The following is a 56,317-nucleotide window of genomic DNA, read 5'->3' as shown; positions in this document are numbered from 1 at the left end:
CAAATAAACATACTAAAAATATTGAATTGAAATTAAAAATTGACAAATGAGAATAAATAATTAAAATAAAAACCATACAGTCAGTTTTTTTAAAAAATAATAATCCAATGTAATTTTAAAATAAGAAAATGAAACAGTATAAACATTACGTATGAATCTTTTCATGTTCTAAAATTACTGAATATTAGGATTTGCGGGAACTGCATGTATAGTCCTGATGGGAGGAATTATCATGGATCAAATGTTTAAAATGTTTAAAGAGTTAACAGAAACAACAGGGGTAGTAGGGAATGAGAAACCTGTAAAAGAGGTAATGAAAAAATATCTGGAGCCAAATTGTGATGAATTGAAATACGACAATCTTGGTGGTATAGCAGCTATTAAAAAAGGTACAGCAAATGGTCCGAAGGTTATGCTAACTTCTCATTTAGATGAAGTGGGATTTTTAGTTACTGATATTACAGAAAATGGATTCCTGAAATTTATCGGTCTTGGTGGTTGGTGGGAGCATGTACTACTTGCTCAAAGAGTGGAGGTTTTTACTTCTACTGGAGAGGTCATTGAAGGTGTAATCGGTTCAAAGCCACCTCATATTTTAAAGAATGAAGATAGAAAAAATGTAGTTCAAATGAAAGATATGTTTATAGATATTGGGGCAGAAAGTAAAGAAGAGGCAGAATCATTTGGAGTTAGGCCAGGTAATGTAGTAGGAGTCATTTGTCCATTTACGGTAATGAAAAATCCAAAACTCATGATGGCAAAGGCTTGGGACAATAGAATTGGATGTGCAATTGTCATAGAAGTGATGAAACGCTTAAAGGATGAGTCATTGGATTGTACACTCTACGGCGTAGGCGCCACGCAAGAAGAAGTAGGTTTACGTGGTGCTAAAACAATGGCCAATTTGATTAAGCCTGATATTACATTTGCTATTGATGTAGGGATTGCTGGAGATACTCCGGGAATATCTAGTAATGAATCTCGATCAAAAATAGGTTTAGGGCCACAGATTGTCTTATACGATAGCTCTTTAGTTTCTCACCCGGATTTACGAAATTTTGTCGTGGATGTGGCAGAGGAGTTTCATATTCCTTATCAATTTGAAGCATTAGCATTCGGAGGAACAGATGCTGGAGCTACTCATACCTCAGGAATTGGTGCGCCATCATTAGCCATTACGATTGCTACTAGATATATACACAGTCATGCCTCCATTTTACATTATGATGATTTTGAAAACACCGTTAACCTATTTGTACAGGTGATAAAAAAGTTAAACAATGAAGTTGTTGGCAAAATTAAATTTTGATCAAACCCATGTCTCCTTGTAAACAAGTTTTTTCATTATTGAGCCAAATCTTTTGCTGATTTGGTCTTTTTTCCGTTCGCATAAGGCACTTAAGCGTCTTAGAGTATTTGAAAAATAAAAATGATGGGACAGATTGGAGTAAGTATGAAAACGAGACTAAGAAAACTACACACTAATAAATCCTTTAATTTAAATGAATTAATTAATCAAAATAAACAGATGATGGAACAGGATAAAGAATTTATAAACAAGCTAGAGAAACGGCTTGAAGAAAAACATATAAAGAATCATTAATAATAAAAGTAACAGTTATGATTGTATACTGGATAAAAATTTTTTACAGTTATGATAGAATATCATTAGATTAGTGCCGTATGGGGTGCTTCGCAAGCGGTGCCTGACACCTTAGTGTCAGGCACCCGCTATGTGATGTGACACGGATGATAAAATGAGCAAGGAGATGAAGGTATGCCAAAGGTTTCAGAGGATTATAAAGAGAAGAAAAGGCAAATCATTATGGAGAGTGCTTTAATTTTATTTGGAGAAAAAGGTTATGAATTAACTACAATAGATGATATTGGATCGAAATCGGGCGTTAGTAAAGGTATGGTTTATACTTATTTTAAAAGTAAGGAAGACCTTTATATTACATTGATGGACCAACGAACATACAACACTTTTCGTGTACTACAACAACGGTTTGAGAAATTTGAAACAGCAGAGCAGAAGTTGATGGAACTGCTTCGTGTATATCGGGAAGCGGAGCATACAGAAGAGTGGAGCAATTTTATCCGAGTACACATGGAGTTTTGGATTAATTCCTCTAGACAGGAACATTTAAAAAATATTATGAAAGACCGTTATAGAAACCAGTTTCAAGCTTTCTTGGTCCAAATTATTCAAGAAGGCCAAGACAATGGTGAATTCAAAAAGAACATCCAAATTGAAATTGTTGCAAGTTTATTTTGGGCTATTATAGATGGGATTTGTTTGCATTATACAGTTGTAGGAAAAGAATACAATTATAAAGATCATTTTTTGAATGCAGAGGAAATGATTTTGCAGTATATTTTAGTTGCAAAAAAATGATGAGAGCTACCATTAAAGGTGGCTTTTTTTTGTTGTATCAATATTGAGAATTTTATTGACAAATACAAATTACCATTTAAAATAAAAACTATACAGTCAGTTTTTATAAAATAGAGGTCCAATAAACCTAAATTTGAATAAGGGGATTCAAAAATATGAAGATAAGATCCTATTTTTTATACACCAAAGCTTTTTCGGATATGGGAAATATGATGGAATTAGTAGTGATCAATGCAATGGTCCTGTCCTTGACCAAAAGTACTTTATGGTTAACAGCTGTTTTAGCGGCGCGTGTGTGCGGGGGGATTTTTTCTAGTTTATCTTCTGGCATTCTTGCAGATCGGTATAACCGACGTATGTTAATGATCATGAGTGATATTTCTAGAGGGATGTTTGTACTATTACTTATCTTATTTCCAACACCAATTATGTTTCTTAGTGTTTCCTTTCTTCTAGGTTTTTTCAGTAGTTTTTTCAGTGTTAGCTTTAGTGCGGAGATTCCACAGATATACGGAGAACAGAAAATCTTAGACATTAATGCGCTTATTTCTAGATTAAGTTCCATAAGTATGGTCGTTGGGTTTATGCTGGCAGCATGGTTATCTACAATTCTGAATTATCGATTGATCATTTTTATTGACGCTATTTCGTTCTTTTTATCAGCAGCAGTACTATTCAACTCTAAGTGGAATAAGGATTATCAGCGAGCAAAAGGTAATTCTTTAAAAAACTGGAGTCAGGATATTAAACAAGTAAAGAATCATTTGCTTCTAAATCCGGTTCTCCTTATAATATTTACTATTTTTATTTTCCAAACGTTTGCTGCAAGTTCTCAAAATGTAGGAATTCCTTTATTAGCAAAAATGTTAAATCCACATGAAATCACTTTTTATCAAGGTCTTATTTGGGGCTGCTGGGGATTGGGAGGAATTCTTGCCACGTGGATGATACCAAAAATTAAATGGTTTAAGCTAAATTTACTAAACTGCTATCTTGGCTCTTCCTTATTGGCATCGTTAGGGTTTATTTTATTGCTATCTAATAATGTGTTTTGGGTTATTCTTTTATTCGCCTTTTTTACGGGAATGTTTGATGCAAGCCTAGGTTCCTTCTTTGCAACAATCGTACAAATGACGGATAATTCAATAAGAGGCAGAATTTTCGGTGTTTCCAATCTTTTAAGTCAATTAGGATTTACACTAGGATTTGTTGTAACTTCTTGCCTAATCAATACACTGACGATGCCGCACTTAGTATGGCTCTTCCACGGCAGTACGATAGTAATCATAGTAGTAACGGCTTTGATTGTTAAATCAAGGTATTCCTTAAATAATATGTACAAAACAACTAACCAATAATCAGGAGGAATTACAATGAGCATTAGTGTAGAAAAAGAGTTACTGAAATATCAAAGATGTACAGAAGTGGATATCGATCAAATTTATAACGCATTCTCTATAGGCTTTTCCGATTACATTATTAAGATGGAAATATCAAAGGAAGTATTTATCAAAAACTTCTTTGGACCCGAAGGAAATAGCTTAGAGCATTCATTTATCGCTACTTATGCCGGTGAACCAATTGGCGTTATTCTTGGTGGGATTAAAAATTATGAAGGCATTAAAACGATAAGGTGTGGCACATTAGCGGTAAGTCCTAATTTTAGAGGAGAAGGTGTAAGTCAGAAGCTTTTTGAATTGCATAAGGAAGAAGCGATCGCTAATGATTGTAAGCAGATGTTTTTAGAAGTAATTGTCGGTAATGATAGAGCGATTAGTTTTTATAAAAAACTTGGTTATGAAAAGATCTATAATCTTGCTATTTTCTCCTTGTCTGACCTAACTCTATTGCCGGAAAATAAAAAACTGGATAATGTGAGCCTGAAAAATATAAGTTTCAGTGATTATGAGAATGCTAGCGTAAAATGGGATTATCATATTAATTGGCAAAATGATGTGGATTTTGTTCGATTAGCAGAGAAATATCATTTTTATGGTGCGTTTATCGAGCATGAAATGGTGGGTTGTTTAAGCGTCAACAAAGCAGGCAGGATTAGCTTTTTAATGGTTGATAAAAAGCAAAGAGGGAACAGTATTGGCCTAGCGCTATTAAATCAAGCAAAGAAGGACCTGGAATTAAAGAGTATGTCATTAACTTTTCCGAATAACCACGAGTTAGAGGGCTTTGTAAAAGCTTTAGGGTTTAAAAGAAATGATTTATCGCAATATGAAATGTATTATCCTTTATAAGGATACATCGGTAGCGCTCGTTTAAAAAGAAAGAAGAGCATAATCATAAATCTGCTGTAACATAGTCTAAACATGGGCCTAAACTTAATCACGGGCCCAAACCGAAACATGGTCTGGAGCATAAACATAATAGTGGTAAACATTGATAGCTGTTTTTAGCAGAGCTCGTGAGCTTTTAAAGTAGTGCTTTACTTATAAAAAGTTAATGCAAGGAAAGGGGGATTAGAAATGGCATGTTGCTCATAATAGTCCTTCTTATTATTCTTTTAATCTTTTTGATTTTGGCCGTATTCATAGTTTGGAGAAGAAAGAAAAATAAAAAACTTTTTCCTATTCCAGCAAAGGTGAAGCAAGGAGGCAGGCCATTCTTTATGATGAAAAAAGGATGGATGATTTAGACAATTTGAAGACTTGGCCGACATTTCGTTGGCTTTTTTATTTCTATTGGGGAATTATAGGATCTGAATTTCTGGTGTCCTTCATAAAGGAAGTGAAGGACAAAACTAAATGAAAAGATCAACAAGATGTCCTTCATAAGGCAGATGAAGGACAAAACTAAATGAAAAGATGAACAAGGTGTCCTTCATAACGGGAATGAAGGACAAAACTCAATGAAAAAATAAACAAGATGTTCTAATGGTCCTATAATTTGGATAGCTGCGCCTTTAGATCCAACAACTATGTCCTTTATTAGTGAACAAAAGGAGAAGTTCAGGCAGGTTCCTTGTTTAAATGTCGATTACTTGCGTTCAAAAGGACAACCTTCAGTAATAACCCTTTCAACATGTCTTTTATAAGCGGGTTAAATAGCAATCTATGACTAAAATGACCTTTTCTTTTATGGATTAGGAGATATTTCTAATTTGAATTCTGATATTTCAGATATAATTGATGTTGGAGCTAATTAGAATTTTAGAATATGAGGTGAACGAGTGGTTGTACAATATATAGACGGTATCCATTATGAACTGCAAGAACCATTTGATATGTCCTTTTTATAGAGGTACGGAAAAGTGTTTCAGGTGTTTGATAAACAAGAACGGGATGCATTTGTTTTGGGGTACAGACTCAAAACAAAAAATTATTCGTAAAATTTGCGGGTGCTAAACCAGTTCGATATAAAGGAACTACGGAGAATGCCGTTTCCGGGCTGAAAGCTGCCTGTATGATATATGAGGAATTAAGGCATAAAAATTTGGTCTCCTTTATCAAGGGTGAAACTATAGGAAATGGTTATGCAACCATCTTTGAGTGGACAGATGCTAAATGTATGGGCAAACAATATGATTCTAGAAATGAGTTTTTTGAATTACCAGTCGAGGACAGAATACATATCTTTGAAGAAATTCTTTCATTTCATCAATTTGTTGCTATAGATTTCTATGAGGGAAGCATCATGTACGATTTTACTAACAAAAAGATCATTATTTGTGATATTGATTTTTATTCGAAAATGCCTTACATCAATTCTATGGGAAGAATGTGGGGATCATCGAGATTTATGTCTCCGGAAGAATTTGAAAAAGGCGCTGTTATCGATGAGATTACCAATGTTTTTTTAATGGGTGCGACAGCCTTTGCCTTGTTGGGGGATGCAGTAGAAAAAACGTTTCAAAAATGGAATGTAGACAAGGATTTATTCGAGGTAGCAAAGAAAGCGGTAAGTAATGATAGGGCAAATCGCTATCAATCGATAAAGGAGTTCATAATAGCCTGGTCTTATGCAAAAACCAATGGGAAAGATGCGCGATAGAGTTAAGCCGAAAATGAACAGAGAAGGATGAATTAAAGAAAAAGATTGGATTATAAGATTCAATATCCTAAATATAAATAGACGAAAGCTATACAACTGTAAAAAATGATTTTTACCTTAATAAAAAATTAGGAGTTGGATACCATGAAAGAAGGTTGGGAACGAACGGCAATGCCTTTTTCGATTGACCTAAGGGAAATGAATGAAATAATTCAACCCGCCATTCCAGGTAAAAAGGTTATAGCTGCTGAACGAATAGGGATTGGATTTAGCAATTCTAACTACAAAATCTATCTAGAAGGTAGCTCCAGGCCATATGTGATTCGTTTCTTCAGGGGGGATGGAGATGTTGCTGAAAAAGAGTGTGCCATTTCACAACTCGTAAGGGAGTCCGTACCTGTTGCCAACTTCATATATGTGGATACTAGCTGCAAAACTTTTGATAAACCCTGGGCTGTTTTGGAGTGGAAAGAAGGACTCCTATTACGTGATGTGCTTCGTAATGGAACTTTAAACGATATCGTTTCAGCTGGGGAATCAGTTGGAAGAACTCTCGCAAATATTCATAGTTATAAGTTCCCTAATTCAGGTTTTTTCGGTAGAGATCTTCAGATTGCCGATCCATTCAGCATGACCAAAGAGAATCTTCTCTCATTTATTGAGCAAAGTCTCTTCCATAACGAATGCGGCAAATGGCTAGGTAAGGAGCTTTCACAAGCAGTATGGACTTTTTGTCAAACACATAGCCCATTATTAGCAGATACTAGGGAAACGCCTGTCCTCGTTCATTCAGATTTCAACGGATTAAATATCCTTATGGAACACGATGCAAGTAGGTGTTCTGTGTCAGCAGTTCTTGATTGGGAGTATGCATTTTCCTGGAGTCGGTACGCTGATATCGCTAACATGTTGCGGTATGAAGAGGAAGGGTCAATATTTGAGGAACATTTTATTCGGGCTTATCAGGAGCAGGGAGCGGTTCTTCACGGAAATTGGAAACTGATTTCTAAACTCGAAGACCTTGTTGCCCTTTGCGATATGCTAAATAAATCCACCGTGGACACTCCCAATCGAATGCATGATCTTCGGAGATTGATTGCGAAAACGGTTAAGTTATAATTTGGGGAGTATAGACAATAGTAATAATGGTAGTTTAAGATACAAATTAGTAAAAATAAAAGCCGTATAAAAGAAAATGGAGGTGATAAATATGATGGTAGTAACAACAGAAAATATCGAAGGTTACAAAATCGTGGAAGTTAAAGGACCTGTTTTTGGACTAATTGTAAGAAGCAGAGGACTTGGCGGGGATATCATGGCCGGTCTGAAATCACTCGTAGGTGGAGAAATTAAACAATATACATCGATGCTTGAGGATTCACGGAAAGAAGCTTTAGACCGAATGATTATCAATGCCAATAAAATGGGTGCCAATGCGATTGTAATGATGCGATTTGATTCCGGCGAAATTGGCAAAAACATGAGTGAAATTGTTGCTTATGGAACAGCAGTTGTGGCGGAGAAGGAATAATGAAATTCGTAATAGGTTTCTATATTTTAGAGTTAGTTGCAGTTATCCTTTGTATTTTCCTTGGATACTTTATTTATGATAAACGATTTAAACGTAATCACGGAGAGAAGGTTCCTCCTGGCTTCAAAGCGACTGAAGAAGTCAATATCGACCCTGTATCGGGAGAGAAAACAAGAGTGTTTTATAACGAAGAAACTGGGGAACGTTTTTATAAAAAGGAAAAATAAATTAGTGGAACAAACTAAGAAAATTAGTAAAGTAGAAGTTCGATTAAGTAAGGGCTGTTTAATTCAACAGCCTTCTTCTTATTAAATAGCTCTGTAAAATTTTCATAGTGATATTTCGTTGAAATTAAGGGAAACCTCATTTTTTAGGGTTTCCTCTATACTTCTATACTAATGCACAATTTAGCGTAATAGAAATCCTTGAATTGATACAAATGATGAAAATAAAAAAACAAGAATAAATAGCCAGCCTTTTACTTTTCGCTTTTTTTGAAATTCTTCTAATCCCATAATCAACATTGTTAGGCCTAAGAGTAATATCATAATATTATTAAACTCGAAATTTTTCGTGATTAGCCCATAAGCAGCAAAAAAGAAGCCTGCTATTGATAATACATAACGCAGAATTTTCAACAAGATTATCCCACCTTTTTTCTTGAACATCCTTTAATTTAATAGATTATACGTTGTTTTAATTCATAATTTTCAAATACAAATGAAGTTGATAAAAGCTCTATTATATGTTCCTTAGTCCCTTTTTAGAGAACAAGAACTAGGTACAATCAATTTTAACTACATCTAGTTTATAGTAAGTTTATTTAATACCAAGCTTCACCGACAAGTTCAATCTTTCTTTAAATTCACCAGTTTCATTCAGATCAAGTAATGCCTCGCTAAGTTCCCTTTCAAATGGCAAAATGTTATCGACGAGAAATCGCTTTAAGCCATAAGAGGTGGAATAAAGGTTTCCAAGTATGGAATCGATTGTCCATGTTATTTCATATGTAGGTAAATGGTGAATTTCCAAGTTAAAGTTTGAATTAGATATCACATCTTCATGGCTCATTGTAGGATGTGTATAGGAGCCACTTCCGGCTCTTCTAACTTGTCCATACCATTTTTCAATTACCTCATTTAGTCTCACTTGCCATTGTTCTAGCTTTTTATCAGGTTCATAGTTATCTATAATAGCAACCCCGCCACCAACGGTAACCATTTCAAATAATTCTTCTAATATTTGTGAACGATCCATCCAATGGAATGCTTTAGCTATAGTTACAAGATGAAATTTCTCATTGTGCTCTTGTTTGTATTGTTCTAAGGTTCCGGTATACCAATGAATATTCCCTATTCTTATCTCCTGATGGATACGCTTTGCTTCCTCTATCATTTCCGATTCCCGGTCGATTCCAACTATTTTTTTACACCAATCGGAAAGTCTTAGGGGAAGATGGCCTGTACCACAGCCTAAATCAAGCATCTGCTGCTCTCCAGTTAAAGAAAATTTATCGACTAAACATCTAATTAGAGAAGAAGGATATATCGGTCTGTACTTTGAATAATAGGATGCCGCCCCCTTAAATAAATCATTGCCGTATTTGTTCAAGGTTTATCCCTCCCAAGTGTAAGAAATTAATTGCTTTTTGCAAACCCCAAAATAGATAACATCAGCCCAATAAGGACAAGTAGGTATTCAAATCCTCCGAGATTCGAACTATCATCAACAACAATAATTCCGCCAACTAGAATAATGCTTATGCCAAGTAACATAAATTTTACTCCGGATTTATTGCTTTTTCTTAAAATCATAAACAAAAAAAATCCAAGAATTAATAATATCGGAATAATCATACTCCACAACATTTATATTCCCCCTATAAAATTCTCTATCTAAATTGATATTCTGTATCCTTTAGTATTAATCCTTCTTCGGCCAGCTCTCGAATATTTTCCTTTACTAAGGTCATCTAAATTGATATTATAGGAAAAATTTATTTTGGATATTTGCGATGAAGAGAAGAGTAGATAAAATCCATTCTTTGCAGAGAGCTCCGGTTGCTGAAAAGGAGTAAGATTGATTTATCGAACCAAGCCTCTGAGCATCACATTGGAACGATTCATGGGATAGTGTGACGGGAGCTCCTGTTATAGAGCTAGGGTATAAGTATTCTTGCAATACCGTACTTGAAGAGGTTAATATGGCGACATATTAATAAACTGGGGTGGCACCGCGATACAAATCTCGCCCCCAAGACTTTTATTGGTCTTGGGGGTGGGATTTTTTTCGTTTTTGAAACTGATTGTGTTAGGAAGATAGTTCTTTAGTACTAAATCGGGCTATTCTATGCTAATTTCGGTCCGTTTAGAGCAAAACTCGGTCTGTTTGGAGAGAACTTCGGTCCATTCAGTAAAGATTTCGGTCCGTTTAAGAAATTACAACTAACTGATGAAGGAGGATTCAAAAATGGGTGAAGAAAATGGGTTATTTTTCAATAATTATATTGATAGACTGATGGAAGAGGATATAAAAACTCAGGGCTTTGAAAGAGAGATTTGTACTAGATTTCCTCCCGAGCCAAATGGATATCTTCATATTGGCAATGCATATGCCATTCATATGAACTATATGATGGCTCAAAAGTATTATGGAAAATTTAATCTTCGTTTTGATGATACAAACCCATTAAAAGAAGACAGTGAGTATGTAGAGGCAATTATTGAAGACATTAATTGGCTAGGCTATTCCCCCGGACAACGAATATTTTACGGTTCTGATTATGCAAATGAAATTTTTAATGCAGCTATCAAATTAATTAACAAGGGGAAAGTATATGTTTGTGAGTTATCACCCGAGGATATGTCAGAATATCGAGGAACTTTAACGGAACCAGGAAGGAATAGTCCTTACAGGAATCGATCGATTGAGGAAAACTTTGATTTATTTATGAAAATGAAAAACGGTGAATTTCCAAACGGTGCCATGATTTTACGTGCCAAAATAGATATGGAATCTCCAAATATGAATCTAAGGGATCCTGTTCTTTATAGGATCATACACGCCTCTCATTATCGAACAGGTAATGAATGGTGTATATATCCGATGTACGATTTTGCACATCCGATACAAGATGCAATAGAAGGAGTGACTCACTCTCTATGTTCTATAGAGTTCAAAGACCATCGACCTCTTTACGAGTGGGTTTTAAATGAATTAGAAATAAAGGAACCACCTAAACAAAGGGAATTTGGCAGGGTTAATTTAACAGGTGTTGTAACAAGTAAACGATATTTGCGGGAATTAGTAGCGGGTCATTATGTAGATGGCTGGGACGACCCAAGATTACCGACGCTTCGGGGACTGAGGAGAAGAGGATTTACACCGGAAAGCATACGAAATTTCGTCCATGAAATGGGTTTTGTTAAACACAAAAGCGCTATTGATTTTGCCATGCTTGAACAATCCTTGCGTAACGATTTAAAACCAAAGGTTAAAACGGTTATGGCGGTTTTGAATCCTTTAAAGGTTACGATTACTAATTATGAGGATGCAAAAACAGAAAACTTATCTATTGAAAACAATACGGAAAATGCTGAATTAGGAAGCAGAGAGGTACCTTTTTCTAAGGAAATTTATATTGAAAAAGAAGATTTTATGGAGGTTCCAGTTAAAGGTTTCAAACGATTATCCTTACACTCAGAGGTACGCTTAAAAGGTGCATATTTTATTAAGTGTAATGAGGTTATAAAAGATGAAGCTGGTGAAGTAATAGAACTGCGATGCACGTATGACCCACTGACAAAGAGCGGTACAGGTTTTACGGGCAGAAAGGTGAAGGGAACCATTCATTGGGTTTCCGCATTACACGGGATAACCGCGGATGTTTATTTGTTTGAAAAATTATTTGAAAACGAAGAGATTGTAAAGGACAACGAAAAAACATGGGAGGAAAAAATCAATCCGAATTCCAAAGCGATGTTGAAGAACTGTATCATTGAACCTTCTATAAAAGAAACACAAGCGGAAGAGAAATTTCAATTTATCCGCCATGGTTATTTTAGTGTGGATAAGAATGCACCGGATAAAAAATTCATCTTTAATAGGATTGTTCCGTTGAAAGACTCGTGGAAAGGAAAGAAGGGTTAATTGAATTATTAGTATTGAATTGAAAACTGTCAATTAGGCAATTTTTTTGTGGCTATAAAGGAAAAAAGTGGTTAATTAGAGAAATAGTAGAATAAATCCTGTTTTGGAGGAGAAACGAGATGAACATAAGAAATTCCGCAAAAGCAATTATTATCCATGATGGTAAAGTGCTAACCGTAAAATTTGGTGAATATGACAATACATATTACACCTTGCCTGGAGGTGGTCAAGAGAATGGGGAAACACTTCATCAGGCTCTACTCAGAGAATGCGAGGAAGAAATTGGTGCGGAGGTTGAGATTGGGGAGTTAATTTTTGTTAGGGAATACATCGGTGCTAATCATGAATTACCCGCGAGACATTCTGGGTTTCAGCAAACGGAATTTATGTTTTCTTGTAAACTCAAGGAACAAAAAAGTATTTCAGAAGTTGGATATAACCCTGATAAAGGGCAAGTAGGAGTAGAGTGGATAAAGGTTGATGAATTGTTAAATTATAAATTGTTTCCATTGGAATTAAGAGAACAATTGATGGATTTTTCTAATGGAAAAAAAACTCTTGTATATGTAGGGGATATTAATTAAGGTTTCTAAACTCACTTTAATAGGAGGTTTATTAGTATGTCAATGAAAGTAATCTTCTTAGATGCTGGTGGAGTTTTATTTGAAACTTTTATAAAAGGCGACGATAGAATCAGACGTCTTTTGGTGGAAAGAGGATATCCAAAGCCACAAATTGATAAGGCAATTTTGAAAGCAAAACAGTTAGAAACCCCTTTTGTTACAAATTGGGATGAAGAAGAGCAATACTTTAAACAATATTATGGAATGATTGCAGAAGAACTAGGTGATATCAAACTATCAAATGAACTACTTTATTTTGCTCATTATGCTGGCCACTGTGAGCTATTTCCAGAAGTAAAAGCTGTTTTGGAGGAATTGAGTAAAACATATCGGTTAGCTGTTATTTCGAATGCATTGCCAAGTATGGACTGGATATTTGATTGGTTAGGCATTCGGAAATATTTTGATTTTATTATTCTATCAGCTTTCGCAAATGCCTCAAAACCGGAATCCGATATATACAGTTTGGCTCTTGATCAAGCAGGTGTGTCAAAAGAAGAATGTATTTTCATTGATGATAAAATAGAAAATATTGAAGGATCCGAACTTGTTGGGATAAGAGGGCTTCACTTGGATAGAAATAGGCAGGATCTACAAGAATTATTAAGACAGCAGAAAATAATTTCTGTTTTTGAGGTGCAGCATTGAGAATAGTACAGAAATACCAGCACTTGGCGGACACCAGATCCGTTATGTGTGACAAAAGGGGCTTATTCCTTATGTTTGCGGACACAGGGTCCGTTAAGTTGCAAAAAAGTAGTGTTTTCTTAGTGTTTTTATGCCAATAACGGATTCAGTGTCCTCTAAACTCTAAAAGTAGAGCTATTTATGTAAAATAAGGGATCCTGTGTCCGCTTTTATATTGAAAGCTAGCTATATTCCACATTTCATTACTTTTATATGAATAGGAAACTAGCTAAAGAGGTTTTTGGTCAAATCGGACATCTATTTGGTTACACAGCAGTATCTATATAGCTTCAGCGATTCTCTATGCTGCTTTACTTGCTTTTCTTGTTGATGGAAAGAATAAGCATAGGTGATTTGCTAGTGTGATAAATTGAATATAAATTTTTAATAGTGGAGTCTTAAATGATAGTTTGACATTTATTCTATTATAAACTCTCACTTAAACTTTCATTCAAATGGCTAGTACTACTTATCAAACATAGAAAAGAGACTCTCATGAAATGTTTCATGTTTTAGAAGAGAAAAAATTTAAAAACCAATTCATTGGAAATATGTGGTATAATTTTTGTGAAATATTTCACAAAACATAGGGGTATTTCAATGAAAGCGATCATCCTTTATTCCACCGGCAAAACATGGTTAGAAGGCAAACCCTTTTGGGAGCAAAAATTAGTTCCGCATCGGCGCTATTTAGTAGAAACCTTAAAGGAGAGGCTAGTTTCAGCAGGACCATTTCGGGATCATACAGGTGGATTAGTGATTGTCGAAGTTGACAGCTTGGAGGAAGCAGAAGAAGTCGCAAAGAATGACCCAGCAGTGTTAGAAGAAAAGTTTGACTATATAGTACATCCATGGGAACCATTAGAAGGAATGTTTACGGAGAAAAGATAAATAATGTAGAGAGTCGAAGAGCAAAAAATAAGCTTCGACTCTTTTTTTTGTTCAGTACGGACCCAAATAAAATAAGATTAAAAGCATAATTTTTGCACACACGAATAAGATTACTAGAAAGGAAATATTGCGTGATTAGTATATTAAAAGTATCTTAGGGGGTTCTATATGGAAAAAGTAGACAAGAGTAGCAAAGAAAACGTATTAGGTTATGTTATGTTGGGGATTGCTGTTATTTTTATCATTGGTTTTGCATTTTTCTCCCATCATCAAAATAAAGTGATCATGAAAAATAATATGAATGAGGCTTTAAAACAAGATGAAACAACGCTAGATTCCTATACATTTAAGTATAAAAGAGTCGATTATCCAAATTCAAAAGAAACATTAGACAGTAATCATAGTTCCTTGTACAAGGCATTTTATAATATGTTGTATTTTAATACAGAGTTTGGAAATGACAAAATATATGAAGCAATAGGCTCTAATGGAGAAAAGTATGAAATAGATATGGACAGGAAATTGCAAGTGGTTGAATGGAAAAAGTTGTGATCAATAGTTAAAAATGAAGGGAACTAATTATCGAAAAAATATAACCTGTATCTTTGATTATCAATTAATCGTAGATGCAGGTTATTTATGTCTAGATAGTTCAATTATTGCATAGCTAACTAATTATTTTTTCACCAACTATGTCAATTTACATTTTATAAAGGTAATCGTTCTATTTGTAGCGAATAATAGTTTAGAAGAATATTTTGTGATTGGAGATCTAATAATTTGAAGATATTTAAAACTGTAGTCTTAGCATGTTTACTAATAACTTTGGTTTCATGCTCTGCAAAAACAAAAGAACCTAAAATAGTTGGTATTAGCAAAAATACAGATATAATTGCGCAATTAGCTTTTGAAAATAGAGTATATTCTATTGAAGGAAATATGACACCAGTAGAAAAAATACAAGATGCAGTCGGAAGAATAAAAGAAGTGGTTAAAACAGTCAAAGAAAATGGGCAAGTGAAGTTATATAATTCGAAAATAAATATCACACCGGAAACAAAAATATACTCTATTAAAAATGTGGATAAAAATACTGTAGTTGCTGTGAAAGTTGGAGAAAATTATTACACAGCTATATTAGCATACAACCTCAATTTAAATAAAAAATAAAATTATTACTGTTTAATTTAAATGGAGTGTACTTTTTTATGAACTTACTTCGTACATGTTTGCTATATGCTATATTAATGTTTATTGGTTTGGTTATATGGAGTTTTATAGACAATAGTATGTTTAATTGGTCTGATATCACATTCCTATCTTTGGGTTCTGCTGTTGCGTATGCAATATTTACAATATTGTTTGAAAAAAAACAATAAATAAGAAAGTCGATCACCTAAATTGGGTAATCAACTTTCTTATTTATTTTCCCTACTAGGGGGTGCAAGACAGCATTTTCATAGATATTTTTAGTTTCTATAATGGTGATATCTCTAAGATTGAATATGAAATGACGGATCATTATAAAAAAACCAAATACTTTTTGCAGCACAGGGAAAAGTTTTTGGCTGAGAGATTAGAGGAAGAGTAAGCTACCATTTAGGTGGCTTTTTTCCTTGATAAAGGAAATTTAAACAACTTCGCAAAATATAATGAAGTAAGGGGGGAGTATATGAGGAAAAAGTTATGCATGGTCGTCCTTTTTTCTGCTTTCGTATTAATGGCTTGCGGAAACACGAAAACCTTGCATTTTGTTGGGGGAAGCAAGAACTGGCATGTGGAATATGTGGTCGATATACTTGGAGAAGAAAGTGAATCCACTCATTTTACAATTAGATACATTGGTAAAGCACCTATTCCAAAAAGAATAAAATATAATATTGAATTTCCTTCTGGGGGTACGGGTGGAACGAATGATCTAACTAAAGGTGGAGTATTAGATTCAGATGGACATTCATGTAATGGTTGTGCAGTTACTCGAGAAGATGATGATAGCAAGGCAACCATTAAATGGAACGGGAAATCAGAAACCTTTATGTTGAAAATAAAGTAGGGAGTTGAGGATCAATTGGGTCAGCAGCTCTTTTTTTTATTTTAGTAAAAGGGAAAATAAGATCTTTTAAAGAATAAAAAGTTATTCGGTAATAAATGAGGTGGAAAAATAATGACTTTGATTAAAAGGTTAAAGCCAATGGAGGCAGCTACACAATTCATCGAACAGTTTTTCCCTAATTGTGATGGGGCTGTGTTAGCGGGCAGTGTGGTTAGAGGACAGGAAACCGATACCTCTGATTTAGATGTTGTTGTATTTGATAAAAATGTAAACTCTTCCTATAGAGAATCATTAATTGAGTTTGGATGGCCAATTGAGGTTTTTGTTCATAATCTAGACTCATACAAGCATTTTTTTGAAATGGATTATAAAAGTGCGAAACCTTCAATGCAACGAATGATTTCTGAAGGACTGATTTTAAAGGACGTAGGAATTTTAGAGACTATAAAAAAAGAAGCGAAGGCAATACTGGAAAACGGCCCGGAAAGTTGGACGGAAGAAATTATTCGAACGAAGCGTTATTTTATTACAGATGTCTTAGATGATTTTATCGGTTGTCAAAATCGAGCGGAGGAATTATTTGTTGTCAATACATTGGCAAATTTCATTCATGAGTTTGTTTTACGAACAAACGGCTATTGGATTGGCACATCAAAATGGGTTATCCGTGCTTTAAAGCAGTATGATGAAAAGTTTGCGAAGGATTTTGTGGATGCTTTTGATGCATTTTATCAAACTGGTGAAAAAGACAGAGTGATCAATTTAACTGATAAGGTATTGGAGCCATATGGAGGTCGGCTTTTTGAAGGATTTTCATTGGGGAAAAAATAAGACAGGCAGGAGTGATATTATTGAAAGTGGGCAAGGCGGTACTTAATAATATAGCGTGGTGCGGAGTGGTTTGTGATACCCATGGGATTGATTATGTTTGGAGGGGAAATCTGTGGGGGGTACTTACGGAAGCTCCACTGTTTTATCCAGAAGTTATAACAGCGAATAAGGAAGCCATGTTAGAAGAGTTAAAGTATTTTATTGAAAATGGGAAAATCAGTAGTTTGAAAGATAGTTATGCAAATCTTGATTTGTCGTCTTTTGGTTTTACAAAATTATTTGATGCAGAATGGATTTGTCACCTGCCTGTTTCAGGTATAGAACCACCTCAAACAAAATGGCGCGTGATTACAACGGAACAAGATTTAGAACAATGGAATTCGCAAAGCGGTTTGGTTGATGTGATAAAGCAGAATCTATTAGAATATGAAAATGTGAAAATTTTTATGTTATGGAACGACAAAGGAGTTTCGGGATTCATCACCAATGCGAATGCGGGTGTTGTAGGGATATCCAATGTATTTTCGGTAGGTCAAGACAATGAGAATTTATGGAGAGAGATTCCTAGAATCGTTTCGGATGAATATCCGGGGATGACGATGGTGGGATATGAGCATGATACTGACCTTCGTTTAGCTAAAGAAACTGGCTGGGAGACTTTGGGACCTTTAAGAGTGTGGATCAAATCGGAATGATGGTAGTAGGAGATTAGAGAGAAAAGAATTATAGAAGGGAATCAAGTTTGATTTCAAGTCAGCGACGGGAAACAGGGCATGAGAAAGGAATCGTGCCCGAATCCGTAAGCGGAAGTCACCGAAGGGAACAATACCGAAAGAATCGTGCCCCAATCCGGAAGTGGGAATCATCGAGGGGAACGATATCGAAAGAATCGTGCCCGAATTCGTAAGCGGGAGTCATCGAAAGGAACAATTCTAATAAAATCGTTGTAGTTTCCAAATGTCAAAATTAAAATGTGGCACAAAAACCGATCTATCAACTCTATGAAGCATTCAATGCAATATTCTCAAGATACTCCCTAATCTCTTTCTTAGTTTTTAGCTCAATAATTGTCTTATCAGACCCGAAAGTCCGAAATCGTTCTACCATTTTCCTTTTACGTGGATATTATGTAGTGTAAATGAATTTGAGGAACTTCCATTCCATTGTCTCTGGGCAGCCTTCACCCAAATCTGGGCGTGTTCGTCCGATATTCGAAATCCATCTTTTTAACACTCGATATAGGCAAACGGCTAAAGGGAGCTCCAGATAAATAATTGTGTCAGCAAATTCTGAACGAATATCAAAGGAATTGCTGTAGTTTCCTTCAATAATCCACTGATCGTTTTTTACGATTTCTTTCTGAGCATTGCGAAATTCTTCTAATGATGATTCCACCCATCCCGGTTTCCAATAGTAGTAATCTAAATGATATACCTCTTTGTTTAAAATCTCCCCTAGTTTTCTAGCAAATGTAGTTTTTCCAACGCCTGGTGAAATACCAATTACCATAATACGCTTCACCTAACAACCTCCTAACAATGCCAAAATAATTACCTAATCTATTTTTTGAAAAGTATGGATACTCAAGTTGTCATAATTATATATAGTAATAGAAAAATATAGGGAAAGGAACTAAAATCTAATATATGATGGTAAGTAAACGATAGATCATTGTTAAATTGAAAAAGGTGGGGTAATCATGATTTATTTCGAATCGGAAAGGCTTTATTTTCGCGATTTTAAGGAAGAAGATCTGCCAGAGTTTAAGAGAATGAATTCGGATCCAGAAGTGATGAGATTTTTCCCAAAAATGCTCACGTACGAAGAAACAGAGCAGTTCTATCAAAGAATTATGAAAGAGTTTGAAACATGTGGATATGGTTTATATGCGGTGGAACGAAAGGATACTGGGGAGTTCATCGGCTTTATTGGCTTTCATCAAGCTACTTTCGAAGCAGACTTCACACCTTGTGTGGAAATTGGCTGGCGTTTAAAAAAAGATGCATGGGGACATGGGTTTGCAACTGAAGGAGCAAAGGCGTGTTTAAATTATGCCAAAACAGCATTTGATTTTGACAATATTTATAGTTTCACAGCTCAGGTTAATACTCCATCTGAATGTGTCATGCAAAAGATTGGTTTAGTGAAAATCAAAACATTTTTACACCCAAAAGTTGATCCTAATAGCCGATTGTCCTTACATGTTTTATATGCTTTGAAATAGGGCTAAGGCTAAGGTTAATAAGGATCGAGTCATTATTAATCAAACGTTTGATTAAATCAAGTTTAGATTAATGAAGGAAAATATTAAAGGTTTTTTCCTCCACATATCGAATTAGAAGACGATGGAGGGGAATGAAAATGACTAATCAAATTTTGAATCGAAATAAGCTTAGCTGGAACGTTGTAGCTCATCACTTTAATGGGAAGGACGCCTTGCCAAGCTATGGTCCTTATGCCCAAACAGAGGATGAACTGCAATTGTTTGGAGATATGGCAAATAAAAAAGTACTAGATATTGGCTATGGAAGTGGACATTCCTTACTTTATATGGAAAATAAAGGTGCTAGTGAATTATGGGGAGTGGATTTATCTGAAGTACAAAAAGGTGCGGCAGAAGAAACACTTAAGGATGTAAATGCCCGCTTGTATTGTGCGCCGATGGAAGAAGATATCGGTTTACCGAAGCGATATTTTGACTGTGTCTATTCCATTTATGCAATCGGGTGGACTACGGATTTAGCTGGTACTTTTCGATTGATTTATTCTTATTTAAAAAAAGGTGGCAGTTTTATTTTTAGCTGGGATCATCCATTATATGTCCATGTAAAAAGTGAAAATGGCCAGATTTTCTTAGATAGCTCTTATCAGCAGGAAGGAACCGTTACATATAAAAGATTCAAAGGTGAAGAAGCACCGATGGTCATTCATAAACGAAAGATGAGTACATACATTAATGAATTAATAAAAGCTGGCTTCGTAATCGATACAGTGGTGGAGAGTGATGTACCTGCTGAGCTAATTTCGGCAGAGGCAGAGGTTTCAGATCGTTATTATTCACTCTATAAAGCACAAAGATTTCCAACAACGATGATAATCAAGGCGGTTAAGAATGAATAAAAACATAGTATAAATAACAGGTTTATACCTTGTATAAGTTGGTGACTCCCGGGTAAAAACAAGTCGGAAGGGGAGTGAACTTATGAACATTGCTAATTTGTTTATTGATGGGAATACTGCCAATTATCCATCGGTTTTTTCATTAAACCCACCAATTTTAAAGTTAATCCTCAAATTGGTTGCACATTTGAGTACTAAATATAAACTCTACGACTTTAGTCGTAATGGTAATTTAGCCATATGAACGATGAAATCTATTACACTGCCTGCTATGATAACGTAAAGACTTTGGAGGGAGAAGATTTTGCTAAAAATCATCCAAAATTCGGAACTACTCATTCTTAAGGAAATTGCTGAACTATTAAATGAAAGTACCGAGGTAGATAAAATGCTGCCAGAAGTGTTAAAAAAATTGCTAAGCGTCACGGGGCTCGAAATTGGCTGGATGTTCCTCGTGGACGGAGATGGAGGATATCGGCTTGTTGCGAAGGAGTCTTTGCCTCCCGCTCTGTCTTTTAATGAGTGCAGACCAATGTGTAGCGGAGAATGCTGGTGTATTAATCGCTATAATATTGGGCGATTGCATAAAGCGACAAATATTATAGAATGCAAGCGAATTGAAGACGCATTGGAGATTAAAAGCGGTGCAACGAATGGTTTAACGCATCATGCAACAGTACCTCTACGGGCAGGGGATGAAAAATTCGGGATTCTTAACGTTGGTTCACCAAACAAAACAAGCTTTGAAGCAAATGAATTAGCATTATTAGAATCTGTCGCCTTTCAAATTGGAACCGCTTTGAAACGAATTAGGCTAAGCCAAAAAGAGCAGGAAACAGCTTTGATTGCAGAACGTAATCGATTGGCTCGTGATCTCCATGATTCCGTTAATCAATTACTTTTTTCTCTAAGCCTAACAGCAAGGGGAGGAATGGAAGTAGCGGAAGAGGAAGGGATTAAGGAAACATTCTCTTACCTACAGGATTTAGCACAGGAAGCTTTAGGAGAGATGCGGGCTTTAATTTGGCAGCTAAGACCGATTGGATTGGAGCATGGAATTGTAAGCTCTCTAAAATCATATGGACAAATGCTGAATTTAAATATGATAACAAAAATAAGTGGCGTAGCTGGGCTCCCAGGAAAAGTAGAGGAAGCTCTCTGGAGAATCGGACAAGAGGCGCTGGCAAATTGTAAAAAGCATTCGCAAGTATCAGAGGTAGAACTTAACTTATCTGTCCGTGATCACAAAGTGAGAATGACGATTTGTGACTATGGTTGTGGATTTCATTACACGGAACAAAATGATATACCATCTCTCGGCTTAAAAAGTATGAAGTCTCGTACCGAAAGCTTAAATGGGGAATTTCAGTTAACAAGCTCACCTGGTAAGGGTACCCAAATTCAGATAACGATACCGATTTAGGAGGCGATTATGATGGGGATTCGCATTCTCATTGCCGATGATCATCATGTAGTCAGACGTGGACTAGTATTTTTTTTGAAAACGCAAAATGGGATTGAAATAGTCGGAGAAGCAATTAATGGAAAAGAAGCGGTTGAAAAAGCAGCGGAGTTACTTCCTGACCTTATCCTGATGGATCTTGATATGCCGATTATGAATGGAATTGAAGCAACAAAAACAATTAAAGAGAAGCACGAAGAAATGAAAATTTTAATTTTGACAAGCTTCTCTGACCAAGATCATGTTATTCCAGCTATGGAAGCGGGAGCGTCAGGTTATCAACTAAAAGATATTGAACCTGATGAATTGGTCCGATCCATCCAGGCGATCATAAAGGGAGAAAACCAGCTACATCCAATAGCAACCTCCCATTTGTTAAATAACTTAACAAAGTCGAAAACGGAACGCATGCCAATAGATGAATTAACAAAGCGCGAGCTAGAGGTGTTACGGGAAATCGTAAATGGCAAAAGCAACAAAGAAATTGCATCTTCCCTCTACATTACTGAAAAAACAGTGAAAACGCATATAACAAATATTTTATCAAAGCTTGGTATGGCCGACCGGACACAGGCGGCATTATTTGCAGTTCGTTCTGGGATGTTTGATTAAAAGGCTTCGCATTTTGGGTAAAAAAGATAATAGATGTGGAGCTAAATGATAAGTCCTGTACGAAAAAAGGAAAATAATCAAATAGCTCCTTACCATCCATTCACTCAGAAAAAATACTTATAACTCAATTTTCTTTATTATTTTTGCGGGATTCCCGCCGACTACCACATTATCAGGTACATCCTTCGTCACTATCGCTCCAGAGGCAATGACTACATTATCACCGATTTTTACACCAGGATTTATTACTGCCCTGCCACCTATCCACACATTGTCTCCAATCGTCACCGGTTTTCCAAATTCTTTTCCGGAAATGCGCTCAATCGGGTCCAATGGATGTGTGGCCGTGTAAATATGTACACCTGGTGCCATCATACAGTTATCCCCAATCCGCACCTCACAAACATCTAAAATTACACAGTCAAAATTAGCATAAAAGTTTTTACCCACATGGATGTTGGAGCCGTAATCACATCGGAATGTTGGCTCTATGAAACTATTTTCTCCTGTCGAACCAAATAATTCTTTTAGTAGCTTTTCGCGGGTATCATTATCTGTCTCCAATGTCTGATTATACAGTCTTGTTAATCTGCGAGCATTTATACGTTCGTGTACTAATTCAGGGTCTGCAGCAATATATAGTTCACCATTTAACATTTTATCTTTTTCTGTTTTCATTTGCTTCTCCTTAGTAATTCATTTGTTACTTCATTTTAGCACAATTTTCCTACCACCACCTTTTTGCCAAACAGAAAGAAGTGAAAAATGCACAAGCTGTTCTTGATCGGGGTATCGACAAGATAGCTTGAAAGAACACTCGCAATGTTCTCTAAAGACCAACAAACGGCGGTTTTTCGAAGGAACTGTCCTTTAGACGTGATCAAAAGCCCAACAGACATCGATTTTTCGAAGGAACTGTCCTTTAGACGTGATCAAAAGACCAACAGACATCGATTATTCAAAGGAACTGTCCTTTAGACATGATCAAAAGTCCAACAGACATAGATTATTCGAAGGAACTGTCCTTTAGACGTGATCAAAAGTCCAACAGACATTGATTATACAAAGGAACTGTCCTTTAGAAGGAATCAAAAGACCAACAGACATCGATTATTCAAAGGAACTGTCCTTTAGACGTGATCAAAAGACCAACAGATAGTAGTTTTTCCCGAAGGTTTACCTTATGCCACTTCAAAATAGAACTGGTAGTGGTTCTTAATGAAAATATCCTTTTGTCTGCTTCAAAAGAACATCTTGCTACAGTTTTTCTACGAAAATAAAGAGTTTCAAGGATCAGTTTGCTTTGAAATATGCAGGAGCTGCTCCTTGACCGAGACTACCAAAGACAAAATTGCTTTAAAGAATGCTTACATTACCCTGTTGAAGAACAAGATTCCTGCAAAGATTACTCACTATGTACTCCATATCCAAGGCGGATTTTCCTACACATATCAGCCTCTTTACCGTTTCATCTCCTACCTCCGTAGTACCTTTCTACGACTAAAGTTTGAAATTATTTCAATCAATGTGTGGATTCGGATTTTTCGGGTAAAGCTTAATATATAGTTATAGAACGAATAACATTTCCAACTTAACTAAACTACTGACAATAGATTTAATCATTATCAAAAAAAATTAAATGGAGGCTTTAACATGCTAATGTCATATGAGCAATTAGAAATCAGGAAATTAATTCAACAGGAGATGGTAAAGAAGAACCGTCGTTTGTGGGGACATCGCGAAAACAGTAAAAAGAAAAAACAATAAGTTATATTAGGCATTCCAACTAAATGTTGGGATGCCATCTTTAAGAAAAGCTATGTAAAACAGTATTGATGCGATTAAAACGCAACTTGACTAAATATTTATAAATTTATGTATTTTCTGAGGTTTTATATTTAAAAAATAAAAGGAAAATAGGGAGAAAACATGAAAATATACCGTGTGCAGTTAAATACTTTTCACTTAGAAGAAATGAAGGAGTTTTATACGAAACTATTGCAAATGGAGTTAGTTTACGAGACTGATAATGGTTTTGCTGTTTTAGCCGGAACTACAAGAGTTTATTTTGAAAAATGCGATACTCAGCCATACTACCATATTTGTTTCCGATTGGGATCAGAGTTTTTTGATGAAATATTTAACAACTTAAACCAGGAAAATATCCTCCTTTCAAACAATGAAGGAGAAGTCAGCATGTATTGGGAGGGGAAACAAGCCTACTTTTTCGATCCGGATGGCAATATCCTAGAAATTTTGGAGCGGCCGTTTCAACATGAAGGCGCTGAGCCGAAGAAATGGCATGATGTAGGAGAAGTTGGAATGCCAAGTCATAATCTGTATGAGCTACGTGATTTTCTTTCTCCGAATGTGGACAATCAATTTGAAGCAGAACATGATTTGTTTTCCTTTTTCGGGAAGGAAGATGGGGTATCCGTATTAGTAAAAACAGGGCGGAACTGGTTTCCAACGAATCGTCCGGCAGAATTACATCCTATTAAACTAGTAGTAAGTGGAAAAAAAGATGCACATTTGGAACATCCGACTCTACCATATGAAATAACCGTGCGAAAAGAATGGTCCTCATCACTTCCTGTAGTGCAATTCCGAATCGCTAGACCGACGAATCAATTGCAAAAGATTATTGAATTTTACGGTGAGGGATTAGGTCTAGAGAAAGTCGGCGAGTTCCATAAGCATGAAGGGTATGATGGTGTGATGTTTGGCTTGCCTGATAGAACTTACCATTTGGAATTTACACAGCATGAAAATGGGAGTGCTATTCCACGACCTCCTGAAGATCAATTGCTTGTTTTTTATATTGCAGACACTTTTCAATGGAATGAAACGTCGAAACGATTGATGGACATGGGGTACCGTCAAGTTCCATCGGAAAATCCGTATTGGGACCGCGGTGGAATTACGATAGAGGATCCTGATGGATATCGGGTTGTATTAATAAATACAGTTGGGATTTGATTGAATCGATGGAGGCAGGTGCCTGGTACCCAAATAGGTTTATGAACATAAGAAATAGCGGATAGCTTCATGCTGTCCGCTATTGATTTGCTAATATAGCACATATCTTATCCTCGATATTTTTTCCTTTTGATTCATCGGTTAAATTATTTAACAAAATGGAAAATATGAGCTGCTTTCCACTTTTGGTTTTTACATATCCAGATAAAGAGCTAATAGTTGAAAGGGAGCCTGTTTTGGCAAAGACTTTTCCTTTTAAAGGAGCCGAATTCATTCGATAACGCAATGTTCCTCCGACCATTTTGTCCTTTTCCCCAGCCACTGGGAGGGAATGGAGATAAGATTTAAACCACTTCTGATTCTGTATTTCGAATAATAGCTTTGAAATCTCGGCCGCGGGTACTAGGTCGATATGAGAGATACCAGAGCCGTCTCTTAATACAAGTGTATTTGGATGTACGTCAAGCTTAGACAATTGTGCCTTTACTACATCAAGTCCTTTGTCCCAGCTGCCTTCACCCTTTACAACTTTCCCCATTTCCTTTACTAAAATTTCCGCATGACCATTATTGCTCAATTTCATAAAAGGAACGAGCAGTTGTTTTAATGGAATAGATTTATGTGAGATCAATAATTGGGAGCTATCTGGCGTTGCACCTGTTTTCGTCTTTCCTTCTATTCTAATTCCATTTTTCGTAAGTGCTTGCCGAAATATATCTAATGCATAAGAAGTAGGTTCCCATACAGCTAGCCATTCCTTTGTAGTCGGAGCTTTGTAAGGAATCGTTCCCGTAATTACAATGGTATTGGAACCATGTTTTCTTTCCAGCTTAATTTCCTTCCGGCTATCCGGCGAAACTGTTACAGCGTGGTTAACAATTTTCACATAATTTGTTTGGGGAGTGACATGAATGGTTGCAGAAGATCCGATTCTGCTCCCTGGCTTTACTTCCACTATCACAGTTCCAGCATCATAATCCTTGTCGGGTGAGACAGTTAGTGCTGAAACCTGCGTTCCGTAATAACTGGTTTCATCGCTCCACATGAGATCGGTGGATAACCGTACATTATCAAACCATGTGTCATCACCTATGAGATCTCCTTTGATCACCTTTATTCCCTTTTTTCGAATATCATTCGCTATTTTCTCAAAATCCTTTTTCAATAGGGTCGGGTCTCCTTTTCCTTTTAAGAAAAGATTTCCCTGCAAAGTATTTCCCTTTTTTCTCCCGTTTATGAAGACCTCCGTACTGAACCGATAATTCTCTCCCAAAGAAGAGAGAGCCGCAGCCGCTGTAAGTAGTTTCATATTGGATGCAGGCCGTAATCGGACATTTCCAAGATGATCATATATGACTTGACCTGTTGATGCTGACCGAATACTTATTCCTGCAATGGCACCATTAAGGCTTGGTTCTCTATTTATAAGATGATTTAACTGAGTAGAAAGTCCTCCTTTTTCTTCCATTGCATGAACATTGGCGGGAGGGGCTTTGACATGAAGATTAGGAATAAACGCTAGCATAAAGACGAACAAAATAATTAGAAGCTTATGTATTTTTCTTTTCAAACATTATCACCCCATTCATTTAGTATGGACGAATTATTGTTTTGGAATTCTATTATTTTATATGCTTGGTTAGAAGAAAACAGTATGGAAAAATTCGTATATATTATAGAAGACAAACGGTATTGTAAGGTAAATATAAATAAAAAAGCGCCTCATGCATAGGCACTTTTATTGTGGGACAAACAACGGGTCCTACTTACTGTTTCCTACAACCAACTGAAAGTGAGTTTCCCGCAAATATATAACTACGAGTAGGCATCTGTTTACTAGGCAAAAAAAAGACGAAGTTCTTGGGCTATTAATTCCGGCTTGCCTCCTTTATTAGTATTGCTGACATCACAAGCAGCTCCATGGTCAAGTCCTGAAAATTCAATACGTCTAACATGCGGTAATGCGCTCTCTAAAGCATTAAGGGAGGGTTTTAACCAAGATAGTCCTTTGCTCCCGCCTAGCAATAGTACCTCGGCATTCACAGATCTAAAGCGATCCAAGGTGCCAGTCATCTCTTCGAGTATCACCCCTTCATAATGCAATGTAGGAGCGAGCATCCTCATCGTAATATCGCCTTCTTTTGCTTTTTTATCTTCACTAGTCATAGCCATGTTAGTAAGTGACTCAAGCAGCCAGCGTGGCATGATGTTGAAAATAGGAGGCCCCAATTCCAATCCTTTCATACAAGTAATGAGTGCTGCTGCCACCTTACCTTGAGCCATCTCCTGGTCAAAACGTGCCAACCATGCCGTTCGTTCTGAGCCACTTATCAAGAGTGCTGGTTCATAAAGTGCGATTTTTTCAATAACCGGTAGGCTAAGTGCTGCTTGAAGTGAGATTAGTCCACCTGCACTGACCCCAAAGACTTTGCGTGCGCCTGTTTCGTTTAGAAGTGCCTCGAGATCTTCAACTTCTCTCTGGATGCTGTAGTCTTTGCCGAATGGTCCGCTTAGGCCACGACCACGGCGATCAAGAACATAGACTGTGAAAATATCAGCCAATTCATTTGCAAGTTGTATAAAGTTTTGCGACGACACGTTTGAACCGTGTACCACCACTAGACCTGGACCATCACCAAGTTGGCGAAAGCCGATTCGAGTGCCGTCTTTGGAGATTACATAGCCAGTCTCCGGCGTGGATGCATTCGATTTACTTTTTGATGGACGAAGATCAGAGTTATTCGAATTAATCTGGGTATCGTTCGTCATTTGAAACACCTCCTGAATTGCACATAATTTTATTAGCATAATAATATTATTAAAGATATTTTGAATGTATTCTTGTTTAACAATAATAATCTTTTGTAAAATCCCTAGCCAAGAATCAAAAAACCGCCAAGCTACCAGCAAGACGGGTTTTCGAAGCATCCAAACTACTTTTCCTTATTCATCAAATTTTTTACTAATCCAATCAATGTCTCCCTACCCAAAAATGGAGCAAGACCTGTTAAAATATCCGAGTTCATATTTTCAGATCCGACTTTGCCGATTAATCTTTCGATACCTTCCCTCCCTAAAAAAGGAGCAAGACCCATAATTCGATCTATATCTAGATTCTCATCAGAAACATGATTCACCAAATCATTTAACCGTTCTCTACTAATAAATGGGGCAAGTGCTTCCACATAACTCCAGTTGATAGTCCCATCTATAGCCCCTTCCAAGAGTTTGTCTACATAGTCTCTATCAAGAAAAGGAACCAACCCAACTAAATCAGGAATAGATAAAGAATCATCAATGGTTTTATCCACTAATTTCGCTAATGTATCTTTACTGATGAAAGGAGCAAGCCCTTTAACCATTTCCCAGTCTATATCTTCTAACGACATTTGTTGGATTAATTCTTCCAATGCTTCTGATCCTATAAATGGTGCTAGTCTCATAATCACATCTAAATTAAATGCACTTGAATCTATATTTTCGGTTACCTTATCCAAAGCACTGGCTTTGACCATTGGTGCTACATCCACTATTTCCTCTACACTAACTTCTCCGGAATTGACCATTTCCGCTACATTTTCTGGTTTACTTTCATTGAGATCATCAACCATTTTCCCAATGTGTCGGTATTTCCAACGATCTACTGTCTCGCCAGCATTCATGATTTCGTCAACCGTTACCTCGAAAATATGTGCAATCATCGGCAATGTCCCAATATCTGGCATGGATTCCCCACGTTCCCATTTGGATACAGCCTGATGACTAACATTTAATTGATCCGCTAATTCCAATTGCGTCAAATCTTTGTCTTTACGAAGCTTGGAAATATATACGCCTATTTTACGTGTATCGAGCATTTTTATAGCCCTCCTAAGGTAAAGTGTACAGTGCGCACTGCTTAATTTGATGGTATCATTTTCACCCTTCACATTCTATCAACAGCTGGTTGAATGCCCATTAATATTTATTCAACAGCTGGTTGAATCATCCTTCTTTAAAAAAATTTTTATAAAATAGGGTGTCCTTTTCTGCTTATAAATGGAAAGGACCATTTGAATGAAGGAGGGGCTGAACTTGAACAAACTATTAATCAATGAAAACACGCTAATGGACTTTAAGCGATGTCATGGTGGATTTGCATTTTTATTTTAAAAAACAGTTAATATCAAACCAAGCTACATACTCAACGGACATCAGATCCGTTATCTGTGAAAAAATAGGGTATTTTGTGATGTTTGCGGACAGAGAATCCCTTATTTAATGAAAAAATAGTAATTTCTTTATGTTTTTACGTTCATAACGGAATCAGTGTCCGCTTAGCCCTTAAATTAGCCCTATTTAATAAAAATAACGGATTTCATGTCCGCTTAGGGAACTTCTTTCATGGAGGAAAAAGGAATATGACCAGGCATACCGAATTATTTTAAAAAGGAAATGTTAAAGGAGATTCAATTATGTTGCGACAAGAAATAGCTGTAGAAAAAATAGTGGAAAGTTTAAAGCAAGATAAAGCGGTTCAGGCGATTTTCCTAAAAGGCTCAATGGGACGAAATGAATACGATGAACACTCCGATATTGACCTCTATTGTCTTGTTCATCAGGAGAATGAAGAGGATTTTTTAACAAGGCGCATAAACCATTTACAGTCTTATCGAGAAATTATTTTTTACGATGATATTTTTATTGTGGCTCCACAAATTATTGCAGTATTCGATGATATGCTTCACATTGATTTGTTCACCGTGACAAAGGAATCCTTTGTTGAGAAGGATTATTTTAAAGTGTTGTACGACCCTAGTCATATGTTAGATGAATTCATTGATACTCAAGGATTAACACTCTCTGAATCAGAATATAGCGATGACGTGGATGATGTAGCTTGGTTTTTGTTCCAATATCAAAAAACTGCAGCAAGAGGAAATGATGTTTGGGCGGTGAGAATGCTGACGAATGTTATGCATCATTTAGCAAGAGTGCTTTTGCAAAGGTATGTGCCTGATCGAGCACAATTAGGATTGAAGACAATTGAGCAATCACTTCCGTCATCTTTAGTAGCGGAACTTGAACAGATCTTTGAAAATATTACGCCAAGCCGCCACAGAAAGGCGGTAGAACAGATTCGGAGTCTTGTTTCAAAGGAACTGGATTGGATTAAGCTGAATTTAACACAAGGTGATCAGATCATTCCTTTATTAGAGAAGATGCTTGAGTAAAAACCACTTAGGTATCGACTCCGTTTTTCCTTCCGAATGAGATATGCCTCCTTATTAGCGTATGGATCGTTTCAAGCGCTAACCGAAATACCCAATTTCAACGGGAAACATGCGAAGTGACAATTATGCGATTAATAGTAAAGAGTCAAATCTAGATTGGGTTAATCAGTCAGGCCTCTTGGAGGACGAATAATTTTCGAATATATTAATCTTGAAATATATACATTATGTATCAGCAGTTCAAGAATAACGAAAATTACCATAAAATAGTAAGAATAATAAAAAGTAATGTATAAGAGATTCTCTAAGTGAAAAGATAATTCCAAACAATACGAGGAGGATCTATTATGGATAAAAGTAATAATGATGCATTTACAGTCGCCGGAACAAATATTGATGAAGTAAAAAGTAAAAATGCAGAGTCAGGAATGTCTTATAACGAAGTAAAAGAATGGCTGGCCAGGACAACAGGTGGCCATGGGACAGCGATTTATAGCGATACGGACGTTGAAGAGATAAAGAGGAAGAACCAGATGAATATGAAAAGAGATTAAAGAACATGGGGACGGTTCTTGTGTTTCCATCCTCCTTAGTTGGAGGGAAAGGTTCGTGGCCAAATTTAAGTTCGTAACAAGTAAGACAAAACCACAATAGTAGATTTTTAAAAACTTCCGCTATATTATATTTGAATTATCTAAAGTCAGGGTATACTATAAATGTATAAACATAAAATAAACCAAGGAGCGACAACTCCTTGGTACAAACTTGTAACTACTGTCAGTAGGACGGTATGTTCAGGTAAGTTAATTACTAGAAGAACCACCCTTACGTTTGCGACGACGCGGGTGGTTTTTCTTTGTCGTTTTTCTGCTCACTATTCGCTGTGCAAAAGCGGTAGCAAGCGCTGCAAAGAATACATTTATGGTATTCTCTATTAACGACTTGAAAACATCCATAGGTACATCACCTCCTTACCTATAAAAGGAAGGGGAACATACCGCCCGCATCAAAGTAGTTACTATAAAAAGTATAACATTGAATTATTTATTAACATCAAAAAAGACAGAATATTTCAAAGGAAATAGAACAAATTTTATTTTCATACTGATTACCCCCAATTACTATACCAATCTTTATAGAGTTATTACCCATGAATGACAGCTGTTACCCACTTATATCTTCTAGATGATTAATTGTTAAAAACCATAGTTTTAAGATTAAGAGTATTATGCTTGCTATAATAATTTGAATGATTTTCAAATGACCAAATTTCTACAAAAGGGCCATAGGTTGAAAAAGTCGAAGTCGTTTTTTTTTGTATTTAGGATCTAAATTTTACTTTGCTAATTTAGTTTTAAACTTTTTTTGATTAATACTGCTCTAATAATATGAAAGGAGTTATCGATAGTATGGAAAATATAAATGTTGTTAAAAAAGCCATAAAAGGTGATGAGCAAGCATTTGAACTATTACTAAAACAAGAGAGCAGTAAACTGTATAGAACTGCATTTTTATATGTAGGGAATAAAGAAGATGCTTTAGACGTTGTCCAAGATACAGTTTGTAAAGCATATGAATCTATTGGCAAATTGAAAAACCCGGAATATTTTAGTACCTGGATTATTAGAATATTGATTCGAACCGCTTATCGGATACTGGAGAGGAACAAGAAGCTAACAACGATTGATTATGAGTCTTTAGCCAATTTGCAGGACCATAAAGTCATCGAAATTCATCAGAACATCGACCTTGCAGATGCACTAAATAGGTTAAACGAAAATGATAGAACAGCCATCATTTTATTCTATTATCATGCTTTACCTATACATATGATCGCAACAATGATGAATAAACCTGAAGGAACAGTAAAATCCTACCTCAGACGTGCCAAGATTGAATTGAAAAAGATATTGGGGGGAGAGAACTATTATGAACAAAACATGGTTTAATGTAGAAACGGAAAATATTGAAGTACCTGTGGATGAATTATTTTCAGCAATCGATAAAGGTATCGAAAAAGGAAGACGGAAGAAAAAGAATAAAAAGAAATCAAAGTTAGCAGTCTCCATTATTTCCATAGCAGCTTCTCTTCTATTGGTTTCAGGCTTTTTATTTTCTCCAATGGCAAAAGTTTTGGCGTGTGTTCCAGTAATAGGATCAATGTATGAATCAATTTATCAATCCCTTTATATAAAAATGGGAAAAGAATTAGCAGCGAAAAATTTAGTAACAGAAATAAATCAAACGGCTTCAGACAAAGGTATTACTATTACATTAACGAGTGTTTATTATGATGGAATTTATATAGGAGTTACATTTAAAGCTAAAGGAAAACCCTTGGACCATTATGTACCATTAGGTGAGCGCGGGGTAGAATTGATGGATTATTCAGATTACGAGTGTGTTCAATATGATAGACAAGGACATAACATTATGAAGGGAGATGGGGTTCTTCGAAAGGTTGACGATTATTACATGTCTGCATTCGAGCTTGAACAAAATCCATATAAAAAAAATCTCCCGAAAGATTTTACCCTTCCGCTTACTTTCAAGAATATCGGGGGTATAAACGGTAATTGGCATTTTGAAATACCGGTTAAGCAGCTTCCGTTAAAAACACTAACATTCGAAAATAGTACATCTCAAGACAAAACCCATTCCTTTACGCTGAAATCAATGGAAATTGGTAAATCGAATTTACGATTATATTATAAAACAAATATTGGAATGGATAATTTATACTTTAGAGTTATCGATGATAAAGGAAATAATTTAACGGAAAATATTTTTATGGTGGGGGATGACATGGCTATATTTCATACCGGAATAGGTGATACCAAATATTTAATGATCTACCCTCAATTTAAAGGGTACCTGAAATATATAGATATGGAGCCCATTATGGTTAAGGTGCAAGAAAATTAAGAGAATATGAATAAAGGGATTAATATGAGATTTCGTTCGGTAAAAGGATCGGACTACTATGCAATATCTCCCCTAATTAATGATTGGTGGGGAGGAAGACAAATGTCTGATAAGTTACCCAAATTATTCTTTGATCATTTTACCAATACAAGTTTCATTGCTGAAATAGAAGGAGAAATTGTAGGATTCTTAATAGGTTTCCTCTCTCAATCTCATTCTAATGAGGCATATATACACTTTGTAGGAGTTGATCCCGAAAATAGAAAGCATAGCATCGGAAAAAGATTATATAACGAATTCTTTAAAGTAGTTAAAGAAAATGGCCGGAAAACTGTTCGTTGTGTAACGGCTCCTGTCAACAAAGTCTCGATTGCTTATCATACCAAGATGGGGTTTGAAATTGAAAATGGAGATAAATTAATTGATGGTATTTCCGTCAATTCTGATTATGATGGTCCCAATCAGGATAGAGTATTATTTGTAAAAAAGTTAGTTTGAATTAAAAATAATTTTCTATCAAATAAGATGTTCCTTTTTTCATTGATCAATTTTAAGGATCATATTGATGAATAGATTATGGTTGGAATTTATGAGTTAAAGGAGTTACAGAATGTATAGTCCGAAATGGAGTAAAGTAAAAAAGCAATTAAAGAGTTTTACGTGTGATTCATTAAAAAACCGGATTGATTTTCATATTATTAATTACCGAAAAGCCCATGATCAATCGGGTAGGGCAGTTATTACTGTCGATAAGAAAGAAATATTATGTATGTGTACAATCAAGGCTTAAAGAGAAATGTATAGAAAGAAATGGGATATTAGAGCAGAGCAAAATATTGAATACGATATCAATAATTATGAGCAAAACTTAGAAATTGGAATACAAGCTCATGAAATGATTAAAACCGAGGGGATTTTGGCTCAGTATGATTTTTTTGATGCAATGGAAGAATACCTTAGTTCCCCGATAGAAATGTCCTTAAATTCTACTAATATTATTATAAAAGTCCTTTCCTTAATAGATAGGAGAGTAGGTAAGAGAACATTACAAAAACTCAATGAGTCTATTGAAACTGAACATGAGAGTATTAGGTATTTTTTTGAATTGAGGTGTGATGCTGAGGGAATAAGTCTTAATTAAATATGAACAAGAGGATGTACCTTGTAATTTCATTTTCTTTAGATGGAGGAAGGTTTCCAGGTCCCAGCTTAAGTGATGACTAGTAAAGCGCATTTGCTATATTAGATTTTTAAAAACCTCTGTCATTTTTATTTTTGAATTTTCTCAGGTAAAAGTAAGCTATTAATGTGCAAACAGGAGTTATACCCCCTTGTCTAAAACTGAAACTATTGCCACTGAGACTGTATGTTCAGGTTAAATGAGTTTAACTAAAAGAACCACCTTTACGTTTTGATCAACACGGATGGTTCTTTTTTGCCGTTTTTTGTTCCTATATCTACTATTCGAAATGCAAAAGCGCGAAAAATACATTTACTATATTCTCCATTAACGACATGCAAACATCCATCGGTTTATCCGTTTTTTACCTATAAAAGGCATTAAAGTAGTTACTTCAATAAGTGTAGCATCACGGCTAGAAGGAAATAATATAGCCAAACATGAATGAAATAAGAAGGTAGAATTTAATCCGTGAATCTATTATAAGAAGGGCATAATCTACCGGTAAAAACATTCATTTGGTATAAAAACATTAAATCCAATAACCTAGCAAATTTCATTATACTATGGAGAAATTTTTCGTTGACAATGAAAAAAAATGCTTATATAGTTTAAACATTAAATACGTTAAATACATTAAATGTTAAATCCCTAAATTAAGTAATATATAAAATTAAGGAGAGTTAGTTTTGAACGAGAATCTCGATTCATTGACCGAGCGATTTGATAAAGCTTTTATTGTATTGATGCAAAACTTAGGTCCACAATTAATAAGCCGAGCTCAATTAGGTTTAACGCCAAGTCAGGTATTTATGTTGCATCTCATTCAAAAAGAAGATCAACATACTGTGTCAAAACTGGCGGATAAAATGGAGGTTGCTCCGAGTGCGATTACGGTTATGCTCGATCGATTGGAAAACCACGGCTTTGTAAGCCGCACGCGGGATAAAGTTGATCGTCGGGTTGTTATAATCAAGTTGACCAATGCAGGTAAGGAAAAATTGAAGCAGGTTTTAGATGTTAGAAAAAACATTTTGCAACATTGCTTTAAACAGATGAAATCTAATGAATTGGATTCTTTTATTCAGTCTTTAGAAAAATTATCGTCCATTGCTCACGTGATGGATATAAATGAAATTATTGATTTATCTAATAGGGAGGAATAAGTTATGGCAGGACAAGAAGTACAAACGACGAACCAAATAACAGGTTCAAAAAAGTGGTGGGCGCTCGCAACGGTTCTTTTAACAATGTTTTTCTCGTCAATGGATCAGACGGTTGTTTCCACCGCAATGCCTACTATTATTGGCGATTTACATGGATTAAATATGTATGCTTGGGTATTTACAGCCTATATGATGGCTTCTTCTGTTACCATTCCGATTTATGGTAAATTGTCCGATGTATTTGGACGTAAGCCATTCTATTTATTTGGTCTTATCATGTTTGCACTTGGATCTGCAGTATCGGGGCAGGCACATACGATGACCGAACTAATTTGGGCGCGAGCTTTTCAGGGAATTGGTGCTGGTGCTATGATGAGTATGCCGCGTGCCACTGTCGGTGACATTTTTACTCCAAAAGAACGAGGGAAATGGATGGGTGTTATGATGGCAGTGTTTGGCTTGTCCAGCATTATCGGTCCAGCTCTTGGTGGATGGATTACGGATACCTTTTCATGGAGATGGGTGTTTTATATTAATTTACCGTTTGCCATACTTGCCATCATCGGTGTAATGGTTACGTTACCTAAAGTACGGGCAGAACATCGAGTTAAGGTAGACTGGCTTGGTTCTGTCATTTTAGTCGCTGGTTTAATTCCGATTTTACTTGGTTTTACATGGGCAGGTACGAAATACGCCTGGGGATCCCCAATTGAATTAGCGCTGTTTATCGGTGGTTTAATTATTCTTGTATTTTTTATTTTGTGGGAGCGTAAGGCAGAAGACCCATTACTTGCACCATCTTTGTTTAAGAATCGTATTTTTAGCACCTCGCTTGTTTTAGGTGTCTTGATTGGGATGACCATGTTTGGCAGCCTTATGTTCTTACCAGTCTATGTTCAAGGGGTAATCGGATTAAATGCACAAAGCAGTGGATGGGTCATGTCGCCAATGATGATTGGTTTTATTGTTGGAAGTATCGTTTCTGGTCAAGTTATGTCGAAAACAGGTCGGTATAAGTATCTTGCATGGGCTAGTGGTGCCGTGATTGTGGTTGGATCCATTTTATTAAACCAAATGGATATTCATACAAAATGGATGACCGTGGCAATGAACATGGTTGTCCTTGGGTTAGGTATTGGCTCGTTGATGCCGCTTATGAATATGGTTGTGCAAAATGCGTTCCCTTACAAGATGATGGGTACCGTGAACTCGACACAGCAATTTGTGAGTTCACTTGGAGGGGTAATTGCTTCCCCAATCTTTGGCTCCATTCTGAACAAATCATTCACTCATAAGTTTAACGAAACAATACCAGCTTCATTGGAACAGTTTAAAAGTAAGTTAGCTGATATGAATCCACAAGCACTTTTGACTTCTGAAGCACAACAACAGATTGCATCCCAGTTTAATAAGTTTGGTGCTACGGGACATCAGATGTACCTTCAACTAATGGATACGGTGAAGGCTTCCTTAACGTATGGTGTTCAACATTTGTTCTTGGTTGGTTTAGTTTTCGCTGTTCTAAGTTTCATAGGCACCTTCTTCCTACCAGAGGTCAAACTCAAAGGCAAAGAGTACTTTCAATCTGAAAGTGCTAAAGCTAAAAAGACGGACGAAGGAGAAACGCAGAACTAGAGAACACGGGGACGGTTCTCGTGTTTCAATTTTTATGAAAGTTGGATTGAGGGGCAGTCTCAAGTCGCAATTCTAGGTGGAAACTAATAAGACAAATTTGTGATTTTAGACAGGGTATGCTCTAAATATATACACATAAAATAAACCAAGGAGCTGTGACTCCTTGGCCAAATCTGCAACTACTGCCAGCAGTGACGGTATGTTCAGGCTAAATTAGTTTAACGAGAAGAACCACCCTTACGTTTTTGGCGACGTGTTGGTGGTTCTTCTTTGTCATGATTGTTTGATTTCCCCTCTATTAAGTAATATTGTAAAATCAAGATAAATGCAAAAAAAAATGGGAGGAAATAATCATGGCAACCATTGAAGATTTTCTGAAATTGGATATTCGCATAGGTACTGTTTTGAAAGCGGAGCCTTTTCCGGAAGCTAGAAAACCTGCTATAAAATTAGAAATTGATTTTGGTGAATTCGGAATTAAACAATCTTCGGCACAAATAACACAAAGATATAAGCCTGAACACCTTATTGGAAAACAAGTAGTCGCAGTCTTAAACTTCCCACCTAGACGCATTGCAGGCTTTAAGTCAGAAGTATTAGTGCTAGGGGGAGTTCCCGAAGAAGGTGACGTAGTACTTTTAAAACCGGATGAATCGGTTAAGAATGGTACACCGATTAGTTAGGATGGTATAAAAGTAAAATTCTTGTTAAACTTACGCGATTCTAATAGATCGCGTTTTTTGGATTATAATAAGTTGGTCTGTGGACGTTTATTTTGGGTCTAAAGTCCCGATTCGCGAGATTAATAACAAAATTCACGAGATTAGAAGGCGTTTTCGCGAGATTATTATTCATTTTCATGAGATTATTCTTAAGAATCACGAGAAAAATTTTCATATATAAAAAAATTGGCTTGAAAAAGGAATCATTTATCGAATTTTGTCGAACTGTTTCTTATTGACATTCTCTTTCAAACTATGTAAATATTTTACTAAAGAATATACTCTTCTCCATGACATCTTAGGGAAGATTAAACTACGAAACTTCTCCTTTTATTGTGGCCACCCGGAAATACCACATATCTTTCACTTCAAAGTAACATTACTTTTTAACTCCAATGTTATCATTTCTATCGAAAAATTTTTCATTATGTTTATTAAACCTAAAGTTTAATTCTGTTTCACTATGGTTAAACCGCCTTATGAGTATATGGCTTCAATAGTTCTGTGTACTTGTAAAGGTTTAAAATAAATTAATCCAAAGGAGGATTCATTAATGGGACATGATATTTATGGGTGCAATAAAAGGGGAGAAGAAATTGCTTATATTCGCTTTACCATGGGGGATTCTTGTGCCCACTTATTTTACAATTTATTAGAGGCAACGAATTGTTATGCAGGTGCTAGCGGGTCAGGTGAAAGTAAAAATTTTTCATTGCAACAAATGGAAAAAGCATTGAAGGCAAAAAATGAAATATTTAATAATGATTCCACTAGCCAACCAAAAAATGACTTTTTAGTTTGGCAGCAAAATGAAATTCTTAAATTTATTACTAGCTGTTTAGACACGGCGCGAAAAGAAGGAAATGTCAAAGTGATTTTTTGTTAATGTTTTTCTTGATTGATTTCCCCGCATATTCCCTTTCAGTCAAAACCCTAATAATCACCTTGTAGATAACCTCAACCAATAGCCTATCAAGCAATATAAATGTTCATCCTAAAAATCAAAATCTTTCAAACCTGGAAAGAGTTGATAGAATGATGGAGGAGCAGGTACTAATTTTTATGAGAGAAAGATGAATGAGGGATAATTTGAATTTTCTCAGGTTAGGGTATACTGAAAAAATACACACATAAAATAAACCGAGGAGCGGTAACTCCTTAGTCAATAACTGTAACTACTGCCAGAGGATGGTATGTTTTGGTTGTTTATTTTTTGCGAGAAGAACCACCTATTCGTTTTCGTTGACGCGGGTGGTTTTTCTTTGTCGTTTTTCTCCGCTTGCTGCTTACTATTCACTACCACCTTACATGGCCACATTTCTATTGAAGTCTGTCTGAGGTGGACAAATCACTGAAATGTCCACGAGCCTGGTACCATTGCATACCATTAACAATAAGGATTATGATGAATATGGATATTGTAATCAAAGGACGTAAGGAGGGGGCATTCTTATGACTCATGGAAATCCGGTTACCGGCTTTATTATCTTCCTAGTAGTCATACCATTTTTAGTGTACCGCTGGAAGACTACGCATTTTGAATGTCCAACTTGTGGGTGTTCATTTAAGGTTTCATTTTCTAATTACTTTATCACACGTCACAGGTTTAATGCACGATATGTAACTTGTCCAAATTGTTATACAACGGCGATGATGGTTCCAATACCAGATCGTAAATGACGAAGGATTAACAAGTAAGTAATGATGTACAAATTGGTAGTTTATTAGAATAAATCCAAAATAGACCCTACACTCATCAAACGTTTCACCGAGCGTTTTTGGTATTATTTCTACTTAACATTTTCAAATAGATAACTAAAGGAAAATCAAGGATATTATCGAATAAATTAACCTACAAAACGAAAAACGACAAAAAGGAGAGGCATCATCATTGGAAAAAATAAAACAACTATTTATCCCAACTCAATCAAGAATCATTGTGATTTCCGATATTCATGGAGAATTAGAGCTTTTTCAAAAGTTATTAAAGAAAGTTCATTTTTCCAAAGAGGATTACCTCATTATTAATGGTGACCTTTGTGAAAAAGGCAGAAACAGTATGGGAGTAATCGAGTATGTAATGGAACTTTCCTCGCACAATCCGAAGGTGCATGTAATCGAAGGCAACTGTGAAGCATTAATGGAGGTGCTCTTAAATGAAAATCCGAAGTTGATCAATTATTTATGTACAAGAAAGCATTCCATAATGAATGAATGGCTAGAGAAAATCAGTTATACAATTACTAGCGAATCGAGTATTCAAGAGGTAAAAGAACGGTTATCTTCTCATTTTTCTAAGGAAATCAAATGGCTAACAGATTTACCAACTGCGATAGAAACAGATGATTATATATTCGTACATGCAGGTCTTGCAGATGTAGAAAACTGGAAAGACACTGATAGGGAAGATGCCATAGCGATACCAGCATTTCTAAATAAGTCTCATCAAGCGAATAAAAATGTAATCGTTGGACATTGGCCAGTAGGGAACTATACCTCACAAGTATTATCAAACAATCCCATTATTAATAAAGAGAAAAAAATCATTGCAATCGATGGTGGGAATAACGTGAAAAATTCTGGCCAATTAAATGCGTTTATGATTAATCCATCAAGCTCCGAAAAAGTCTATTCCTATACATACGTGGATCATTTTCCTACATGTCAAACAGTAAAAGAATTTACAGCTGATCCATCTAAAACTGGCGGAATTTCTTTTCCGAATTATGCTATTACTCCACTTGAAAAAGGGGAACATTTCACGTTGTGTAATCAGGAAGTAACAGGTCAAAAACTTTATGTTAAAAATGAATACATTCTTCAAACTGAAACAGGTTTTACAGCAAAAGATGATATATCTTGTGCACAAATCAATGTGAAAAAAGGGGATATCGTTTCCATACTGGACGATAGCTGTGAGGGATATGTTTTAATAAAAAAAGACGGAATTGTTGGCTGGGTAATTAAAGAAGCTTTGGTGTCATAATATTGCTATCATTGTTCCTCCTTATGAGTACGTGTTCTTTATTTTTCGGTTCCGTAAAAAAACTAAATTCCTATAAGGCTATAAAGAAAAAAAGCCAGGTCCATTTTATCCATGGAGTTGGCTTTTTAGTTGCAATCTTAATCCGTTCCGCCAATTTTTCCATACTATCCACTCCTTCTTCGCTTTCTACTATTTAAAAGAATTTGCAGCGTATAAGTCCATGTTAACTAGATTATATGGAAATGGAGATGTTTCTATTTGATTGCAAAGCTTCACCCACTTAGAAATGTGAATTTTTGTATAAAGATCGAATATTCCTCGTTGCTGCCTAAGACCCGAATAAGTAATAATCGATAGAAATATCATGTAGAGAATCCATAACAAAATTTAAGTATCGGCAAATTTTAAGAATAAGGTGGAATGCTCATGTACAATCCCTCCTATCGAAATGACCATCCCCGTGTAATGAAGGTTATTGGGAGTGCAAAAATTCCTTGTAAGCCGGATACAGTCGCCATTCAATTAGAAGTGATGACGGAAAATGAACAACTCCATCAGGCTCAGCAGGAAAATATGTTTAAAATGAATCAAGTAATCCAAGCTCTTTTTCAAACAGGAATATCAAAGGAAAATATGCAGACATCGACTTATAACATCCATTCTAGATATGATTATGTTGAAGGGAAGCAGGTGTTTAGAGGCTACCAAGTTACCAATGCGGTAATGGTTAAAATGAAGAATTTGGATCAAGTTGGTCAGATTATTGATGTAGCTGTTAAAAACGGAGTAAATCATGTGTATGATATTCAGTTTATGATTGAAAATCAACAATTTTACTATCAAAAGGCCCTAAGCAATGCTGTAAAAAACGCATTGGAAAAGGCACAGACAATCGCAGAAACATTAAACTTACATTTTGATCCTACTCCCATAAATATTTTAGAAGAAATAAGCGAAATTCCGCAGACTTTTCAAAAGTTTGCTGCAATGGGGAATAGTATTTCCACTCCAATTGAATTAGGCGAGATTGATATTCATGCGAGAGTCGTGGTGCAAATTCGGTATTAAAAACGAGGAAGATGGAAATTTATCATTAACTCGATTCTGAATATTCCCTCTAAATATTGACAAGACCCTAAACATATGAAAACATCAAAAGCAATAGCTAGTAAAGGAATAATGGAGGGATAGTAGCATGAAATATGATTTCGATAAAGTAATAGATCGATTAAATACTAGTTCTGTTAAGTGGGATGAAGCTGAAAACATATTTGGAGAAAAGGATCTTATCCCTATGTGGGTGGCTGATATGGATTTTATGGTGCCCGAGCCTGTTATCGCTGCTATAAAACAACGTGCTGAACATGGGGTTTTTGGCTATACAGCGAGAAATGATTCTTATTATGAAGCGATAATAGGCTGGATGCAACGGCGACATAATTGGAAAATTGAAAAGGAATGGATTTGTCATGCACCAGGTGTTGTCCCAGCACTGGGGATGATTGTTCGTACCTATACGAAACCTGGGGATAAAATCATTATTCAGTCACCTGTTTACCATCCATTTACATTTTCGGTAGAAAAAAATGGCAGGGAAATTGTGCAGAATCCATTAAAATTTGAAAATGGTAAGTATGTGATGGACTTCGAAGATTTGGAGAATAAAATCACTTCCGATGTTAAGCTGATTATTATTTCTAGTCCTCATAATCCTGTTGGAAGAGTGTGGACGAAAGAGGAGTTAACAAAATTAGGGGATATTTGTCTAAAACATAATATTCTCGTAGTATCCGACGAAATTCACTTTGATTTAATATTAAAGGGAAATTCACATACTCCTTTTGCGGCTATTTCAGAAGAATTTGCCCAGCGTTCGATTATTTGTACGGCTCCGAGTAAAACGTTTAATCTAGCGGGACTACAAACATCCAACATTATTATTCCGAATAAAAGCTTACGAGAACAATTTACTAACACACTGGAATCCCTTTTCATTGGTATGACAAGCACCTTTGGCCTTGTAGCAACAGAAAGTGCCTATCGATATGGGGATGAGTGGCTTGACCAATTACTGGATTATTTGCAACAAAATTTAGAGTTTCTCACAAAGTATACTTATCAACATATACCTGAGTTGAAAGTGATACAAACAGAAGGAACATATCTCGTTTGGATTGATTGCAGGGAGCTAGGACTTGAACAAAAAGCTCTTGAACATTTAATGCAAAAAGAAGCAAAAGTAGCACTGGATCAAGGATATATTTTTGGAAATGGCGGGGAAGGTTTTATAAGAATGAACATTGCTTGTCCACGCTCGATTTTAGAAGAAGGACTAAGAAGAATCGAGACAGCGGTAAAAAGTGTTAGAGATGTGACTTCGAAGTAGGAAGCTAGTATTCATATATAACAATAAAATGTAATGAAAAGATTCTGAGAGTAAGGTCTCGGAGTCTTTTTAAATATTATTTGTATGTTAAAGGGTGTCATTATGAATGAGTCTGTTTTCACCATTTTAATTTTATGTGGTTTAGGAATACCGATTGCGAGCTATGTCATTTTGCTGCTATTAGGTTTTTTCGGGAAAGAGTTTGATTATTTACAGATTGAAAATAAAAAAATTGAAATGGAAAAGGAATTGCATCGTGTTGAATACTTACAGCTGAGCCAACAAATTCAGCCGCATTTTTTGTTTAACTCGCTAAATGCCATGCTGTCGTTGAGTCGGTTAGGGAGAATTCGAGATGTAAGTCATGCCTTAGAAGAGTTTTCACAATTTATTCGCTATAAATATATGGAAAAGGAATCGCTTGTTTCCTTCCAAAAAGAGCTAACCTATACATCGCATTATATTTCCATCCAGAAGATTCGTTTTGGTCATCATTTGCATGTGGAATATCAAATCGATGAAACAGCAGAATCGACCTGTTTACCGCCATATATCCTTCAAACACTTGTTGAAAATGCGTTTAAACATGGTTTAGAGAAAAAAAGAGGGACGAAACAATTAGTCATCTCACTTTTGAGAAATGGAAGTTGGGTTACTTTATCTGTCAGCGACAATGGACCTGGGATAGATGCGGAAAAAAGCGAGCATTTAGGAGTAGGCTTAGAGAATATTAGAAAACGCTTATCTTTGCTTTTTGATTTATATACAGAAGTTTCCCTAGTTAGAAAGAATGATTTCACGATTGCTAAAGCAGTTTGGCCTTATACACCGGAGGGTAAGAGATGAAAATATTAATTGTAGATGATGAACAGTTAGAATTGGATCAATTACATTTTTTAATCCATGAAAGATATCCATTATGGTCTGTTTTTAAGGCAGAAGATGCTGCACAAGCAAAGAAAATACTTGGAAATCACTCCATTAATTTAGCACTTTTAGATATACATCTCCCAGGAGAATCAGGATTAGACCTTTGCTTATACATAAGAGGTCACTATGAGACGGAATGCATGATGATTACCGCCTATGAAACTTTTCAATATGCAAAGCAGGCAATTCGCTTACATGTCTTTGATTATATCGTGAAACCTGTTATTAGTAAGGAGTTTTACCAAGCGTTGGACCGATTTAGGGAGCAATTTGGATACTTAGAAAAGGTTTCGCCAGTGGTCCAGCAAGTGATGAATATTATACATAAAAACTATGGTTCAAAAATAAATTTAAAGGACATTGCGGAAGAAGTTCATATGTCGTCTACCTATTTAAGCAGAAAGCTTTCAGAAGAATTAGGGATGAATTTTCAGGAATATGTTGTTTCTTTTCGCATTGAAAAAGCCAAAAAGCATTTAAAGGAACATCCAGAGTGGTCGATTCAAAAGATCTCAGAGGAAGTTGGATTTACTAGCCTGCATCATTTTAGTTCTACTTTTAAGAAGATGATATTATTGTCTCCACGCCAATATAAGGAGAGCTTGTATCATGATTGATTGGTATATTATTTTATTTTTAGCCGCAGGTGTTATTATTTTTAATTTAAATAGGGTGGCAGAGCATCGGTCACCACTTGAATTCCTTATGATTGGCAAAAAATACGGTATGAAGCATTCGACGGTATTACTGTGGGTTTCTTTCTTTGGGACAACTTCTTTATTTATGCCTATTTATTTTATATATCATTTTGGGATGCTTATCAGTATTGGATATTATATATGCTTCTTCCTATTCATGTATTTCCTTCTGTCACATTTTTTGAATGGAATTCAAGCAAAAAATATTAATGAACCTATTTTGATTCGATTTTACCAGCAGAGGTTTACAAAAATCGGCTTTAGATATTTTCTGCCGCTTTTTATTTTTGCAAACATGGAGGGGCTATTGTTACAACTTTCATTGGCTAATAAGCTGTTTGGTGTATGGTTTCCACAGCAACCAATCATTTTTATAGCTTTATTACTTCTTTTTTGTGTTATTTTCGCAGGATTAGGTGGAATGTTCACAATATATCGGACGGTTTATATTCTTTTATTGATATGTGGATTTGCTTTTTTATTTGTACCATTGTTCTTATTTTTGAAGGATGGAATTCATCCTATTTTCGAATCCTATCTTACATTTGAAAAACATCACACGATTGATTTTCAAGAAATGATGATTATATTTGTTGCAATACCGATTGTTTTTATCGGTATGCTTTTAACCAATTCATTTCAATGGCAAGTATTGCGGTCTATAAAAGAAAATTATCGTAATCCTTCTCTAAAATTGTCGTTGTTTTGTTTTGCATCAATCCCAGCTTCCGTTCTAATATACGGCATTTATATTGTAAGTAAGCATCATCCCTATACATTCTATTTGTTTAGCAAAAGTTTATTACAAATTCCATCACGGTTGATCATACTCATGATCGTTTTGGTATGGCTTGCTAGTGCTGTTCATTCAGTTGCCATCTCTATTTATTCAATGGCAACTATATTTCTTCATTCTCTTAATACTAGATGGCAATCAGCAATGAGAATTAGAGTAATGTACTTATTGATTATTGTCCTTTCTTTACTAGTTTTTGTGAGCCAATACTGGCTCGTAAGCTATATTAATATGATTTTTATCGGTTATCTCCTCTTTTATTTGACCATTTCTTTTCCTATATTGGCCATATGTAAAAGTGATAAGAAACATTCTTATTGGCTTGTTATATGCTTATATGCTTTTTGGATAATTGGTATTTTTGTATACTTCGAGAGCCATAGCCTTTTATTGGCAGTTAAAGTTTCGATAGTGTCTTCTGTTGTCTACATGATAAGTTTGTATTTATACAATGTTCTGAAAATAGATAACATATCACAAAAATAAGTAAAGATAATGTAACTTCATTATCTAAATTTTCCTATAATTAAAACATAAGGAGGATGATAAATGATGGCGGAGATACTTACACGTGAATCTTTTATTTATGAAATGAGCAGTAAACACAAGCCAGCTCTAAGGGTAAAATCAGGTAGTGAAGTGGTGATAGAAACATATGATTGTTTTTTAAATCAAATTGCTTCTGAATCCACAACCTTTTCCTCGATTGACTGGAATCAAATCAATCCCGCAACAGGTCCGGTTTTTATAGAGGAGGCGGAGCCGGGAGATATTCTTGCAGTTCATATTCGGAAAATTGAATTAGCTGAAAAAGGAGTTATGGTTACTGGTCCTGATTTAGGTGTCATGGGTAAACGAATTTCGAATTTCTCTATCAAGATGGTTCCTATTAAGGATAATAAAGCGATATTTAATGAAAATATACATTTACCGCTGAATCCAATGATCGGCGTAATTGGCGTGGCGCCAAAAGATGGAGAAGTGTCCTGTGGAACACCTGGTGATCATGGCGGAAATATGGACACTACTTTGATCACAGAAAATGCAACGGTTTATTTCCCTGTTTTTCAAAAAGGTGCTTTATTTTCATTAGGAGATTTACATGCTGCAATGGGCGATGGTGAAGTAGGAGTATCAGGAATTGAAATCCCTGCGAAAGTAACGGTAACATTATCCGTTATCAAAGGAGAGAATCTTCGTACACCACTTGTTGAAAACGAGGACGGCATAGCCTTTTTAGTATCTAAAAAATCACTTGATGAAGCTACGGACACAGCAGTGGAAGAAATGGTGGATTACTTGCTGAAAAGAACAGATATGACAATAGAAGAAACAGCTATGCTTCTAAGTGCTGCCGGCCAAGTACAGGTTAGCCAAATTGTCGATCCTTTGAAAACGGCAAGATGTTATTTATCGAAAAGTATATTAAAGAATCTCGGTATTAAGGAAATTTTCTAAGGGGAGAATCGGATGGAAGCAAAAAAACTTGTACCTTCTACACCAAAAACATTATATAAGCAAGAATTGAAACGTTCCCTTTCGTTTTGGGATTTATTAATTTATGGAATGGTTTTTATGGTTCCAATCGCACCGTTTGGGATTTACGGATCTGTAGCTCAAGGCTCCAATGGAATGATTGCACTAGCATATTTAATCGGGATGGTCGGAATGATTTTTACAGCTTTTAGTTATGCGCGAATGTCTGAAGCATTTCCAATTGCCGGTTCTGTCTATTCTTATGCCCAAAGAGGGATTAATGATTCGGTTGGTTTCATTGCAGGCTGGCTCATCCTACTTGATTATATTTTTGTTCCTGCACTTTTATATTTAGTCAGTGGATCTGCGTTACATGATATGGTACCAGGAATTCCGCTTATTGTTTGGGTATTGATTTTTATCGCGATTAATACCGTTATTAATATACGTGGAATTGAATTTACTGCTAAAGCAAATAAAATTATTGTTGTTCTAGAATTAATTGTACTAGCTATTTTTGTCACTGTTGGTATCGTTGCAATTGCTAAAGGTGTGAATGGCGCTGAAATGACCATCAAACCTTTGTATGATAAAAGCCATTTCAGCATGAGTGTTGTTATGGGTGCTGTTTCGATTGCTGTTCTTAGCTTCTTGGGATTCGATGGAATATCCACATTGGCAGAGGAAACGAAAGAAGGCAGTAAAGCCATTGGTAAAGCATGTGTATTCGCATTATTGTCGGTTGGAGCCCTATTTATCATTCAAACATGGGTGGCTGCTCTTATTTGGCCAGATTTTAAAAGCTTCAAGAATCCTGATGTAGCTTTTTATCAAATTGCAGAGGTTGCAGGTGGAACCTGGCTAAAATATTTAACGATCTTGGCAACCGCACTTTCATGGGGAATTGCTAACTCACTAGTTGCCCAAGCAGCAATTTCAAGGATTTTGTATAGTATGGCAAGAGACCGGAAACTACCTGGTTTCTTAGCGAAGGTTCATCCAAAATACCAAACACCTTATTTAGGTACAATTGCCATTGCGATTTTATCAGTGATTGTTACGGCTATTTTTGCCTCACAAATAGGAATGCTGTCATCGGTTGTGAACTTTGGGGCACTATCCTCATTCCTATTTTTGCATGTATCCGTCATGAATTACTTTTTAAGAAAAAGTGGAAGTAAGGATTATATGAAACATTTAATACTACCATTAATCGGGTTTGTTATTATTGGATATGTATGGATTAATCTTGATCCGCTTTCGAAGAAATTAGGATTTATCTGGTTAGGAATTGGAATTGTTTACTTAATAGTTTTAAAGCTAATGAAAAAGGATACTGGATTAAAGCTAGAGTAAAGATGAGGTAATGAAGTAACCTGAGTTCTGAACATAGAATTCAGGTTTTTCTATGTGAAAAATAGATTGTAGGATATGCGAATAACAGCGAGGCCATCATTTACATATTTGGTTGTGAGGATAACTCATAATAGCTCTTTTAGTAGAAACTATTAGTCGTTGAACTTGGCTTTATGACGATTGGAATAACGGTAAATTGTAAATGTAAGTGTTATTGCAAGCAGAGGGAGGATTCTTTCTTCAAAATAACGAAGTCTAATAGAAATGCTACATATAAATAGGAGGAATGTTTTTTGCAGTCTGATTTGGAATTAATGGAACACCATGTGAACGTTTTGTTTAAGTACGATGAGGATGGTAGATTAACATATGTAAATGAGCCTCCATTCGATGAAGGGCCAAGGTTCTATGTTGGTGGAACAAAGGCTGGGAATGTAGTTAGGTATCATAGCACTCTTAAAGAGGAAGTTGTAAAGAAATTAGACGAAATTGTCTGCTCTGATCCCAGTTCCCATTTAGCGGAAATAATTCAAATTTTAAACCATGATCAAAAAATAAGTAGTATTTGGATTGGACCGGCATATGCATTTCCAGATGTGAGAAATAGGCTAACGAAAGCGACAAGAGTAACACCATCCAATAAGGAAATTCTACTGCCACACTTTCCCTATACATATGAAGAATTAGAATTTAAGCAACCGTGCTACGCAATTGTCCGAAACGATGTTGCTGTTTCTATATGCTGTAGTGCTAGGCAAACCTCACATGCAGCAGAGGCAAGCTTATATACACTGGAGGGATTTCGTGGAAAAGAATTCGGGATAGATGTTGCAAATGCCTGGGCTGCGGAAGTGCAAAATCAAGGAAAACTTGCATTGTACAGCACCGCATGGGACAATTTCTCATCCCAGTCCGTAGCAAGGAAGCTGAGCTTGATACAATACGGAACAGATATTCATATTAGCTAAGTCGTCATAATGTAGTTGGAGAATAACCTCTTTCCTTCAAAATATCTTGGATAATGGCAATATGAAAGGCGGCCCACGCTTTTTCATGGAAATGTAGCAACACACTAATGATAAGAATAAGAAGGTACGCAAATCCAAAAATTGCCCATAATTTACTTCCTTCTTGGAAAAGAAAATTCTCTAATTGGGTTGCAAAAAGAAATAAGAGCCAAGGAATAGAGGACACAAAGAGAGGAATGATACCGGATGCATTTCTCTCTTTTATCATGCGATAGTGAATAAGTATTAAAGTGTCTTCGTCAATGGACTCATAAAATTCCTTGATTTCTTTAATTTCGTCTAGAAATTTGGTTTGCTGCACTCCATTTTGTTTTAATTGCAGATAAATTTTATGTGCATCTCCGCGCAAAGAAAACATTCATTTCCTCCTTATATTAATTCAAGTCAATGAAAGAATTCCGGTTTTGTTCTATTTAGTTTGTGGAGAATGATACATTCTATACGGTTTATGGATTGTAGGAAGGGAGTTGATGACCGTAAGTGCCATAGGATAAAGAACTCGGTAACCAAAGAGGGTGGCTGGTTCCCAAACAAGCGGATGGAAGGAGAACTCGGTCATCAAAGAGGAGGATTGAAGCCCGAACAAGCGGTAGGAAGGAGAACTCGGTCATCAAAGATGCAGAATCTTGCCCGCCCCTCAATGTAAATTCGAAATAGTATAGTCCGCTTAACAATTTTAAGTATGTCGATTTCATTGTAGATAATTTTACACAATATATCGGACTTGACTAAAAGAGAAGAAGAACTGTAACAATACAAGGCGAATCGTGCCCGCAAAAGAGAAAAGAGAAGAAGAACGGTAACAATTCAAGGAGAATCGTGTCAACCAACGATAGGAGAAACAAAAATCAGTAACGATTAAGGCAGGAACATGCCCGAAACTTGAACCAACCCAAAGAAACGGACACGTAATTAAAATCTAGAAAAATCAATAATCCCCAAATCTAATCAAATTTTATTCTTTCAACTTCAGAAAAGGATTGAAGTAATTTTACAATGTCGTTAACCTTTAATGCCCGATTGGATTTTAGCTGAAAGTCGAGAACGTAGTGGGTTTCCGCATCTGTTGAAGCTAATTTAACTTGATACGTTACTACATCAAGCTTTTGTGAGGTAAAAGTATCAAGAATACTTGGTAAGACTTCGTTGGAGGATACATGAATATTCAATTTGTGTGTACGCGGAATAATAGGCTGAAATAATCTGTTTAATACTTCTAGACCTACTAAAACAAGGGCTGTTCCACAGATACTAACAATGTACATACCTGAACCGATGGCAAGCCCGATACCTGCAGTAGCCCAAAGCCCCGCTGCAGTCGTAAGGCCGCGAACAGATTGACGCTGAACAAGGATTGTTCCTGCTCCTAAAAAACCAACTCCACTTACCACCCCAGCTGCAATTCGGCTTGGATCCAATTCAATTGTTCCGGTATGAACAACATCGTAAAAAGCGTATTTAGATACTAGCATTGCAAGTGCACTACCCACTGCAACTAAAAAATGAGTTCGTAAACCCGCCTCTTTGAAGCGTTTTTCCCTTTCGAAACCAACAAGTGCTCCAAGAATTCCAGCTATCACCAGTCTTGCGATGAGTTCTATTTCTGTCATAGTGCTCTTGTCCCCTTTTCACAAAATGTTTGACTATTTATTATCTAAGGATACCATTGCCAAACAGTTAATTCTAGAATCATGCCAATGAGGGGTAATTCTATTCCTTTAGTAATGCATGATCTTGACGAATTTTTTCAAGTAACGCCTTGCAACCCTCTGTTACTAAATCATAAGTTTCCTGAAAATCACCTGTGTAATATGGGTCCGGAACATCCTTTTGATGTTTGGTTAAGTCAAGCAGACGAATGATTTTCGGATGATCGGGTTTTCCAGTTAATTGATAAATATTCCTAACATTGCTCGTATCCATGCCAACTATATAATCGAATTTCTCGAAATCGTCCATTTTCATCTGTCGGCAAACAAGTCCCTCAGTGGAAACATTGTATTTTTTCAAAATAGTAATGGTGCCCTTATGAGGTGGGTCGCCAACATGCCACGAACTAGTCGCAGCGGAATCAACAGTTACTTGATCACTCAAATTTTCTTTAACAAGCAAGTCTCGAAAAAGTGCCTCTGCCATAGGGGAGCGACAAATGTTGCCGAGACAAACGAATAGGACATTAATCATGTTTTTTATCTCCTTTGCTTCTATATATAGTTTCTTCGACTTTAAGATATTGTAGCACCTATTTAGAATCTATAGAATTCTATGTTATAAAAAAGCCCCTCTTCTAAAGAGGAGCAACTAAGTCTTATGTTTTATTTAAATGTGATAAAGAAGAAATAACAGAAACTGTATCCATGTAAATTTTATGCCTTGCTGGATCTTGTAGAAAATGGGCAGTAATTCGATCAATTAAAAATAAAGCACTTAAGTCTAGTCCTGTTGAGAAATATCCATTTCGTATTGGGTGAACAGTCCATAATACTTCGTGTGATAAAGTTGTTAAAGGGGTATCTCCGTAAGCAGTGAAAGAAACGATTTTCGCTCCATTTTCCTTTGCTCGTCCGACTGGAATTAATAAATCTCTTGTTTGCCCTGAACGTGAAAAAGCAAGTAAAAGGTCTCCTTTCTCAAGTAGGGCACTCCTTATGACCATTAAGTGAGGATCGGTCACTGCCTTGGCAATAAAACCCATTCTGCTTAAACGATAGTTAAGTTCCTGTGCAGCAAGTCCCGAGCTGCCTAAACCATATATGAAAATTCGATTCGACCCTTTAATTAAGGATAGAACACGAGAAAAGGATTCTTTTCCAGATAAAGATTGGATATCATGGAACATTTCAATATATTGATGATGTAATGCCTCGTCTATATCTGAACTTTCATCAACATGATTCTCCCTAGCAAGCTTTAATTTTAACTCCACAAAGTTACGACAGGAAACTTTTTTAGCAAATCTAGTGATAGAAGCAACGGACACTCCCGTCCTCTCTGCAATTTCCTTGATATGACTTTGTGAGGCTTCCTCAGGTGAGGAGAGCAAATAATCTGCTATTTGTCTTTCTTTATCTGAAAAAGAAGAATATCTAGACTGAATATCCTTTAAAAGTGATGCCACTAATAACTCCTTTCTCCTTCTTAACGGTGAATCTACCCGCGAATCATTTCTGTAAAACGGGCCGTAATTTGTTGTGGTCTGGAAATGGCACCACCAACAACTACTGAATGTGCTCCAATATCAAGGACCTGTTTTGCCATTTCTGGAGTAATAACATTTCCTTCTGCTACTACAGGGATAGACACGGTTTGAAGGATGTCTTTCAAAAATTTAAACTCATTATCATATAGTTTACATCCTTTTGTATCATTTGTGTATCCGTATAGAGTAGTTGAAACACAATCAAAGCCTAATTTTTCTGCATTTATCGCATCTTCCAGAGAAGATATATCAGCCATTAGCTGAACGTTAGGTGCTTGTAATCTTACATAGGAAACAAGCTCTTCAAGAGTTTCGCCATTTGGTCTGGATCTTAATGTTGCATCCACTGCAATCATTTCACATCCAGTTTCAAGCAATTCATCTATTTCCCGTTTCGTAGCTGTAATGAAAACTTCACTATCTGGATAATCTCGTTTCACTATTCCAACAACAGGAAGCTCAACTTCTTGCTTAATAGCAATAATATCCTCTTTAGAATTAGCGCGAATACCAACAGCCCCACCAAGTTTTGCTGCTAGAGCCATTTTTGCCATAATAAATGAGCTGTGAAGTGGTTCATCTGGAAGTGCTTGACAAGAAGCGACTAGCCCCTTATTTATGGTCTTTAACATGTTTATCCACCTACAATTTCTTCAATTTCGTTTTTGATAATCGTAACGTCCGGTCCGTATATCACTTGAATGCCCTTTCCTTTAGAAACAACACCTTTGGCACCGGTTTTCTTTAATACATCTTCATCTATACTTTTCTCGTCTTTTACAGTAACACGCAAACGAGTAGCACAGCAGTCGACGTTTTCTAAGTTTTCTGCTCCGCCTAAAGCACCGATAATAATTTGAGCACGTTCACTTTTATTCGTAATTGTAACAGTGTCCTCTCCTGCTTCTTCGCGTCCAGGAGTTTTAAGATTGAACTTCTTAATGAAGAAGGTGAAGGAGAAATAGTATAGGAAGAACCATACAACTCCAACAACTGGAACAAGCACCCAGTTTGTTTTGGCATTACCTTGTAAAACTCCAAATAAAATAAAATCAATAAATCCACCAGAAAAAGTTTGTCCGATTGTAATATGAAGAATATGAGCCATCATAAATGCTAATCCATCAAAAAATGCATGTAGTACATAAAGTCCTGGTGCAATAAATAAGAATGAAAATTCAAGTGGTTCTGTAATCCCTGTTAAGAACGAAGTTAAAGCGGCAGAACCCATTAAACCTGCAATTTTCTTTTTGTTTTCAGGCTTTGCAGTACGATAAATTGCAAAAGCCGCACCGATTAAACCAAACATCATTGTGATGAAGCGTCCGGACATGAAACGTGAAGTTCCAATATAAAAATGCTTCGTATTTGGATCTGCTAATTGTGCGAAGAAAATTCGTTGTGTACCTTCCACTAAATGACCGTCGACAACGGCAGTTCCACCTAAGCTTGTAGTCCAGAATGGCATATAGAAAATATGATGAAGACCGAAAGGACCAAGCAACCTTAGAATAAATCCATAGAAGAATGTACCAATGTAACCTGTAGATTGTACAATACCACCCATTTTAAAGATCCCACTTTGAATGAATGGCCAAACTAAGAACATAACGGCACCTAACAAAATAGCTGCAAAAGATGAAATGATAGGAACAAATCGTGATCCGCTAAAGAATCCCAAGAACGGAGGAAGTTGCGTTTTATTATATCGATTGTGTAGCCAAGCTACTAAAATACCGACTACTACCCCACCGAACACACCTGTTTCTAACGTTTGAATACCAAGAACCATTCCTTGTCCTGCAGCGGCAGGGTTTTCTGTATTCATTTTATGCGTAATAGTAAGTAGAGCTGACATTGTTGAATTCATAACTAAAAATCCTAGGACACCAGCAAGACCTGCCGTACCTTTATCTGATTTTGCTAAACCCACTGCAATACCAACCGCAAAAAGTAAAGCAAGATTAGCAAAGACGATATTTCCTGCACTCGACATAATCGTGAAAATCGATTGGAGCCAAGATACATCTAAAAATGAATAAGCTTTAACGGTATTTGGGTTAGATAAAGCTCCCCCAATCCCTAATAAAAGACCAGCAGCAGGCAATACTGCAATCGGCAACATGAAGGATTTACCAAACTGCTGAGCTTTTTCGAAGAAACTATTCATCATAATACCTCCATACATGAAAATTATTTACATGTTTAGTATATTATCAGTTTCGACAAAATTCAACAAAAATTTGAAGCGTTTTCAAAAAAGGTTTCATAAAATTGCATGTGAAGAGAGGAAACAGGGTAGAAGATTAATAATGCTTATTTAAGATTTTTCCTAACAAATGTTAATGTGTATTATTTTTCAAATTTGAATTTATACGTTAGAATAGAAATCGTTTTTTATATTTTGTACGAAAGATTGGAGGAAGTTACATGTTCAAATCATTATTTAAAAAAAGCGAGCAAGCGATATCAGTTATAGCACCATTAACCGGTAAGGTTGTTTCATTAGAGGAAGTACCAGATCAAGTCTTTTCAGAGAAAATGATGGGAGATGGAGTAGCCATCATTCCGTCAGAAAAAACATTATTTTCTCCCATTGATGGTGAAGTAGTAAATGTTTTCCCAACAAAACATGCAATCACGTTACGTTCAAAAGAAGGCGCGGAAATATTAATTCACATGGGTTTGGAAACGGTAAATCTAGGTGGAGAAGGATTCGACATTAAGGTTTCAGATGGAGTCAAAGTTAGCAAAGGGAGTGTATTGGCTGATTTTGATGTGGAAAAAATAAAAGATTTAGGCTATAAAGTCATTACACCAGTTATATTATTAAACGGTGATAGTTTCGAAATAAATCAACCTTCAATAAATCAACAAGTTAACGGTGGAAATGATATTTTGTTGGAGATTACTAAAAAATAAAAGGAACATATAGAGAGTACCTTTGCCTAGTGGTAAAGGTGCTTTTTTGTGGTGCGCATAATGAGTAGAAATTCTTAACTATTAATTTCGGAAAAGCATGTCATTCAATGTAAAAAATAAAAGGTTTAAATTTTGTAATAATTATATCAACAAATTTTAAAGCCACTAGTGAATTGAATGGTATGAGCTTCAACCTTTTCAAACAATCAGGGAAAATAGTTTATAATCATCAAAAAATGAAGAGCACACCTCGTTTACAGGTATGATTTTCATTTGTTTTTCTATCCATTTTTCACAGTAGAATGATCTGCTAATTTTTATTGAAATTATTAGTAATTGTAATGATAATGTAATACAATTG

Annotated in this window: 57 protein-coding genes, 3 pseudogenes and 1 other annotated feature; of the genes and pseudogenes, 46 read left to right on the top strand and 14 right to left on the bottom strand. The window is 35.9% G+C overall.

All coding sequences use genetic code 11. The features are described from left to right. The first annotated feature begins 232 nt into the window (after positions 1–232). The 10 genes from AC3WJF_RS14385 to AC3WJF_RS14340 all read left to right on the top strand — a co-directional run bounded on the left by AC3WJF_RS14385 (position 233) and on the right by AC3WJF_RS14340 (position 8,158). Positions 233–1,309, top strand: a complete 1,077-nt coding sequence (locus AC3WJF_RS14385) for a M42 family metallopeptidase (protein ID WP_492453318.1) — start codon at positions 233–235, stop codon at positions 1,307–1,309. A 144-nt stretch (positions 1,310–1,453) separates the two neighbouring features. Then, positions 1,454–1,603: an FbpB family small basic protein gene (locus tag AC3WJF_RS14380; protein WP_492453316.1), complete on the top strand. Its 150-nt coding sequence runs from the start codon at positions 1,454–1,456 to the stop codon at positions 1,601–1,603. 174 nt (positions 1,604–1,777) lie between these two features. Beyond that, positions 1,778–2,398, top strand: a complete 621-nt coding sequence (locus tag AC3WJF_RS14375; RefSeq protein WP_492453314.1) for a TetR/AcrR family transcriptional regulator — start codon at positions 1,778–1,780, stop codon at positions 2,396–2,398. A gap of 155 nt (positions 2,399–2,553) precedes the next feature. Then, complete coding sequence (locus tag AC3WJF_RS14370) at positions 2,554–3,756, top strand: MFS transporter (RefSeq protein WP_492453312.1); 1,203 nt, start codon at positions 2,554–2,556, stop codon at positions 3,754–3,756. Positions 3,757–3,771: 15 nt separating this feature from the next. After that, positions 3,772–4,647, top strand: coding sequence for a GNAT family N-acetyltransferase (locus AC3WJF_RS14365; protein ID WP_492453310.1), 876 nt, complete (start codon positions 3,772–3,774; stop codon positions 4,645–4,647). Positions 4,648–4,880: 233 nt separating this feature from the next. Further along, the gene (locus AC3WJF_RS14360; protein ID WP_492453308.1) at positions 4,881–5,045 is read left to right on the top strand and encodes a hypothetical protein; all 165 of its coding nucleotides are present in this window, start codon (positions 4,881–4,883) and stop codon (positions 5,043–5,045) included. A 767-nt stretch (positions 5,046–5,812) separates the two neighbouring features. Next, a complete protein-coding gene (locus tag AC3WJF_RS14355; RefSeq protein ID WP_492453307.1) occupies positions 5,813–6,400 on the top strand; it encodes a hypothetical protein in 588 nt (195 codons plus the stop codon). 144 nt (positions 6,401–6,544) lie between these two features. Further along, positions 6,545–7,519 carry a phosphotransferase family protein gene (locus tag AC3WJF_RS14350; RefSeq protein ID WP_492453305.1) on the top strand — a complete coding sequence of 325 codons (975 nt, stop codon included), beginning with the start codon at positions 6,545–6,547 and terminating at the stop codon, positions 7,517–7,519. A gap of 91 nt (positions 7,520–7,610) precedes the next feature. Then, positions 7,611–7,931: a YbjQ family protein gene (locus AC3WJF_RS14345; RefSeq protein ID WP_492453303.1), complete on the top strand. Its 321-nt coding sequence runs from the start codon at positions 7,611–7,613 to the stop codon at positions 7,929–7,931. Continuing rightward, a complete protein-coding gene (locus tag AC3WJF_RS14340; protein WP_492453301.1) occupies positions 7,931–8,158 on the top strand; it encodes a hypothetical protein in 228 nt (75 codons plus the stop codon). The genes AC3WJF_RS14345 and AC3WJF_RS14340 overlap by 1 nt, the downstream gene beginning before the upstream one ends. 180 nt (positions 8,159–8,338) lie before the next feature. On the opposite strand, the gene AC3WJF_RS14335 is transcribed toward AC3WJF_RS14340, so the two are convergent. The 3 genes from AC3WJF_RS14335 to AC3WJF_RS14325 form a co-directional block, all read right to left on the bottom strand. Beyond that, positions 8,339–8,572, bottom strand: a complete 234-nt coding sequence (locus AC3WJF_RS14335; RefSeq protein ID WP_492453299.1) for a YczI family protein — start codon at positions 8,570–8,572, stop codon at positions 8,339–8,341. Positions 8,573–8,750: 178 nt separating this feature from the next. Next, on the bottom strand, positions 8,751–9,542 hold the full coding sequence (locus AC3WJF_RS14330) for a class I SAM-dependent methyltransferase (protein WP_492453297.1): 792 nt from the start codon (positions 9,540–9,542) through the stop codon (positions 8,751–8,753). Between the two features lie 26 nt (positions 9,543–9,568). Further along, positions 9,569–9,799: a hypothetical protein gene (locus AC3WJF_RS14325; RefSeq protein ID WP_492453295.1), complete on the bottom strand. Its 231-nt coding sequence runs from the start codon at positions 9,797–9,799 to the stop codon at positions 9,569–9,571. A 137-nt stretch (positions 9,800–9,936) separates the two neighbouring features. Next, positions 9,937–10,189 (top strand) — a binding site (T-box leader). A 211-nt stretch (positions 10,190–10,400) separates the two neighbouring features. On the opposite strand from AC3WJF_RS14325, the gene AC3WJF_RS14320 reads away from it, so the two are divergent. The 9 genes from AC3WJF_RS14320 (at position 10,401) to AC3WJF_RS14280 (ending at position 17,860) form a co-directional block, all read left to right on the top strand. Continuing rightward, positions 10,401–12,080, top strand: coding sequence for a glutamine--tRNA ligase/YqeY domain fusion protein (locus AC3WJF_RS14320; protein WP_492453293.1), 1,680 nt, complete (start codon positions 10,401–10,403; stop codon positions 12,078–12,080). Positions 12,081–12,199: 119 nt separating this feature from the next. Then, the gene (locus AC3WJF_RS14315) at positions 12,200–12,664 is read left to right on the top strand and encodes an NUDIX domain-containing protein (protein WP_492453291.1); all 465 of its coding nucleotides are present in this window, start codon (positions 12,200–12,202) and stop codon (positions 12,662–12,664) included. Positions 12,665–12,700: 36 nt separating this feature from the next. Further along, the gene (locus tag AC3WJF_RS14310) at positions 12,701–13,351 is read left to right on the top strand and encodes an HAD family hydrolase (protein WP_492453289.1); all 651 of its coding nucleotides are present in this window, start codon (positions 12,701–12,703) and stop codon (positions 13,349–13,351) included. 639 nt (positions 13,352–13,990) lie between these two features. Continuing rightward, positions 13,991–14,281: a YciI family protein gene (locus tag AC3WJF_RS14305; RefSeq protein ID WP_492453287.1), complete on the top strand. Its 291-nt coding sequence runs from the start codon at positions 13,991–13,993 to the stop codon at positions 14,279–14,281. Positions 14,282–14,449: 168 nt separating this feature from the next. After that, complete coding sequence (locus AC3WJF_RS14300) at positions 14,450–14,833, top strand: hypothetical protein (RefSeq protein WP_492453285.1); 384 nt, start codon at positions 14,450–14,452, stop codon at positions 14,831–14,833. A gap of 228 nt (positions 14,834–15,061) precedes the next feature. Continuing rightward, positions 15,062–15,451, top strand: coding sequence for a hypothetical protein (locus tag AC3WJF_RS14295; RefSeq protein WP_492453283.1), 390 nt, complete (start codon positions 15,062–15,064; stop codon positions 15,449–15,451). Between the two features lie 502 nt (positions 15,452–15,953). Continuing rightward, positions 15,954–16,334, top strand: coding sequence for a hypothetical protein (locus AC3WJF_RS14290; RefSeq protein ID WP_492453281.1), 381 nt, complete (start codon positions 15,954–15,956; stop codon positions 16,332–16,334). Positions 16,335–16,445: 111 nt separating this feature from the next. Continuing rightward, a complete protein-coding gene (locus tag AC3WJF_RS14285) occupies positions 16,446–17,165 on the top strand; it encodes a nucleotidyltransferase domain-containing protein (protein WP_492453279.1) in 720 nt (239 codons plus the stop codon). 20 nt (positions 17,166–17,185) lie between these two features. Continuing rightward, a complete protein-coding gene (locus AC3WJF_RS14280) occupies positions 17,186–17,860 on the top strand; it encodes a hypothetical protein (protein ID WP_492453277.1) in 675 nt (224 codons plus the stop codon). A 304-nt stretch (positions 17,861–18,164) separates the two neighbouring features. Here the strand turns inward: AC3WJF_RS14280 and AC3WJF_RS14275 are convergent. Continuing rightward, positions 18,165–18,686 (bottom strand): annotated as a pseudogene (locus tag AC3WJF_RS14275) (P-loop NTPase family protein). Between the two features lie 178 nt (positions 18,687–18,864). On the opposite strand from AC3WJF_RS14275, the gene AC3WJF_RS14270 reads away from it, so the two are divergent. The 4 genes from AC3WJF_RS14270 to AC3WJF_RS14255 all read left to right on the top strand — a co-directional run bounded on the left by AC3WJF_RS14270 (position 18,865) and on the right by AC3WJF_RS14255 (position 22,359). Beyond that, complete coding sequence (locus AC3WJF_RS14270; RefSeq protein ID WP_492453275.1) at positions 18,865–19,389, top strand: GNAT family N-acetyltransferase; 525 nt, start codon at positions 18,865–18,867, stop codon at positions 19,387–19,389. A gap of 137 nt (positions 19,390–19,526) precedes the next feature. Beyond that, positions 19,527–20,285 carry a class I SAM-dependent methyltransferase gene (locus AC3WJF_RS14265; protein ID WP_492453274.1) on the top strand — a complete coding sequence of 253 codons (759 nt, stop codon included), beginning with the start codon at positions 19,527–19,529 and terminating at the stop codon, positions 20,283–20,285. Between the two features lie 304 nt (positions 20,286–20,589). Next, positions 20,590–21,708: a GAF domain-containing sensor histidine kinase gene (locus AC3WJF_RS14260; protein ID WP_492453272.1), complete on the top strand. Its 1,119-nt coding sequence runs from the start codon at positions 20,590–20,592 to the stop codon at positions 21,706–21,708. A 12-nt stretch (positions 21,709–21,720) separates the two neighbouring features. After that, entirely contained in the window at positions 21,721–22,359 is a 639-nt protein-coding gene (locus tag AC3WJF_RS14255; RefSeq protein WP_492453326.1) for a response regulator, read from the top strand. Between the two features lie 117 nt (positions 22,360–22,476). On the opposite strand, the gene maa is transcribed toward AC3WJF_RS14255, so the two are convergent. Next, positions 22,477–23,037, bottom strand: coding sequence for a maltose O-acetyltransferase (maa, locus tag AC3WJF_RS14250; protein WP_492453270.1), 561 nt, complete (start codon positions 23,035–23,037; stop codon positions 22,477–22,479). Between the two features lie 1,251 nt (positions 23,038–24,288). Here maa and AC3WJF_RS14245 point away from each other — a divergent pair. Together AC3WJF_RS14245 and AC3WJF_RS14240 are read left to right on the top strand one after the other, a co-directional pair. After that, positions 24,289–24,603: pseudogene (locus tag AC3WJF_RS14245) on the top strand (VOC family protein); the annotation flags it as partial. 321 nt (positions 24,604–24,924) lie between these two features. Then, a complete protein-coding gene (locus AC3WJF_RS14240) occupies positions 24,925–25,338 on the top strand; it encodes a VOC family protein (RefSeq protein WP_492453324.1) in 414 nt (137 codons plus the stop codon). A gap of 79 nt (positions 25,339–25,417) precedes the next feature. On the opposite strand, the gene dacB is transcribed toward AC3WJF_RS14240, so the two are convergent. The 3 genes from dacB to AC3WJF_RS14225 form a co-directional block, all read right to left on the bottom strand. Continuing rightward, the gene (dacB, locus tag AC3WJF_RS14235) at positions 25,418–26,908 is read right to left on the bottom strand and encodes a D-alanyl-D-alanine carboxypeptidase/D-alanyl-D-alanine endopeptidase (RefSeq protein WP_492453268.1); all 1,491 of its coding nucleotides are present in this window, start codon (positions 26,906–26,908) and stop codon (positions 25,418–25,420) included. Positions 26,909–27,174: 266 nt separating this feature from the next. Next, entirely contained in the window at positions 27,175–28,266 is a 1,092-nt protein-coding gene (locus AC3WJF_RS14230) for an alpha/beta fold hydrolase (protein WP_492453267.1), read from the bottom strand. A 5-nt stretch (positions 28,267–28,271) separates the two neighbouring features. Then, complete coding sequence (locus AC3WJF_RS14225) at positions 28,272–29,195, bottom strand: helix-turn-helix domain-containing protein (protein WP_492453265.1); 924 nt, start codon at positions 29,193–29,195, stop codon at positions 28,272–28,274. A 597-nt stretch (positions 29,196–29,792) separates the two neighbouring features. On the opposite strand from AC3WJF_RS14225, the gene AC3WJF_RS14220 reads away from it, so the two are divergent. From AC3WJF_RS14220 to AC3WJF_RS14125, 20 genes and pseudogenes are all read left to right on the top strand, one after another. Continuing rightward, positions 29,793–30,551 (top strand): nucleotidyltransferase domain-containing protein, encoded by a 759-nt coding sequence (locus AC3WJF_RS14220; RefSeq protein ID WP_492453263.1) that lies wholly within the window; start codon positions 29,793–29,795, stop codon positions 30,549–30,551. Positions 30,552–30,898: 347 nt separating this feature from the next. Next, on the top strand, positions 30,899–31,105 hold the full coding sequence (locus AC3WJF_RS14215) for a gamma-type small acid-soluble spore protein (protein ID WP_492453261.1): 207 nt from the start codon (positions 30,899–30,901) through the stop codon (positions 31,103–31,105). Between the two features lie 855 nt (positions 31,106–31,960). Beyond that, positions 31,961–32,500 carry a sigma-70 family RNA polymerase sigma factor gene (locus AC3WJF_RS14210; protein WP_492453259.1) on the top strand — a complete coding sequence of 180 codons (540 nt, stop codon included), beginning with the start codon at positions 31,961–31,963 and terminating at the stop codon, positions 32,498–32,500. Next, positions 32,481–33,476: a DUF4179 domain-containing protein gene (locus AC3WJF_RS14205; RefSeq protein WP_492453257.1), complete on the top strand. Its 996-nt coding sequence runs from the start codon at positions 32,481–32,483 to the stop codon at positions 33,474–33,476. Before AC3WJF_RS14210 ends, AC3WJF_RS14205 begins: the two co-directional genes overlap by 20 nt. A 24-nt stretch (positions 33,477–33,500) precedes the next feature. After that, positions 33,501–33,974 carry a GNAT family N-acetyltransferase gene (locus AC3WJF_RS14200; protein WP_492453255.1) on the top strand — a complete coding sequence of 158 codons (474 nt, stop codon included), beginning with the start codon at positions 33,501–33,503 and terminating at the stop codon, positions 33,972–33,974. 112 nt (positions 33,975–34,086) lie between these two features. Further along, a pseudogene (locus AC3WJF_RS14195) lies at positions 34,087–34,617 on the top strand (SF0329 family protein). Between the two features lie 728 nt (positions 34,618–35,345). Continuing rightward, positions 35,346–35,822, top strand: a complete 477-nt coding sequence (locus tag AC3WJF_RS14190) for a MarR family winged helix-turn-helix transcriptional regulator (protein WP_492453253.1) — start codon at positions 35,346–35,348, stop codon at positions 35,820–35,822. A gap of 3 nt (positions 35,823–35,825) precedes the next feature. After that, positions 35,826–37,457: an MDR family MFS transporter gene (locus AC3WJF_RS14185; protein ID WP_492453251.1), complete on the top strand. Its 1,632-nt coding sequence runs from the start codon at positions 35,826–35,828 to the stop codon at positions 37,455–37,457. 353 nt (positions 37,458–37,810) lie between these two features. Next, positions 37,811–38,140: a chaperone CsaA gene (gene csaA / locus AC3WJF_RS14180; protein WP_492453249.1), complete on the top strand. Its 330-nt coding sequence runs from the start codon at positions 37,811–37,813 to the stop codon at positions 38,138–38,140. Between the two features lie 592 nt (positions 38,141–38,732). Next, positions 38,733–39,065 carry a hypothetical protein gene (locus AC3WJF_RS14175; RefSeq protein ID WP_492453247.1) on the top strand — a complete coding sequence of 111 codons (333 nt, stop codon included), beginning with the start codon at positions 38,733–38,735 and terminating at the stop codon, positions 39,063–39,065. A 566-nt stretch (positions 39,066–39,631) separates the two neighbouring features. Further along, positions 39,632–39,859, top strand: coding sequence for a hypothetical protein (locus tag AC3WJF_RS14170; RefSeq protein WP_492453245.1), 228 nt, complete (start codon positions 39,632–39,634; stop codon positions 39,857–39,859). A gap of 211 nt (positions 39,860–40,070) precedes the next feature. Beyond that, positions 40,071–41,165, top strand: coding sequence for a metallophosphoesterase (locus AC3WJF_RS14165; RefSeq protein WP_492453242.1), 1,095 nt, complete (start codon positions 40,071–40,073; stop codon positions 41,163–41,165). A 426-nt stretch (positions 41,166–41,591) separates the two neighbouring features. Then, a complete protein-coding gene (locus tag AC3WJF_RS14160; protein ID WP_492453241.1) occupies positions 41,592–42,233 on the top strand; it encodes an SIMPL domain-containing protein in 642 nt (213 codons plus the stop codon). A 127-nt stretch (positions 42,234–42,360) separates the two neighbouring features. Beyond that, positions 42,361–43,551 (top strand): MalY/PatB family protein, encoded by a 1,191-nt coding sequence (locus tag AC3WJF_RS14155; RefSeq protein WP_492453239.1) that lies wholly within the window; start codon positions 42,361–42,363, stop codon positions 43,549–43,551. Positions 43,552–43,653: 102 nt separating this feature from the next. Beyond that, the gene (locus tag AC3WJF_RS14150; RefSeq protein WP_492453237.1) at positions 43,654–44,397 is read left to right on the top strand and encodes a sensor histidine kinase; all 744 of its coding nucleotides are present in this window, start codon (positions 43,654–43,656) and stop codon (positions 44,395–44,397) included. Next, a complete protein-coding gene (locus AC3WJF_RS14145; RefSeq protein ID WP_492453235.1) occupies positions 44,394–45,098 on the top strand; it encodes a response regulator transcription factor in 705 nt (234 codons plus the stop codon). The genes AC3WJF_RS14150 and AC3WJF_RS14145 overlap by 4 nt, the downstream gene beginning before the upstream one ends. Beyond that, the gene (locus AC3WJF_RS14140) at positions 45,091–46,461 is read left to right on the top strand and encodes a hypothetical protein (protein WP_492453233.1); all 1,371 of its coding nucleotides are present in this window, start codon (positions 45,091–45,093) and stop codon (positions 46,459–46,461) included. Before AC3WJF_RS14145 ends, AC3WJF_RS14140 begins: the two co-directional genes overlap by 8 nt. 66 nt (positions 46,462–46,527) lie before the next feature. After that, positions 46,528–47,433 carry an acetamidase/formamidase family protein gene (locus AC3WJF_RS14135; RefSeq protein ID WP_492453322.1) on the top strand — a complete coding sequence of 302 codons (906 nt, stop codon included), beginning with the start codon at positions 46,528–46,530 and terminating at the stop codon, positions 47,431–47,433. A gap of 12 nt (positions 47,434–47,445) precedes the next feature. Continuing rightward, on the top strand, positions 47,446–48,807 hold the full coding sequence (locus tag AC3WJF_RS14130) for an APC family permease (protein WP_492453231.1): 1,362 nt from the start codon (positions 47,446–47,448) through the stop codon (positions 48,805–48,807). Positions 48,808–49,100: 293 nt separating this feature from the next. After that, entirely contained in the window at positions 49,101–49,775 is a 675-nt protein-coding gene (locus tag AC3WJF_RS14125; protein ID WP_492453229.1) for a GNAT family N-acetyltransferase, read from the top strand. Positions 49,776–49,779: 4 nt separating this feature from the next. Here the strand turns inward: AC3WJF_RS14125 and AC3WJF_RS14120 are convergent, their stop codons facing one another. The 6 genes from AC3WJF_RS14120 to ptsG form a co-directional block, all read right to left on the bottom strand. Further along, positions 49,780–50,193 carry a hypothetical protein gene (locus AC3WJF_RS14120; RefSeq protein WP_492453227.1) on the bottom strand — a complete coding sequence of 138 codons (414 nt, stop codon included), beginning with the start codon at positions 50,191–50,193 and terminating at the stop codon, positions 49,780–49,782. A gap of 586 nt (positions 50,194–50,779) precedes the next feature. Then, on the bottom strand, positions 50,780–51,445 hold the full coding sequence (locus AC3WJF_RS14115) for an MgtC/SapB family protein (protein ID WP_492453225.1): 666 nt from the start codon (positions 51,443–51,445) through the stop codon (positions 50,780–50,782). Positions 51,446–51,545: 100 nt separating this feature from the next. After that, positions 51,546–52,019, bottom strand: a complete 474-nt coding sequence (locus tag AC3WJF_RS14110; protein WP_492453223.1) for a low molecular weight protein-tyrosine-phosphatase — start codon at positions 52,017–52,019, stop codon at positions 51,546–51,548. A gap of 124 nt (positions 52,020–52,143) precedes the next feature. Further along, the gene (locus tag AC3WJF_RS14105; protein ID WP_492453222.1) at positions 52,144–52,953 is read right to left on the bottom strand and encodes a MurR/RpiR family transcriptional regulator; all 810 of its coding nucleotides are present in this window, start codon (positions 52,951–52,953) and stop codon (positions 52,144–52,146) included. A 32-nt stretch (positions 52,954–52,985) separates the two neighbouring features. Continuing rightward, complete coding sequence (locus AC3WJF_RS14100) at positions 52,986–53,666, bottom strand: N-acetylmannosamine-6-phosphate 2-epimerase (protein WP_492453221.1); 681 nt, start codon at positions 53,664–53,666, stop codon at positions 52,986–52,988. 2 nt (positions 53,667–53,668) lie between these two features. Beyond that, a complete protein-coding gene (gene ptsG / locus AC3WJF_RS14095) occupies positions 53,669–55,204 on the bottom strand; it encodes a glucose-specific PTS transporter subunit IIBC (RefSeq protein WP_492453320.1) in 1,536 nt (511 codons plus the stop codon). Positions 55,205–55,464: 260 nt separating this feature from the next. On the opposite strand from ptsG, the gene AC3WJF_RS14090 reads away from it, so the two are divergent. Next, positions 55,465–55,956: a PTS sugar transporter subunit IIA gene (locus AC3WJF_RS14090; RefSeq protein ID WP_492453220.1), complete on the top strand. Its 492-nt coding sequence runs from the start codon at positions 55,465–55,467 to the stop codon at positions 55,954–55,956. The last annotated feature ends 361 nt before the right edge of the window (positions 55,957–56,317 follow it).

The sequence above is a fragment of the Heyndrickxia sp. FW510-T9 genome (genome assembly GCF_058781025.1).
Note: the sequence above shows the minus strand (reverse complement) of the source record. Positions and strands in the feature narration are given on the sequence as shown.

Bases quoted from the DNA above. Each gene is read 5' to 3' on its own strand.
- AC3WJF_RS14270 (WP_492453275.1), top strand. From the start codon at position 18,865: ATGATTTATTTCGAATCGGAAAGGCTTTATTTTCGCGATTTTAAGGAA.
- AC3WJF_RS14150 (WP_492453237.1), top strand. From the start codon at position 43,654: ATGAATGAGTCTGTTTTCACCATTTTAATTTTATGTGGTTTAGGAATA.
- AC3WJF_RS14365 (WP_492453310.1), top strand. From the start codon at position 3,772: ATGAGCATTAGTGTAGAAAAAGAGTTACTGAAATATCAAAGATGTACA.
- AC3WJF_RS14300 (WP_492453285.1), top strand. From the start codon at position 14,450: ATGGAAAAAGTAGACAAGAGTAGCAAAGAAAACGTATTAGGTTATGTT.
- AC3WJF_RS14265 (WP_492453274.1), top strand. From the start codon at position 19,527: ATGACTAATCAAATTTTGAATCGAAATAAGCTTAGCTGGAACGTTGTA.
- AC3WJF_RS14200 (WP_492453255.1), top strand. From the start codon at position 33,501: ATGAGATTTCGTTCGGTAAAAGGATCGGACTACTATGCAATATCTCCC.
- AC3WJF_RS14360 (WP_492453308.1), top strand. From the start codon at position 4,881: ATGTTGCTCATAATAGTCCTTCTTATTATTCTTTTAATCTTTTTGATT.
- AC3WJF_RS14130 (WP_492453231.1), top strand. From the start codon at position 47,446: ATGGAAGCAAAAAAACTTGTACCTTCTACACCAAAAACATTATATAAG.
- AC3WJF_RS14255 (WP_492453326.1), top strand. From the start codon at position 21,721: ATGGGGATTCGCATTCTCATTGCCGATGATCATCATGTAGTCAGACGT.
- AC3WJF_RS14175 (WP_492453247.1), top strand. From the start codon at position 38,733: ATGGGACATGATATTTATGGGTGCAATAAAAGGGGAGAAGAAATTGCT.
- AC3WJF_RS14210 (WP_492453259.1), top strand. From the start codon at position 31,961: ATGGAAAATATAAATGTTGTTAAAAAAGCCATAAAAGGTGATGAGCAA.
- AC3WJF_RS14205 (WP_492453257.1), top strand. From the start codon at position 32,481: ATGAACAAAACATGGTTTAATGTAGAAACGGAAAATATTGAAGTACCT.
- AC3WJF_RS14290 (WP_492453281.1), top strand. From the start codon at position 15,954: ATGAGGAAAAAGTTATGCATGGTCGTCCTTTTTTCTGCTTTCGTATTA.
- AC3WJF_RS14375 (WP_492453314.1), top strand. From the start codon at position 1,778: ATGCCAAAGGTTTCAGAGGATTATAAAGAGAAGAAAAGGCAAATCATT.
- AC3WJF_RS14215 (WP_492453261.1), top strand. From the start codon at position 30,899: ATGGATAAAAGTAATAATGATGCATTTACAGTCGCCGGAACAAATATT.
- AC3WJF_RS14385 (WP_492453318.1), top strand. From the start codon at position 233: ATGGATCAAATGTTTAAAATGTTTAAAGAGTTAACAGAAACAACAGGG.
- AC3WJF_RS14170 (WP_492453245.1), top strand. From the start codon at position 39,632: ATGACTCATGGAAATCCGGTTACCGGCTTTATTATCTTCCTAGTAGTC.
- csaA (WP_492453249.1), top strand. From the start codon at position 37,811: ATGGCAACCATTGAAGATTTTCTGAAATTGGATATTCGCATAGGTACT.
- AC3WJF_RS14155 (WP_492453239.1), top strand. From the start codon at position 42,361: ATGAAATATGATTTCGATAAAGTAATAGATCGATTAAATACTAGTTCT.
- AC3WJF_RS14370 (WP_492453312.1), top strand. From the start codon at position 2,554: ATGAAGATAAGATCCTATTTTTTATACACCAAAGCTTTTTCGGATATG.
- AC3WJF_RS14350 (WP_492453305.1), top strand. From the start codon at position 6,545: ATGAAAGAAGGTTGGGAACGAACGGCAATGCCTTTTTCGATTGACCTA.
- AC3WJF_RS14225 (WP_492453265.1), bottom strand. From the start codon at position 29,195: ATGCTCGATACACGTAAAATAGGCGTATATATTTCCAAGCTTCGTAAA.
- AC3WJF_RS14160 (WP_492453241.1), top strand. From the start codon at position 41,592: ATGTACAATCCCTCCTATCGAAATGACCATCCCCGTGTAATGAAGGTT.
- AC3WJF_RS14115 (WP_492453225.1), bottom strand. From the start codon at position 51,445: ATGACAGAAATAGAACTCATCGCAAGACTGGTGATAGCTGGAATTCTT.
- AC3WJF_RS14185 (WP_492453251.1), top strand. From the start codon at position 35,826: ATGGCAGGACAAGAAGTACAAACGACGAACCAAATAACAGGTTCAAAA.
- AC3WJF_RS14220 (WP_492453263.1), top strand. From the start codon at position 29,793: ATGTTGCGACAAGAAATAGCTGTAGAAAAAATAGTGGAAAGTTTAAAG.
- ptsG (WP_492453320.1), bottom strand. From the start codon at position 55,204: ATGAATAGTTTCTTCGAAAAAGCTCAGCAGTTTGGTAAATCCTTCATG.
- maa (WP_492453270.1), bottom strand. From the start codon at position 23,037: ATGAAAACAGAAAAAGATAAAATGTTAAATGGTGAACTATATATTGCT.
- AC3WJF_RS14100 (WP_492453221.1), bottom strand. From the start codon at position 53,666: ATGTTAAAGACCATAAATAAGGGGCTAGTCGCTTCTTGTCAAGCACTT.
- AC3WJF_RS14305 (WP_492453287.1), top strand. From the start codon at position 13,991: ATGAAAGCGATCATCCTTTATTCCACCGGCAAAACATGGTTAGAAGGC.
- AC3WJF_RS14090 (WP_492453220.1), top strand. From the start codon at position 55,465: ATGTTCAAATCATTATTTAAAAAAAGCGAGCAAGCGATATCAGTTATA.
- AC3WJF_RS14285 (WP_492453279.1), top strand. From the start codon at position 16,446: ATGACTTTGATTAAAAGGTTAAAGCCAATGGAGGCAGCTACACAATTC.
- AC3WJF_RS14230 (WP_492453267.1), bottom strand. From the start codon at position 28,266: ATGCTTCGAAAACCCGTCTTGCTGGTAGCTTGGCGGTTTTTTGATTCT.
- AC3WJF_RS14340 (WP_492453301.1), top strand. From the start codon at position 7,931: ATGAAATTCGTAATAGGTTTCTATATTTTAGAGTTAGTTGCAGTTATC.
- AC3WJF_RS14120 (WP_492453227.1), bottom strand. From the start codon at position 50,193: ATGTTTTCTTTGCGCGGAGATGCACATAAAATTTATCTGCAATTAAAA.
- AC3WJF_RS14135 (WP_492453322.1), top strand. From the start codon at position 46,528: ATGGCGGAGATACTTACACGTGAATCTTTTATTTATGAAATGAGCAGT.
- AC3WJF_RS14145 (WP_492453235.1), top strand. From the start codon at position 44,394: ATGAAAATATTAATTGTAGATGATGAACAGTTAGAATTGGATCAATTA.
- AC3WJF_RS14345 (WP_492453303.1), top strand. From the start codon at position 7,611: ATGATGGTAGTAACAACAGAAAATATCGAAGGTTACAAAATCGTGGAA.
- AC3WJF_RS14320 (WP_492453293.1), top strand. From the start codon at position 10,401: ATGGGTGAAGAAAATGGGTTATTTTTCAATAATTATATTGATAGACTG.
- AC3WJF_RS14380 (WP_492453316.1), top strand. From the start codon at position 1,454: ATGAAAACGAGACTAAGAAAACTACACACTAATAAATCCTTTAATTTA.
- AC3WJF_RS14325 (WP_492453295.1), bottom strand. From the start codon at position 9,799: ATGTTGTGGAGTATGATTATTCCGATATTATTAATTCTTGGATTTTTT.
- AC3WJF_RS14110 (WP_492453223.1), bottom strand. From the start codon at position 52,019: ATGATTAATGTCCTATTCGTTTGTCTCGGCAACATTTGTCGCTCCCCT.
- AC3WJF_RS14355 (WP_492453307.1), top strand. From the start codon at position 5,813: ATGATATATGAGGAATTAAGGCATAAAAATTTGGTCTCCTTTATCAAG.
- AC3WJF_RS14140 (WP_492453233.1), top strand. From the start codon at position 45,091: ATGATTGATTGGTATATTATTTTATTTTTAGCCGCAGGTGTTATTATT.
- AC3WJF_RS14310 (WP_492453289.1), top strand. From the start codon at position 12,701: ATGTCAATGAAAGTAATCTTCTTAGATGCTGGTGGAGTTTTATTTGAA.
- AC3WJF_RS14315 (WP_492453291.1), top strand. From the start codon at position 12,200: ATGAACATAAGAAATTCCGCAAAAGCAATTATTATCCATGATGGTAAA.